Source organism: Bradyrhizobium hereditatis, assembly GCF_020329435.1.
Lineage (GTDB): Bacteria > Pseudomonadota > Alphaproteobacteria > Rhizobiales > Xanthobacteraceae > Bradyrhizobium > Bradyrhizobium hereditatis.
Map to the genome: position 1 here is coordinate 1 of NZ_JAGKJK010000020.1, position 57,671 is coordinate 57,671.

Below are 57,671 nucleotides of genomic sequence, written 5' to 3' on the forward strand. Positions count from 1 at the left end.
TCTCCTTCAGCGCCGGCGAGAACTGATCGAGCAGCGCCTGCTGCGTCAGCACCAGCGCCGCGCCGCTGTCGCGCAGCATGTGCGCCAGCCGTTCCCGCGGATACTCCGGATCGAGCGGCAGATAGGCGCCGCCGGCCTTCAGCACCGCCAATAGCGCGACCATCATCTCGACGCCGCGGTCGAGCGCCAGCCCGACGACGACATCGGCTCCGACTCCGCGCTCCCGCAGCCGCCGCGCCAGCCGGTTGGCCCGCGCATTCAACGCGGCGTAGCTCAGCTCCGCATCGCCAAACACCAGTGCGATCGCGTCGGGTGATTCGCACACCTGCGCCTCGAATTGCGTGATGAATGAGCGGTCTCTTGGATATCGCGCCTGCGTCCGGTTCCACGTCTCCAGCAAAAGCTGACGCTCCTCGCAGGGTAGAACATCCAATTGCCGCACCGGCGAGCGAGGCGCGCGCTCCGATGCCTCAGCCAGTTGTTCGAGCGTCTGCTGCATCAAGGCGCAGATGCGATCGGCCGAGAGCGGATGGACTACCTGAGCGGTCAAGCCGAGTGCATGACCGTAATCCTCGATCGCCATCATCAAGGGATAATTCGTACGCTCTTCACCACCGAGCCACTCGATGCCGCGCACGCCCGCGCCGTCCTGATCCGCAGACGAGTCGGCCGGCTTCGCGTTGTGCCGATAATTCAGGATCGAACTGAACAGGGGCGCCGGCGCTACGACACCGCTGCATCTCTGCGCAAGCGCCAGCGAGGCATGTTCATGCGCCATCAGTTCGGCAAGCCGGGCGTGCGCATGCCGGACGCTGTCCTCGACCGCCGTGCCGTCGAGATCGAGCCGCAGCGGCAATGTGTTGATGAACAGGCCCATGGTACGGTCGCCGCCAGCGCCGGCGTGCATGCGGCCGAACAGAACCGTGCCGAACACGACGCGCTCGCGCCCGCTGCTTCGCGCCACTACCTGGCCCCAGGCAAGATGGCACAGGCTGGCAAGACTGACGCCCAGCCGCCGCGCCAGCGCGCGCAGCCGTGCGTTGAGCTGTTCCGGCAGCATTCGCCGGGCTTCTGTCACGCCGCCACCATCGCCGTGCACCCGATCGAGGCCAAACGGCGTCGTCGGCTCATCGATGTCGGCCAGCATGTTCCGGAAGAATCGCTCGTGCTCTTCGGTGGCCGGCGATCTGCGCGACTGCGCTACCAGGTTTCGGAAAGGGTACGGCGCCGAAAGCTCACGACCGCGTCCGGACAATATTTTCCGGACTTCGTCGTGCATCACCTCCAGCGTGGAGTGATCGCCGATCAAATGATGCAGCAACACCAAAAGCAGCCAACGCTCCTTGCCGGGATCTGGGGCGACTGCAAATCGCAGCAGCGGTGCCTGGCCGAGATCGATCCGATAACGGCGCGGGTCGAAGCGCTCGGCAAGCTGCTTATGCGCGGCACCTTCGCCATCCAACGCGACCTCGCTGACGTCAAAAGAAGCCTGTCGCCAGACCACCTGCGCCGGAGCGGACAGGCCATTCCATTCAATGGACGTGCGCAGAATGTCGTGACGATCGATCACCTCTTGAACAGCAGCGAGATAGCGGTCGAGCAGGTCGCGGCTTGCAAACGCCATCTGGCCGACCAGCAAATATGGATCGCCTTCCTTCGACAGCAGATGGTGAAACAGGATGCCGTCCTGAAGCGGCGACAGGCCGTAGATATCCTGGATGTTGGCGACGCCGCCCGGAACTCTGGCCACGATGTTGTCGACATCGGATTGCGTCAACGCGATCAGCGGCAATAATTCGGGTGTAATCGCCGTCGTCTGCGGCGTGATCAGGTTAGCGGGAACATCGGCTTCTCCGCCGCCGTTGAGACCGGCGGCGAAATCAGCCAATACCGGCTTTGCAAACAGCGCGCGCACGTCCGCCCGGAGCGAATGCCGCTGCAGTCGTTCCAACATGCGCACTGCAAGCAGCGAATGGCCGCCCAGTTCAAAGAAATGATCGTTGCGTCCGATCCGAGCGACGCCGAGTAGCTCGGTCCATATCCTGGCAACGATCTCCTCGATCTCGCCTTGCGGCAGCTCGAAGTGGCGTCTCGCGAAGGCATCATCCTCCGGCGCCGGCAGCGCCTTGCGATCGACCTTGCCGTTCGGCGTGAGCGGCAAGGCATCCAGCCGCACGAAAGCTGATGGCACCATGTATTCCGGCAGACACGCACGAAGGTGACTGCGCATCGCTGCCGCGAATTCAGCGGCATCAACGTTCGCGCTGTTGTCCCGACGCGCGGCCACATAAGCGACCAGCCGCGGGTCGCCGCTGTGATCCTGTCGCACCAGCACCACCGAGTCGGCCACACCGGCGTGCTCGTTGAGACGAAATTCGATTTCGCCAAGTTCGATGCGGAAACCGCGGATCTTGACCTGGTGATCATTGCGGCCGAGAAACTCGATATTGCCATCCGGCAGGTAACGTCCGAAATCGCCGGTGCGATACATGCGCGCCATCGCGTCGTCAGCGAAGGGATCGCGTACGAAGCGCTCCGCGGTCAGATCGGTGTGATTAAGATAGCCGCGCGCGACCCCTGCCCCGCCGATATAGATTTCACCGACCGCACCGAGCGGAACCGGCGAACCGAGCTTGTCGAGCAGATAGATTCGTGTATTCGGCAGCGGGCGGCCGATCGGGACGACATCGCCAGCAAAGCCCGCCGGCCGCAGCCAGGTGGTGGCGCAGACCGTTGCTTCCGTTGGTCCGTAGCCGTTGAAGACGGCAACGTTCGGCGGCAGCCCCTTGATCAGCTCGCCCTTGGGCAATTCTCCGGCGAGGACGAGTACCTGCAGTGACGCCAGCCTGTCGAGGTCGGTACGTCCCTGCAGCATCGCGGGCGGCAAGGTCGCATGCGTGATGGTGTTATTCACGAGATAGTCGAGCAGTTCGGAGGTGTTTTGATGCTCTCGCGGAGTGATGAGAAACAGCTCTGCCCCCGAGCACAGGGCCATGACAATTTCCCAGGCGCTGGCATCGAAGCTGAAGGAGGCAAACTGCACGACGCGGCTGCGTGCGGAGACCTCGAACAGCGCGCGCTGGGCCAGTGCCAGATTCACCAGGCCGCGATGCTCGATCATCACGCCCTTAGGTCTTCCGGTAGAGCCGGAAGTGTAGATGATGTAGGCGAGATGCTGTGATGTGAGCCCTGTAACGGCTGGAGCAGATATCACCAAGTCGGCAATGGCTAAAGCGCTCGCCTCCAGATCGACAATCTCGCACGTCGCATTCGGGAATATTGCGTGTCCGGCATTGTCAGTGATCAGCAATTTCGGCTTTGCGTCATCCACAATGTGCCGCAGCCGCTCCACCGGATAGGCCGGATCCAGCGGCAGATATGCGCCGCCTGCCTTCAGCACGGCCAACACGCTGACGATCATGGCAATGCCGCGCGGCAGGCAGATTGCAACCACCCGATCAGGGCCGACGCCCAACGCGATCAAGTGCCGCGCGAGCTGATTGGCTTTCGTATCCAGCTCGCCATAGCTCAGGCGAACGTTCTCATGCGCCAGCGCAATGGCTTCAGGTGCTTTCCGAACCTGTTCTGCGAACAATTCGTGGATGCAGCGCTCGGACGGGAACGGCGCGGCTGTCTCGTTCCATGTATTAAGGACGAGCTTGCGCTCCTCGGCGCCGATAATGTCGATACGGTCGACGATCTGATCCGCATCAGCGACCATCGCGCGCAGCACGGCCAGCAGATAATCCCGATGACGCCGGATCGTCGCTTCGTCAAAGAGCACCGTTGCATAATTCAGAGTGCCGACAATGCGGCCGCCCATTTCGCCCAAATTAAGTTCGAGATCGAATTTGACCTGCTGCAGCGGAATATCCGCTATCTCGGCCTTGAGGCCCGGCAGCTCAAGCATTGCCGCTTCGTTGTTCTGCCAGGCGAATACGATCTGGAAGACCGGCGGATGCTCCAGCCGCCGCGGCGGCTGAATGATCTCGACGAGCTGCTCGAATGGCAGATCCTGATGATCCTGAGCCGCGAGCGCCGCATCGCGGACGCGGCTGAGCAACTCCGCCACATCAGGCTCTCCAGAGAGATCCACGCGGAGCGCCAGCATATTGACGAAGAAGCCGACCAGGCGCTCGATTTCGCGCCTGTTGCGGCCAGCCGTCGGCGTGCCGATCACCAGATCGCTCTGCCCGGAAAGTTTTGACAAAACCGCCGCCCATGCCGCCAGCACCGTCATGAATGCCGTCGTGCGGTGCGTTTGGCTGAGCCGCTTGATACCGAGCGCAAGGTCGGCGTCGATCTCGATCGGCAACGACGCGCCGGCCAGCGACCTCACCCGCGATCGCGGCCGGTCGGTCGGAAGTTCGAGCACCGCGGGCGCGTCCGCGAGTGCTTGCCGCCAATAGTCGACCTGCTGCTGCAATCGCTCGCCTGCCAGCCACTGCCGTTGCCATGCAGCGTAGTCCGGATACTGAATGGCCAGCGGCGGCAGCGGATCGTCCTGGCCGGCTGTAAAAGCCCGGTAAAGCGTACCCAGCTCGCGCACGAGCACGCCCATCGACCAGCCATCGGATACGATGTGATGCTGGGTGAGCAGGAACAGGTGCTCGCGCTCGGCGGTCCTGATGAGACGGCCGCGGATCAATGGCCCCGTCGTGAGATCGAACGGCGTACCAGCCTCTTCGCGGCACAAGCGGGCGAGTTCCTGTTCGATATCCTCGCGAGCGCGCACATCATGTTCGAGCACCGGCAGGCCTTCATGGGCCGGCAAGAGTTCAACGCGCGGCTGTCCGTCGACCACGCGAAAGACGCTGCGCAACGCTTCGTGGCGCGCAAACAACCGGTCGAGGCTCCGGCGCCATGCAACGACATCGAGATCACCCGAAAGGCGCAATGCGCCGCGAATGTGATAGTTGGAACTGGCGCCATCGAGCTGCGCCAATAGCCAAAGCCGCTGCTGCGCAAAGGACAGTTGGAGTGGTCCATCGCGCGGCGCCCTCGGGATCGAAGAGTCACCTTTCCTGACGGTATTCTGGCCGCGCTCTCTCGCCAGCGCCAGGAGCTTTCTCACCTGCGCGGAATCGAGATCACGCAAACTCGGCTTTGCTGCATCGGCCATGTTCACTGCCCCTCCGCGATCAGATCCTGGAGCTCTTCAGCATCGAACTCCTGCTCGATCAGCCTGATCGACACGACGCGCGCGAACGAGGCGAGGTCGGGGTGAACGAACAGATCAGAGACCGGGATGGACACGCCGATCTCGTGCGACACCCGGCTGAGCACCCGCACGGCAAGCAAGGAGTGACCGCCGAGCTCGAAGAAGTGATCATGGCGTCCAATCCTGTTGACGCCGAGCAGTTCGGCCCAGATCTTCGCCAGCGCGATTTCGATTTCATCCTCGGGCGCCTCATAGCCACGGCGGGCCTGCGCATCCTCGTGCGGCGCCGGTAACGCGCGCCGGTCGATCTTGCCATTGGGGGTCAGCGGCAATTGCTCGAGCACGACAATCGTTGATGGGACCATGTACTCAGGCAGAATGGCCACTAGAGATTCCCGCAAGGCGCGGCCATCGAGCATCGGCTCGCCGCTCACGTATGCGAACAACTGACGCCCCGTCCTGCTCTCGCGCGCCACCACGGCCGCTGCGCGCACGCCGCGCTGCTCGGTGAGGCGCGCCTCGATCTCTCCGAGTTCGATACGGAAGCCGCGGATCTTCACCTGCTGGTCGGCGCGGCCGACATATTCGATCACGCCGTCGGCGCGCCAGCGCGCAAGGTCGCCGGTGCGATAGAGGCGCGCGCCAGTATCGCCGAACGGATCCGGGATGAACCGTTCCGCCGTCAGTGCGCCCCGTTTCAGATAGCCACGGGCCAATCCAACACCGCCGATGAACAGCTCGCCGGTGACGCCGATGGGAACGATGTTGAGGTCGGCATCGAGAATGTAGGCCCACCTGGCACCAACGGGCCGTCCGATCGGCGCGGCCCGCCCCGGCGTCAGCGCGGCATCGTCGACGAGCCACGCCGTCGGCGCGATCACAGTCTCCGTCGGACCGTAGGCGTTGACCAGAAGATCGACGTCAGCTGCCTGACGAAGCGCGTTGATCCCGCTATCCGACCAGGCTTCACCGCCCACGATGCAAGCCCTGATGGCGAGCCTGCGCCTGCTCTGCCGCAGAGCTGCGCTCAACTGATCCGCATAGGCCGGCGGCAGAAAGATCGACGTAACCGAATTGCGCTCGATCTCGCTGACGAGGTCGTCAATCAGCAGGCCTGGTCTGGATGGCAGGACCAGCGAGCCGCCCGTCATCAGCGGCACGAGCCATCGCTCATGGGCGATGTCGAAATTGATCGACGCCGTCTGGAATTCGCGGTCGCGCGACGTCATGCGGTAGAGCCGGCCGATGGCTTCGCAATGCATGGCAAGCGGCCCATGCGATACAGCCACGCCCTTCGGCATTCCGGTCGACCCTGACGTGTAGATCGCATAGGCGAGGCTATCCGGATGTATCTCGATATTCAGGTTGCCGGTGTCTTCGCCGGCGGGTGGCGATGGCTCGTCGATGCAGCACGCCTCGACGCCGGTCTCGTGCAGCACCGGCGCGAGCGGTTCGAGCAGCGCGCTTTGCGTCAATATCAGCCGTGCCCTGCTGTCGCGCAGCATGTGGGCGAGCCGCTCGGCCGGATAGTCCGGATCGAGCGGCAGATAGGCGCCGCCTGCCTTCAGGACTGCTAGCAGCGCGACCATCATCTCCGGGCTGCGCGCCAGGGCGATGCCGACCAGGCGATCCGCGCCGATGTTCCAGCGGCGAAGCCGCCGCGCAAGCTGGTTCGCGCGGGCATTCAGCTCGCCATAGCTGATGCGCTGGTCAGCCCATATGATCGCGACAGCAGAAGGCGCCTGCGCGGCCTGCGCCTCGATATGCGTAACGACGCCGACGTAAGAAGCAGGCGATGCCGGATGCGCCGCGCTGCTCCAGCTCAGGACCCGCCGTGCCTCATCATCGGCGACCGATCCGAGTTCGCCGAGCGCGCGATCCGCGTTGGCCGCGATCCGCTCAAGCAATCCATGCAGCATGTCGCGAAGGCGCCGGATAGCTGCCTCATCGAACCGGGCGCGGTCGTAGTTGAACTCGAGACTGAGCCGGTCGCTTCCAGCGAACACGGCAACCGCCAGCGCATAGTTGGTAGGCGTGACATGATCGACGCGCCCCAGGCGCGGCCCGCTCTCCCCGGTCCGGCGCAGCCCTTCATCGATCGGATAGTTTTCGAACACCAGGATGCTGTCGAACAGCGTCTGCCCGGCATGGCCGGCGAGACGCTGGATCTCGTAGAGCGGCGTCCAGCCGTGCTCGCGCAAGGCCAGGTTCTGCTCCTGCAACTGGCGTAGCCAGTCGCCGACACTTGCTTGCGGGCTTGGCGCGTCGACGATCGGCAACGTGTTGATGAAGAGGCCCACGATCTCCTCGGCGCCTGCCAGTTCCGCCGGACGACCGGACACGGTCACGCCGAAACAGGCGGCGCTTTGCCCCGAATGCCGTCGCAACAACAGCGCCCACGCTGCTTGAATGAGCGTGTTGAGCGTCACCCGCTCGCGCTTCGCAAACGCCTTCAGCCGATCAGTCAGCTCCGCATTCACCGCGAGCGCAATGCTGGCGTGTCCCTCGGACTCCGATGCCTTGTTCGCCACAAGCGTATTCGCCAGCAGGGTCGGCGTTTCGAGCCCAGCCAGCGCATCGCGCCAGAACTTCTCGGCGCCTGCCTGATCGCGGCCCTGCAGCCATGCGATGTAGTCGCGATAGCTGCCCTGCACGGCCGGTAGCATGTCGCCGCGGACATGCTGCAGCACCTCCGCAACCAGCCGGGCCGAGCTCCAGCCGTCGACAAAGATGTGGTGATGGGTCCAGATCAGCCAGTGACGTTTGTCGTCGAGCCGGATCAAGCGCACCCGCTGCAGCGGTGGCTGCGCGACGTCGAAGCCTTTTTCGCGTTCGCGCCGGGATACTTCCGCCAGTGCGGCATCCAGTTCCGTGCGCTCGCCGCTGCGTTCGAGCGCGGCCGCTCGCGGGCGCCAATCCTCTTCGACGAACGGCACCGTCACATGGCGGTGCACCACCTGCTGGGCTGCACCGGACAAGTTCTGCCAGACAAAGCCCGTCCGCAACGCGGCGTGCCGGTTGCTCACCGCCTGCCACGCCGTTCGAAGCTTGTCGGCATCGAAGCCGAACAGCTCGAGCCCGACCTGGTTCACATAGGCGTCGTTGTCACCATCCCGGAGCGCATGGAACAGCATGCCCTGCTGCATTGGCGAAAGCGGATAGATATCCTCGACGCTGCGGAGATCCAATGTCGCGCCTAGCCGGTCGAGATCGGCCTGACCGAGCCCGGACAGCGCAACATCAGACGGCGTGAGGCCAAAGGCGCCGCTGCAGCAATGCGTCACCAATTCGCGCAGTGCCGTCTGGTAAAGCGCCGCTAGCCGTTCAATCGTCTCGCGCCGATAGCGCTTGCGTCCGTATCCGAATGACAGTTGCAGCCGGCCCTCACGCACGAAGCCGGTGATGTTCAGCCAGCCGCGTAACGGAGCGGTGGCGCTACGAGACGGACCCGCGCTCTCCGGCGCGAACGCGAAGTGCTGGGATAAGCTGCCATCGAACCGGCCGAGATAATTGAAGACGATCTGCGGCTCGGCCAGTTGCGCCAGCGCATGGCGTTGGGCCTCCGAGCCGAGATAGCGCAGCACGCCATAGCCGAGCCCGCGGTTCGGGATCGCTCGGAGTTTCTCCTTGACCGCTTTGATCAGGGAAGCGTCGTCGTTCGATCCGCCTTGCAGCCGCACCGGGAAGGCTGTCGTGAACCAGCCGACCGTACGGGAAACATCCGCGCCAGCGAATACGTCCTCACGGCCATGGCCTTCGAGTTCGACCGTTACATCGTAATGCCCGCTCCAGCGCGAGACAGCGCGCGCCAGGCCCGCCAGCATCAGATCGTTGACCTGCGTCCGATAGGCGGAGGGTGCCTCCTCAAGCAGCCTCGACGTCAATTCGGCATTGATGACCAGCGACACCTCATCGCCATCCACAACGAGATCGACGCCATCATGATCGTCGTCGCATGGCAAGCTCGGGCCCGCGCTGCAATCGAGCCAGAAAGGTAGCTCATCAGCCAGTTCCGCGGTCGCCGAGTAGGAGTGCAAGCGCTCGCCCCAAGACGCATAGGAGTCGCTCTTCGGCGGCAGCGTGACCGCGTCGCTCTGCTTTAGCTGATCATACGCTGAAGCCAGGTCTTCCAGAAGGATGCGCCAGGATACGCCATCGACAACCAGATGATGGATCGCGATCAAGAGCCGCTGGCTGCCATCGGCAAGATCCATCCCGACCGCGCGCAGTAACGGCCCCGAAGACAGCGACAGACTCTCCTGCGCAGCAGAAGCAAGCGCAGCAATCTCCGTCGAATCCACGACGCCAGCACGGACCCATAATAGTTCCGGCGGCGACGGCGGAGGGCCCTGCTCCGCCCGCCACGCTCCGTCCACCTGCTTGAACCGCAGTCGCAATGCATCGTGCTGCTCCGCAATCGCGGCGAGCGCACCTCGCAGTGTCCCCCAGTCGAGCTGCGTCTGCGGGACCAGCAGCACGGCCTGGTTCCAGTGGTTCCGGTTGCCTATTTCCTCCGCGAAGAAGCGGATCTGAATCGGCAGCAGATGACGCATGCCGGCTGCCGGATCGCCACCGGCCAGCATCTTTGTATCCGGCTTCTCCTTCGTTGCGGCAGGCCTCGCCGTAACGGCTGCAACAGTTGCCAGCCCGGCCACGGTTTGCTGCCCGAACACCTGCTTCGGCGTCAGGCGGATGCCGCGCTTGCGCAAGCGGGCGATGATCTGCAGGCTGAGGATGGAATCGCCGCCGAGCTCGAAGAAATTATCATGACGGCCGATGCGCTCGCGACCGAGCACCTCACACCAGACTGCCGCGATCGCCTCCTCGGTGTCTCCGACGGGCGCGGCATAGCTCGGGGCGGCCTTATCTTCGACCGGCTCCGGCAATGCCTTGCGGTCGACCTTGCCATTGGCTGTGAGTGGCAGCCGCTGCAATGCAATAATGTGTGACGGCAGCATATAATCCGGCACGACCGCGGAGAGCTGCTGCTTGATCGCCTCCGGCTGTAGGGTCACACCGTTGCCGGGCACACAGTAAGCCACAAGTTCCTGCCGCTCTCCGCTCGCGCCGATCGCGCGCGCGATAACCACCGCGTCATCAATCCCCTGCAGCGCCTTGATGGCGCGGCCGACTTCGCCAAGCTCGATGCGATAGCCGCGCAGCTTGATCTGATCATCGCTGCGGCCGAGGAAGATCAGCCGGCCCGCCCGGTCGCAGCGGACGCGATCACCGGTTCGATAGAGCCGCTCTCCAGCCGCGCCGAACGGATCAGGCACAAAGCGTTCCGCGGTCAGGCCCGCCGCGCCACGATAGCCCCGCGCGAGGCCGGCGCCGCCGATATAGAGTTCGCCCGTGACACCGACCGGCACCTCGTTCAGTGCATCGTCCAGCACGTGGGCGCGCAGATTGGCGAGCGGCAAGCCGATCGGAACCGCCCCGCTCTCATATGCAGTCTCGCATTCATGCGTCACCGCACCAACGGTGGTCTCCGTCGGCCCGTAGTGATTCAGAATCCGGCATTGCGGTCGCAAGAGCCTGATATCCTCGAGCAGTGCGGCATCGCAGGTCTCTCCACCGAGGATGACCGCATCGCGCGGCAGGAGATCGGCCGAGCGCGATGCCTGCAGCAGACCGCGCAGATGGCTGGGCACGATCTTGAGGATGCCGATATTGCCGTCGCGCATCACTTTCGCGAACGCATCCGCATCGAACACGGCTTCCGCAGAGAGCAGATGCAGCGTCACGCCGGAGGCGAGCGCGCCGAACAACACGGTGTGGCCGAGATCGGCCGCTACGGTCGAGACCATCGCCATGGTCGACGGCGGCTGCGGCTGCAGGCGTTGCAGCAGGGCCTGCACATAATTGGCTAGGGCGCCGTGCGAGACCGCGACGCCCTTCGGCGTTCCGGTCGATCCCGAGGTATAGATGATGTATGCAGTCTGCGCCTGATGGATCACCGTGCTCGGCGGTGCGCCTGATGTTTCCTTGCGCGTCGCCTCGGTATTCGCATCGAGCACGAGACAATCAAGCGCGCGCGCTTCCGCCAGCTTCTCGCCGCCCGCCAGCAGGATCTCGATGCCGCCGTCCTTCAGGATGCGCCTGACGCGCTCCAGCGGCCATTTCGGATCGAGCGGTACATAGGCGCCGCCGGCCTTCAATACGCCAAGCAGCGCCACGACGAACGTCGGCGAGCGCTCGATCCACAGCGCGACCGGCACTTCGCGGGTCACGCCTCTACCAGAAAGCATATGTGCGATACGGTTCGACCTTTGCTCGAGGTCTGCAAAAGTCAGCGTCTCGCTGCCACACCGGACTGCAACCGCACTTTCCCTACCGGCCCTCGACGCGCGGTGAAGACTGATAATATCAGAGAATTCGAACGCGGCGGTCTGGCTCGATACGATCTGCCGGTTCGCATCATCGATGACGAAGTCTGCTATCCGTCGTTCCGCATTATCAGCGATCTGGCGCAGCATCGAACCGAACTGCGCCACCAGCCGCGCGATTGTCGGACGGTCGAACAGATCGGTGGCGTAGTTGAATGTCGCCTTCATGCCTGAGGCGCCGTCTACGACGTCAAGCGCGAGATCGAAATGCGAGCCCGCGAGATCCATGATGTCGATCTCGGCGGTGAGCCCGTCGACACCGTCGAAACCGCGCGGCGCCGTCATGTAGTTGAACTTGGCCTGGAACAGCGGATTGTGGCCGCCGCTGCGTTCGGGCCTGAGGCCATCGACCAGCATTTCAAACGGAAGATCCTGATGCGACAGCGCTTCGATCACCGTTTCCTTGACCTGCTGCAGCAGGCTCGGGAACATTGCGTCATCGGCAATCTCGGCGCGCAGCACCAGCGTGTTGACGAAGCATCCGATCAGCCCTTCGAGTTGCGCGTGCCGCCGCCCCGCGACCGGCACGCCAACATGCAGATCGCTCTGCCCGGTGTAGCGGTAGAGCAGCGCCTGATACGCGCCGAGCAGCAGCATGAAGACGCTTACGCGATGTTTTGCGGCAATCGCCCGAAGCCGCGCAGCCAGCACGCCGTCGATTGCAAGGCCGATCGTATCCCCGGCATGACTTTGCGTTGCCGGACGCGGCCGATCGTGCGGCATAACCAGCACCGGATGCACGTCACCCAGTTTCGCGCGCCAATATGCGAACTGCCGATCGCCCTCGCCGTCCGCGAGCCAGCTTCGCTGCCAGGCGGCGAAATCCGCATATTGAATCATCTGTAACGGCGGCGCGCCTGTGTCTTGCCCGACGGCGGTGCGGTAGAGCCCAGCCAGCTCTTCGAGCATCACGTCGAGCGACCAGCCGTCGACGACGATGTGATGCGCAAGCAGCAGCAGCTCGTGCACTTCATCTGCGAGCTGAAGCAAGACCGCCCGCAACAGCGGTCCGTTCACGAGGTCGAACGGCTTGGCGAGTTCGGAGCGTCTGAGCTCCGCTGCCAATGCGGCACGATCGTTCGTGGCGTATTCGCGAAGATCCTTGTGCCCGACATCAACGGGCATTGCATCGTGAACGATCTGCGTTGCGCGACCATCTCTGGCGGCGAACGTGGTGCGCAGCACCTCGTGACGCTGAACGATTTCGTCGATCGCGCGCGACAAGGCGGCATGGTCGAGCTTTCCCTTCAGCCGGATCGTGCTGGCAACCGTGTAGGCCGTCCCAGTGGGATCCATATTCCACAGGAACCACAGCCGCTCCTGCGCATGCGAGAGCGTCGTGCGATCGGCCGCCGCCGCCCGCGGGATCGGCGGCAGCGCCCGCGTGGCGGACCGCGCCAGACCATCGAGATGGCCTGCAAAGGCTGCGAGCGTCGGCGCGTCGAAGAAGCTGCGCAGCTCCAGTTCCACGCTGAAGCGTTCGCGGAGCGCAGCCGTGACCTGGCCGGCCGCGATCGAGTTTCCGCCCAGCACGAAGAAATCATCCTCGCGATGCACGGCCCTGACGCCGAGCGCATCGCACCAGATCGAAGCAACGGCACGCTCGGTATCGGTCGCAGGCAGCGTCAACGGCGTCCCGTCGCGACGGCGTCCTCTCTCGAACACCATGAAACTGTCGAGCGTATTGTTGGCGAGGCGCGCCGCGCAGGCCGAGCGCTGCAGCTTGCCGCTCGTCGTCAGCGGCATTGCTTGCGAGTTCAATAGCACGACCACGGCCGGATATTCCTGCGCCTGGCGTAGCACCGCCTCGCCGATCGCATGCGCGAGCGCCTCGGGATCGCTGCGCTTGAGCACGGTACGGCTGAACTCTGCCGCCACCCCAATGCCTTCCCGCCCGTCGATCTCGACCGCAAAAGCGGCAACCCGCCCCTTGCGGACCTGTTCGACGTCCGCTTCGACGGCCTGCTCGACATCCGTCGGATAGACATTCTGCCCGCGAACGATCAGGAGATCCTTTAGCCGGCCGGTCACGACCAACGCGCCATCCCTGATGAAGCCGACATCTCCCGTGCGCAGCCAGCGCACGCCGTCGCGCTCGACGAAAGCTTTGTGCGTCGCTTCGGGATTATTCCAGTATCCGAGCGCAACACTGGGGCCGGCAACCCAGATCTCGCCCACTTCGTCCGCCTCGGCCGCGGCCGATCCATCGGTTCGCATGATGCGCGTGGCATGGTCGGCGGCCGTTTGGCCGCACGCCACGAGTTCGGTGCCCGTATCACCGTTCGCAACGCGGCCCGCGGCGAGAGCCGTGGTATCGAGCGTGTAGCTGACGGTCTCGGCGCGAAGTTCGCCTGCGCTTACCAGCAGCGTCGCCTCGGCCAGGCCGTAGCAGGCGGTCAACGCACGCCGGTCGAACCCGGCCCGTGCGAACCGCGCGCCGAATCGCAGAAGCGTATTCTTGCGGACGAACTCCGAACCCGAGAATGCGAACTTCCAGCAGCTCAGATCGAGCCGGCCAATCGTTTCATCGGAAATACGATCGGTGCAGAGCGCATAAGCAAAATCGGGCCCGCCGCTCATGGTGCCACCATGACGATCGATCGCCTCGAGCCAGCGCCGTGGCCGCTCGAGAAAATTGCGCGGCGACATCAACACCGCGGTAAAGCCCGTGAACAGCGGATTGAGCAATCCGCCGATCAATCCCATGTCGTGATAGAGCGGCAGCCAACTTACGAAGACATCGTCGGGCGTGCCGCCGGCCGCGGCCTGGATTGCCTTCTCATTGGCCGCCAGATTGCCATGCGAGACGCAGACGCCTTTCGGCTTCGATGTCGATCCCGAGGTGTACTGCAGGAAGGCGATGGTATTTGCAGCGGGCCGCGTCTCGCGCCATTCCGCGGCGAATTCAGGCGGGATCATATCGACCGCAATGATCTGGATATCGGTCAGTTCGGGAAGAGCGGCTTCCACGGCGGAGCGCAGCGCGGTCTCCACCAGAATGAAGCGAGGCGCGGCATCGCGCAGAATGCCATTGAGACGACCTGCATAGCGCTCAGGCCCGCCCTCCGGCGGATACGCCGGCACCGCGATCACGCCCGAATACAGGCACGCGTAGAAGGCTACAGCATAGTTGATCCCGCTGGGCAGCAGGATCACCGCCCGTTCGCCAGCGCCGTTCAACGCCTGCAGCCGGGCCGCGACAGACCTTATCCGGGCATCGAGCGCGGCAAATGTCAGCTCGTCGGCGACATCGTCCCCTTCCAGGAAGCGCAACGCCACTTTATCCGGATGCAACGTGGCGTGTCCGCGCAATCGTTCGACAAGGTTGTCTCTATCCATCTTCTCGAATTCCTGTCCGGACACGACCCGAAAACTCTCACCTTGCGCGTGAGCGACGCTGACGATCAGCCCTGCCGATGAGCTTCCGCCATCGCGACGATCACCTTGCGCGGCCCCTTGAATGGAGCGCGCGCGTGCGCGGTGAGCATGTTGTCGAGCATCACCACGTCGCCGGCCTGCCAGGGAAAGCTGATCTTGTGTTTCTCCAGGACAGCACGAACGGTGGACAGCGTTTCATCATCGATCGGGGAGCCGTCGCCGTAGAAAACGTTGCGCGGCAGATCGACTTCGTCGCCGACCACGTCGAGCAGGCTCTCGCGCACTTCGGGCTCAAGATTGGACACGTGGAACAGATGCGCCTGATTGAACCAGACCCACTCGCCTGTCACCGGATGTCGCGCGGTGCCCTGGCAGACCTGGCGCGTACGAAGCTCGCCGTCTTCCTTCCACTCGCATTCGATGTCATGCCCGGCGCAGTAAGCTTCGACCTCCGATCTGGAGTCGGTGCCGAACACCTGCTGCCAATCGACATCGAGGCCGTTGCCGTAATTCCGCACATACATCACGCCCTTCTCAGTGAACCGCTCTCGGATCGCCGCCGGCATATCGCGATAGATCGCGCGACTGTCGGCGATCGGTGTCTCGCCGCCCTCGAGCGCCGGCTGCATGCAATAGAACCAGATCTTCATCGGCCAATCGCGCGTATAGGCCTGCTCGTTATGGAGCGGGATATGCTGGTGCGGTGGATATTCGGTGGAGGTGTAAACGCCGGAGGTGACCTGCGAACGCGGCGTCGATCCAAACTCATAGGTGAGCAGCGGATGACCGAAACCGGCCGCAAACGCCCGGAACGCATCAGCTCCATCGAGCGAGAAATCGCGAAACATGATGCCGCCGCAATCGGTGAGATGCCGATCGATCGTGTCGCGCAGCAAGGGAAGCGCTTCGCCAAGCGGCTGCCCGACCGTATCGGCCTTGAGCAGCAACGGAAGGCGCTGGCCCTCAATGAGTGGCTGGACGGAGAATACGCTCATGATCCTCGCTCCGATGCAAACCAATCGATCGCCCCGATTGCCGGGACAGCGCGGCGCCGATCAGGTCGATCAGCTCAGCCTGCTGCGTGTGAATGAAGAAGTGATGTCCCGGCAGCATGTCGAGCCTGAACGACGCCGAGGTCTCCTGCCGCCAGGCCTCCAGCGCTTCATGACTGGTCTCGTCCTCAGTGCCGCCGAAGACGTGTACGGGGCATGGCAACTGATGCCGCGGCCGATAGACATAAGCGCCACACATCAGGAAATCGGCACGGAGCACCGGCAGCGCCGACCGCATCAGCTCCGCATTCGACAGCGCCTCATCCGGCGTTCCCCGCAGGTTGCGCAATTCGTGCAGCAGCGCCTCGTCGCTGAGCGGCAGGCGCCATTTGCTACCGTCTCGAACGGCCGGCGCCTCCGCGCCTGACGCAAAGAGAATGCTTGGCGCGGGCGCACCGTGATCGATCAGGCTATGCGCGAGCTCGAACGCAATCACCGCACCAAGGCTGTGCCCGAACAGGGCGTAAGGCCCGTCAAGCTGCGCGCCAAGCTCACGAGCGAGCTGAGATGCGAGCAAGCGCGGATCGGTCGCGAGCGGTTCGTCCATGCGCGCGCCGCGCCCGGGCCACTCCACCGGGTGGACATCGACCCACGACGGCAGAAGCCTGCGCCACCGCGCATAGATCATGGCGCTGCCGCCGGAGTAAGGCAGACAAAGAAGCCGCATCGGAAGACTGGGCTCCGCTGACTAGGACGACTGCTGTTGCGCCGTTTCGTCCATGAATTTGCGCAAGCTGAGCGGGCGCATGTCGGTCCACACCTGTTCGATGTGATCGAGACATTCCTTCTTGCTGCCCGTCTTGCCGACAGCTTTCCAGCCGTTCGGAATTTCCTTGAATGTCGGCCAGATGGAGTATTGCTCTTCGTGATTGATAACAACGGTGAAGGTCACGTCGTCTCTGTCGAACACCATCATTGGTTCGGCCCCTTCTTCAGAAAACGAAAGCAATGACGTTTGACTAAGTCAGAAGCAAATGATGGTCAAAGCAATAACGGCGCCGAAGTTTTTAATAGCTCCAAGGTGGCGATCACATGACACGATGCAACCTCCGCGCTTGCGCGCTGATGCGCGTGACAAGTCACTGATTTGCAAAACGATACGCGGTTTCTTGCGATTCTAGTTTGCGACAGCGGAACTATTTTCGAGATTCGAGAATCGGACACTAGCGTGAGGAGAATCTTTCATCGCATTGTCATCAATTTCGATAAGTGAACTTTTGCTGACAATGCAGATCAAAGAAAAACCGCCGCGGATGAGTCCGCGGCGGCTTGAAGTGCAAGTGATGGGATCGGCGCTGTGTTCAGAAGTTGAACGTCGTCGACAAGAGATACGTGCGTGGAGCGGCAAGCGATACAGCGCTACTGACCGTGCGATAGGAATTCCAGTACGCCTCGTTGAAAACATTCTCGACATTGGCGCGGATGACGATCGGCTTGCCGTTCCAGGGTGAAAGGAAAGTGTAGCGCGCGCCGAGGTCAACTCGTGTCCATGCCGGCAGCTCCTGCGTATTCGCATCGTTGGCGTAACTCTCGCTCGTGTGAATGACCCGGCCCGTTAGCGTAAGCCCGGGCAGGAAAGGGGTATCCCATTCGGCACCCAAATTGAGGTTCACCGCCGACACTCCCACTGGCGTCTTGCCGTTGAAGTTGAAGATCAATGATCCAACCGAGGTCGATTGCCTGATCACTTCGCCGTCAATCAGAGTGACGCCGCCCAGAATGCGAACCGTCGGCGAAATCTCGCCAAAGGCATAGAGCTCTACACCGCGATTTTGCTGCTCGCCGGCAAGCCGCCTTGCGGGCAAAGTCTGTCCGGGCACGGCGACCGCTATTATGTTCGGACTGGTGATATCGAACCAGCTCGCAGTGACGGTGACGCGGCCCATGTCGACCTTGACACCGGCTTCCTTCTGCTTGGTCTGAGCGGGCGGAATAATTTCTCCGACATTCGAGTAGGTCGTAACTCCGGTGACAACTTCCGGCGCTTTGAGGCCTTCAATGTAGTTCGCGTAGAGCGAGACGTTTTCCAGCGGCTTTACGATTACTGCATAACCAGGACTCCAGGTCGGAACATCGACGCTCGATTTGGCGGCGGTCAGAAGGTTCGCACTGTCCACAGCCGCTGTCTGCCGCCTGGCCCCGACGATGAGTTGAAGTCTATTGTTAAACATCGACATCGTATCGGCGATGCCGACACTGGTAAGCCTTGTCTGAGTTTCAAGATTTTGGGCGACAGTCGTGAAGTTCGGGTAAGGGATTGGGACCGGATTGTACAGGTTTGAATTGACAGCAGCGGCTGCCCTGCCGAACGAACTGTAATCCCGCTCGAAGGCGGAATAGTTAACGGTCAGGAGGTGGTTGATGGGGCCGGTGTCGACCGAGGCACGCACGCCGACCTCACCCGCATAATTGTCATAGACATCGCGTCCATTGAAGGGAACGGCCGTCCAGTTGCCATTGGCGCTTGTGATGCGCGGCGACGGATAGATATAATCGATCTCGCTCCTGTGGTATCCAACCGCGCCATATGCAGTGACCGACTCGGTCAGATCGACCTCGCCGCGCGTCATCGCGAACGCATCCCTCGGTTTCCATGTCGCCCAGTCCGGCATGTAATTGGTGCCGGGCTTCGGTGCGGCTGGAACAGGAATAGTGGTGGCAAAAGGAGGGCTGGTGGTGAACGTCAGGAACCGCAGCGGCGGCTTCAGGTTTTCAGCTTGGTAACCGATATCCGTGGAGAAACGCACACGCTCGCCGCGGTAGTCGAGATTGAGCACGGCGTTGCCAAACTCATCAGTCTGCCGGTCGAATGCGGTCGATCCACCGCGTCCCAGACCATTAAACCGGATTCCCCATTCCTTGTTTTCACCGTAGCGCCGGGCGACATCGGCCTGCATTCCGAACTGCGACTTTGATGCATAAAGTGCGGTCAGTTGCGTGATGTCGAAGTAGGGAGCGCTCTTCGTCACGAGGTTGATGCTGCCTCCGATGGCACCTGCTGGCGGCATGCCGTTGAGCAGTACGCCCGGCCCCTTCAGAACCTCGACACGCTCGAGGAAGTTAGCCGATGTTGAATAGAACGGCGCCATTCCATAGAGGCCGTTCATGGAATAGTCGCCGCTGTCGTGGTAGAAGCCCCTGATGTAGAGGCCATCGATGCCGTTGCCGGCGGGCGTCTTCATCCGGACCGAAGGATCATTGTATAGGACATCGCCAACGGTACGTGCCTGTTGGTTCTGAATCAGCTCAGCTGTGTAGCTGGTCTGGTTGAACGGCGTGTTCATGACGCCGCGATTGCCGAGAAATCCAAGCCGAGCTCCCGTTGCAACCTGTCCGCCGGCATAGGGCGCCGGGGGCGCACCGAGCGTTCCAGTGGAGGGCGTCACGTACGGCACCGGCTCGACCCTGCGAGGCGCTGGCGCAGCGACACGGCGTTGCACGCGTGACGTGGACGTTTGCGATCTCTGACTCGCCTGCCGTGGTTTTGGCTGTGAGGGAGCATCCACCGTCACCGGCGGCAAATTTTGTGCGAACGCTTGCTGGCCAGTCGAAACATCCAGTGAAAGCGCGAGGTAACTCACCGCTCCCAGCGAAACAGCGCGCACAACATTTCTCGCCGCGACTTCATACGTCATACTTCCACCCCAAAGGCCCACAAGCAGGTTCCTGCTCGTTCTAACTTCCGAAGTGGAAACAGCGAGTAGAAGCTATCTAAGGTGATGATGCGTGCACACAGCAGATTGCGTCAGTGGCGATAGAGCAACACCACACACTTTCTAATTGTTCAAAATTGTAGCACCAAGATTCTTAAGCGTTCAAACACGCGCTCACGCAGATGAATTTCGTTTCGCGAGATTCGACACGCCATCACATTTTGAATCTTTCTAGTTTTTATCCGTTCTAATTTTTAGCGTGACCATCAAGCGTGGCAACAGATGGAATCATCACTGCGCCCTTGCACGCGTTGAAACCTTTTCAGTCCAACAGGTTGCGCAGAACTCGCATGAAGACTCTCGCACCGATTTCAATGAGTTCATCGGGAAAATCATAGTTCGGCTCGTGCAAGCTTGGATGCTGCTCCCCTGCGCCAAGGAAGAACATCGCGGATTTGGAGCGAGCGTTGAATCGCCCGAAATCCTCCGAACCACGCATCGGAAGACCTTGCGCAGAGTGACGCACGCCTTCCGCATCGAGCGCGGCTTTCAGGTGCACAACGGCCTCCGCATTATTCAAGCAGTGACTGAACACGTCGCGGTAGGTGATTCTGACCTGCAGCCCCTCGCTCGCCGCCACACGTTGCACCAGATCTTCTGCCTGCAGACGTATCAACTCCATTGTCGAATCAGTCAGCGTCCTCAGCGTTACCCAGAGTTCGGCCTGACCGGGCGAGATGCCGAATGCCGGCTCTCCGAGCCTCGCATGGGTGACCGTCACCATGGAGAACGCTTCATCCAGGGCGCCGCCTCGTCCCAATGCAGTGATTTCGTTCAATAGCGTTGCGATGGCCCGCTGCGGCGAAATGCCGAATTCGGGGCTGGAGGCGTGCGCGGTTCGCCCGGTTAGAACGATCTGCATCCCGCGCGACGCGCAATTGACCAGGCCTTCGGCAATTGAAACCTGCCCGAGCGGAAGTCCCGGCAAATTGTGCAGCGAGAAGACAAAGTCGGGCCGCACCTGATCGAACTTCGCATCGACGAGGACGGCCGCGGCGCCAGAGCCGTCCTCTTCAGCCGGCTGAAACAGAAGCACCGCTCGCCCCCGCTTTGGGCGTTGCCGACCGAGGCCGCGCGCAACCGCCGCCAGAATGGTCATGTGACCGTCATGACCACAGAGATGCGCCTTTCCTGGCATCGATGATCGGTACGCCAGTTCCGAGGTCTCCTGTATCGGCAACCCATCGAGCTCGGCTCGCAGCAGGATGGTCGGGCCGGGTTCATCTCCCTGGTAGATTCCAAGCACGCCATGCCCGCCAAGTCCCGCGACGACCTTGTCGGCGCCGGCAGCGTGGAGGAGCGCCTGCACGGTCAGCGCCGTCTCCTCTTCCTCTCCCGATAGTTCAGGCTTGCGATGGAGTTCCCGGCGCCATGCAGTCAATTCAATCAGATCGTGCTCAGTCAGGAACATGGGGTCGTTCTCGACACCGGGGCAACGGACCGGACTTGGGGCATCCCGCCGTTTGTGCGCGATCGATCGGATCGACAGAAACTGCCTGCCCTTCGCCTGCAGCTCGAATTCCGGACACCCACAAGAAATGACCGTTCGCTAGCCGCGCATCATAGCCTACGCACGTCCGGCAACCTGCATGATACGCAGATCAGCAGGTGGAGCGGATTCCATTGAGGCCGCCAGCGCCGCCTGCAGAGCCGCAATATCCGCACGCGGATTTGGCTTCCAGCCGCAGGGACAACCGCCTTCAGAGCGATGCTGATTGGCGACTTCCTTGTAGACTGCTCCGAGCGCGGATGCGGCGAGATTCATCACGGTCATCGGCGGAAGCCGACTGGCACGAAGAACATCGCAGAAAGCGGTCATGATGGATCGGTGCATCTCTGCACCAGCAGATTCGCTGTCTGGATCTGGCTGCATCACGGCTCGCCTCCCCTTCTTTGGTCACGCGATGACAGGCGGCCGCGGCAATTCTGATGCGCTCAGAAAAAGAGCTCCGCGCAAGCGGCCCTATCAATACCGAGTACCGTTACCCTCTGATGTAGCCGGCATCAAGCTAGCGCGCGTCTACAGCAATTTGAAACATTCGAAATCGGGAAGCACGTAATCAGCCGGGAGTGCGGAGGCATGGTCAATAATTGGTGCAGCAAGCCTCTGAGATTAATTTCCCGGCACATGAACCCGGCTGACGACATGCGGTCACGCAGAGCTGGTCATCGACCCGTCGTTCAGAAACACCCTGCTCGCGAGCACATCCGATGCTTCGAGCGACATGATGTCGTCAGCCGCCAGCACACGATCGAGATCGGCGACGAGCCGATTAGCCTGGCGCAGCCGCATGCGGTCGAGCGCGTTTCGGATGGAGCGCGCGTTGGAGAACAGCGGCTGGGTCTTGCGCAGCGCGATGTAGCGGATGAACGCTTCACGCGCGTCAGCGCTGAACTTGTAATTCATGTCGCGCAACATCAGCTCGGCGATGGCAAGCAACTCCGGCTCGGAGTAATCAGGAAAATCAATGTGGTGGGCGATGCGAGAACGGAAGCCGGGATTGCTGGCGAAGAATTTGTCCATTCGATCGCCGTAACCGGCGAGGATCACCACCAGATCTTCGCGCTGCGATTCCATCACCTGCAGCAGGATCTCGATCGCTTCCTGACCGTAATCGCGCTCGTTGTCCGGCCGGTAAAGATAGTAGGCCTCGTCAATGAACAGCACCCCGCCCATCGCCTTCTTCAGCACCTCCTTGGTCTTGGGCGCGGTGTGGCCGATATATTGCCCGACCAGCTCATCACGGGTCACCGACACCACCTGGCCACGGCGTACGAAACCGAGCCTGTGGAGAATGCTCGCGATCCGCAGCGCCACCGTGGTCTTGCCGGTGCCAGGATTGCCGGTGAACGACATGTGCAGCGTCGGCACTTCCGACGTCAGGTTCAGGCGCTTGCGGATACGTTCGATCAGCAGGAGCGCTGCGATTTCGCGAATACGGGTTTTGACGGGCGTCAGCCCGATGAGTTCGCGGTCGAGCTGCGCGAGGATTTCCACGATGCCGACGGATTCAAGCTCCTCGCGAAGATTGACCGTGTTTGTCATGTCGGCGATATCCAAGTCCATCTACCAAACCCTCGACTCGATGCAGTGTCAAAAAGACTCCGTCGCTGCTTCCACAGCGACGGAGCAGTGCATCCGGCAGACGAAAGGCACGATCAGGGAGAACTCGTCTGCCGGGCCGGGTAAGCTTGCTAACCGTAACGCCGGCCCTCAGGGCGGTCGGCAGCGTATGATCTCGTCGTGTAGCGGATGTTGCGGCCAGCAACTTCATGCCGCTCGAGATGGAAGCCGGGTTCCTCCTTCGGCCGGTTGACGATGAACGATAGCCGCACCGATTCCCAGCCGTGACTGGAATCAAACGCCGACAGGCGGATGTAGCGATCGCCGTACACCTTGCGGCATTGGTTCAGCTCCATCATCACGCCGGCAGCGTCGCGAAGATCGAACATCGGCAATCCCCACATTTCCCAGAGATTGTTGCGGGGATGCGGATCGTCGGTGAATTCGATGTTCACCGCCCATCCATTCTCCAGGCTATACTGCACCTGACGGGAGATCTGCTCGTCGGTGAGATCCGGCAGAAACGAGAAGCAGCCTTGGGTAATGCGCATGATTATTCGCTCCTTACATCGCGACGCTGGGCGTGGGGACGTAGTCGGGCATGTCGGTCGATTCGTAATTGAAGGTGACGTTCTTCCAGACCTCGAGCGCCGATTTCAGTGGCGTGCAGGTCTCAGCGGCCTTGGCGAGAATCTCGGGGCCCTCGTGCAGGTAGTCGCGGCCCTCATTGCGCGCGAGAATCATCGCTTCCAGCGCCACGCGGTTGGCGGTGGCGCCGGCCTGAATGCCCATGGGATGACCGATGGTGCCGCCACCGAACTGCAGGATCACGTCTTCGCCGAGATGATCGAGCAGTTGATGCATCTGCCCGGCGTGAATGCCGCCTGAGGCCACCGGCATCAGCTTGTTGAGGCTCGCCCAGTGCTGGTCGAAGAACACGCCGTGCTCCAGCCGCATCGGATTGTAGTCCTCGCGGCAGATGTCGTAATAGCCGCGCGTGGTCGCCGGATCGCCTTCGAGTTTGCCCACCACCGTGCCGGCATGGATGTGATCGACGCCGGCGAGCCGCATCCATTTCGCGATCACCCGGAACGAGACGCCGTGACTGCGCTGCCGCGTGTAGGTCGAGTGCCCAGCGCGGTGCAGATGCAGGATCATGTCATTGCGGCGCGCCCATTTGGCCATCGACTGGATCGCGGTGTAACCGATCACCAGATCGATCATGATGATGATCGAGCCGAGCTCCTTGGCAAATTCGGCGCGCTCATACATGTCCTCCATGGTGGCGGCCGTGACGTTCAGATAAGTGCCCTTGATCTCGCCGGTTGCCGCCTGTGCCTTGTTGACTGCCTCCATGCAATAGAGAAACCGCTCGCGCCAGTGCATGAACGGCTGCGAGTTGATGTTCTCGTCGTCCTTGGTGAAGTCGAGCCCGCCCTTCAGGGCCTCATACACCACACGCCCGTAGTTGCGACCCGACAGACCGAGCTTCGGCTTCACGGTGGCGCCAAGCAGCGGCCGGCCGAATTTGTCCATGCGCTCGCGTTCAACGACGACGCCTGTCGCCGGCCCCTGGAAGGTCTTCACGTAAGCTACAGGCAGGCGCATGTCCTCGAGCCGCAGCGCCTTGAGCGGCTTGAAACCGAACACATTGCCGATGATCGAGGCCGACAAATTGGCGATCGATCCGGGCTCGAACAGGTCAAGGTCGTAGGCGATATAGGCAAAATACTGTCCCGGCGAGTTCGGCACGGGATCGACGCGAAAACACTTGGCGCGATACTTCTCCGCTGCCGTCAGCCGATCAGTCCACACGACGGTCCAAGTGGCAGTTGAGGACTCGCCGGCGACCGCCGCCGACGCCTCGATCGGATCGACGCCGTCCTGTGGCGTGACGCGGAACAGCGCGATGACGTCGGTGTCCTTCGGCTGGTAATCGGGCTCCCAATAGCCCATCTTCTTGTATTCGAGGACGCCAGATTTGTAGCGATCCTTGCCGCGGACGGTCATCGAGTGCATGTTCATATCGGCCTCCTCAGGGGGTGTGCGGCGACTGGTCGGGTTTGAGCGCGTCATCAGCTCATTCTGCGGCATCGGCTATTCCTCCAATTCGTGGATCGAGTGCACCGGAGCGGTAGCGCCGCGCCATCTCGGCCAATGGGATGACCTTGATGTGGGACGCATGCCCTGCGGTGCCGAATTGCTCGAAACGCTCGCGGCAAAGATCGCGCAACCCATCCATCGCCGGTTTCAGGAATTTGCGCGGATCGAACTCGCTCCTGCTCTGAGTTGCAACTTTGCGGAACGCTGCCGTCATCGCCAGCCGGCAGTCGGTATCGATATTGACCTTGCGGACGCCGTGCTTGATGCCGCGGACGATTTCTTCGACCGGCACGCCCCAGGTCTGCGGCATCTCGCCGCCGAACTGGTTGAAGGCGTCCTGCAGCGGCTGCGGCACCGAGGATGACCCATGCATCACCAGATGTGTATTGGGCAGCCGGTGATGGATTTCCTCGACCACCCTCATCGCGAGAATGTCACCGTCCGGCTTGCGCGAGAATTTGTAGGCGCCGTGCGAAGTGCCCATCGCAATCGCCAGCGCATCGACCTTGGTGGCGCGAACGAAATCGACCGCCTGATCCGGATCGGTCAGCAGCTGATCGTGGCTGACCTCGCCTTCGACGCCATGGCCGTCCTCCTGCTCGCCGCCGCCATGCTCCAGCGAGCCGAGCACGCCGAGCTCACCTTCGACGGAGGCGCCGATCCAGTGCGCCATGTCAACCACGCGGCGGGTGATGTCGATATTGTATTCATAGCTCGCGGGCGTCTTGGCATCGGCCTTCAGCGAGCCGTCCATCATCACGGAAGTGAAACCGTGTTGCAGCGCGGTGGCGCAGGTCGATTCCTCGTTGCCGTGATCCTGGTGCAGGCAGAGCGGGATCTGCGGATACATCTCTTCCAGCGCATCGATCATCTTCGCCAGCATGATGTCGTTGGCGTAGGAGCGCGCGCCGCGCGAGGCCTGGGTGATGACGGGCGCATCGACGGCCGCTGCCGCTTCCATGATGGCAAGGCCCTGCTCCATGTTATTGATGTTGAATGCCGGCACGCCGTAGCCATGCTCGGCGGCATGATCCAGTAACTGCCTTAAGGTAATTCGCGCCATCGGAGCCTCCGTGTCACTGTTCGCGCGTGCTCATGCCGAGCGTGCCGTGATCCGCGATCGCGCGATGCAGCGCAGGGCCGCCATTGCAACGGCGTTCGCAGTGATGCCAAATTCGCGATAGAGGATTTCCGCCGGAGCAGATGCGCCGAAGCCGGTCATGCCGACAAATTCGCCGCTGTCCCCGAGCCAACGCGCCCAGTCGCCCTCGATCGCGCCCTCGATGCCGATCCGCGGGACGCGTCCGAGAACCGCGGTCCGGTATTCGCGCGATTGCCGGCGGAACAGTTCGAAGCATGGCGCCGAGACGACTGCAGCACGGACGCCTTCGTTAGCCAGCAATTTTGCCGCCGCGAGCGCGATCGAAACTTCGGAGCCGGTTGCGATCAGCGTGATGTCGCGGTCCTCCTCCGGATCGACCACAACGTAAGCCCCGAACGCGACCTGATTGACGTCACTTGTGGTATCGCGGAACGCCGGAAGCGCTTGTCGCGACAGGCACAGCACGGAGGGATTGGCGTGTGCTCGAAGGGCGCAATCCCAGGCTTCCGCGGTCTCGACGGCATCGCCGGGCCGGAACACCAGCAGATTGGGGATCGCTCGAAGCGATGCCAGGTGTTCGACCGGCTGATGGGTGGGACCATCCTCGCCCAGCCCGATGGAGTCGTGCGTCATCACGTGAACGACGCGAATATTCATCAGCGCCGCCAGCCGGATCGCTGGACGGCTGTAATCAGCGAAGCTGAGGAACGTGCCGCCGTAGGGGATGAAACCGCCGTGCAGCGCGATGCCGTTCATTGCCGCCGCCATGGCGTGCTCGCGGACGCCGTAGTGAACATAGCTGCCTTCGAAGGAGCCGGGCTGTACCGGTCGCTGGCTCCTCGCCCGCGTCAGGTTGGAGTGAGTTAGATCCGCCGAGCCACCAAGCAGATTGGGCAGCACTTCGGCGATCGCATCGATCACGCGCTGCGATGCCTGCCGGGTGGCAATATTCGGCTGCTCGGTCGCCAAGTCATCGCGCAGCCGTGTCATTGCCTGCGCATAGCTGCACGGCAGGTTGCGATTCAGCGCATCGTGAAATGGCGAACGGGAATCAGAACACGGACGCCTCGTCCGCTCGATCCAGCAGCGGCGGGCGGCACGCCCGCGGCAGCCCGCCTCACGCCACTTCGCGAGGACTGCTTCGGGGATCTCGAATGGCGCATACGGCCACTTCAGCACCTCGCGCGTCTTGCCGGTTTCCTCGCCGCCCAGCGGCGCGCCATGGACTTTTTCGGTGCCTTGCCGGTTCGGCGCGCCGTAGCCGATGACAGTGCGGCAGGCGATCAGCGACGGACGGTCGCTGTTGCGCGCCCGCTCGATCGCGGCAGCGATTGCTTCGGGATCGTGGCCGTCGATCCGGCAGGCGGACCATCCCGCAGCGTTGAACCGTGCGAGCTGATCATCCGAACAGGATAGCGACGTGGCGCCGTCGATCGAGATTTCATTGTCGTCGAACAGCACGATCAGGCGATTGAGCCTGAGATGCCCGGCCAGCGAGATCGCCTCGTGGCTGATCCCCTCCATCAGGCAGCCATCGCCCGCGATAACGTAGGTGAAATGGTCGACGCAATCGTCGCCAAAACGGGCATTCATCAGCCGCTCGGCCAGCGCCATGCCGACGGCGGTGGCAATGCCCTGCCCGAGCGATCCGGTGGTCGTCTCCACTCCCGCCGTATGACCATACTCGGGATGTCCCGGCGTCTTTGAGCCCCACTGCCGGAAGGCCCTGAGCTCACTCAGCGTCATGCCTTCGTATCCCGTGAGATACAGCAGCGCATACAGCAGCATCGAGCCATGGCCGGCCGACAAAACGAAACGGTCCCGATCCGGCCACGCCGGGTCCGAGGGATCGAATTTGAGGAAGCGCGAAAACAGCACGGTTGCGACGTCAGCCATGCCCATCGGCATGCCCGGATGACCGGATTTGGCCTTCTCGACCGCGTCGATCGCCAGGAAACGGATAGCGTTTGCCATCTCCGCATGTGACACATCGGGACGGCTTGCTGTGCGGGACAGGACGGGAGCGTTCATATCGTTCGCCTCTTGCGTTCCATCAGTTGCAGGATCAGCGGAGTGAGGATGAGCTGCATCGCCAGATCGAGCTTCGCCCCGTGGATCACGATCGAGTTGGCGCGCGACATGAAGCTGTGCGGAATCATCGAGAGCAGATAGGGAAAATCGATGCCGCGCGGATTCTTGAGGCGGATCACCACCATCGATTCATCCGGCGTCGGGATCCACCGCGCGATAAACGGATTCGACGTATCGACGGTCGGCACGCGCTGGAAATTGATGTCGGTCTCGGCGAACTGCGGACAGATGTAGTTCACGTAATCAGGCATCCGCCGCAGGATGGTGTCGGTCACCGCCTCGGCGCTATAGCCGCGGTCGCGACGATCGCGATGCAGCTTCTGGATCCATTCCAGGTTGATCACCGGCACGACGCCGATCTTGAGATCGGCATGCTGCGCCACGTTGACCTTGTCGGTCACGACGGCGCCGTGCAGGCCTTCGTAGAACAGCAGGTCGGAACCTTCCGGCAATTGCTCCCATTCGGTGAACGTGCCTGGCTTGGCGCCGTACAGCTTCGCCTCTTCGTCGTCGTGGACGTAATGGCGCGTCATGCCGGTGCCGGATTCACCGTAATCGCGAAACACTCTTTCGAGTTCTTCGAACAGATTTGTCTCAGGGCTGAAATGGCTGAAAAGCTTATTGCCGCGCTCGGCCTCCTCCCGCATCTTGGTGCGCATCTCGAAACGATTATAACGATGGAAGGCGTCGCCCTCGATGTAAGCCGCAACCACCTTTTCGCGGCGGAATATCTGCTCGAACGTCTTCTTCACCGACGTCGTGCCGGCGCCCGACGAACCCGTAATCGATATGATGGGATGAGCCCGCGACATCGTAAGCGCCCCGTCAGAGAAACAGTCCGCGCCGCGCGAATAGGGGCGCATCGCTATTGTCAAACATCGGTTCGATCCGCTCGTGGATGGCGGCGACGTCGCGCACGGCGCGCGCGGAACCCATGATCAGCGGCACCCGCTGGTGCGGAGTCTTCGCGCCCAGCTCAAGAATTCGCCGCCGCCCGGTCGAGGCCGCACCGCCCGCCCATTCCATGATCAGCGCCATCGGATGCGCTTCGTACAGCAGACGAATCCTGCCTTCGCGATAGCTGGGGCGGGCATCGGCCGGATAAAGAAACACGCCGCCACGCGCCAGGATGCGCAGCGATTCCGCAACCAGCGAACCGATCCAGCGCATGTTGAAATCTGCTTCGCTACCGCCGCTGGTGCCGGCCAGACATTCATCGATGTAGGCGCGAACGGGACCATGCCAGTGCCGGCGATTGGATGCATTGATGGCGAACTCCGGCGTATCGCGCGCGACCTGCACCGCTTGCCGGATCAGCAAAAATGCCCGTGAGCGCCTGTCGAGAATGAAGATATCGACACGCGCGTTGAGCGCGAGAACGAGCGTGGTCTGCGGACCGTAGACGATGAAACCTGCGGCGCACTGCGCCGTGCCGGGCTCGAAGAAGGTCGAAAGGATGTCATTGCCCCGCGGGCGGATCGAAAAGATGGTGCCCATCGAGATGTTGTTTTCAAGGTTAGCCGATCCATCGAGCGGGTCGATCGCAACACAGAGGCACGCCTCGGGCCGAAAGGTTTCCGGCAGCTCCGCTTCCTCGGAAAGAACCGCCGCGACCGGCGCAGCGCGCAGCGCGCGCCGCATCATGCCGTCAGCGATGATGTCGATGTCCTTTTGCCGGTCACCATCGGAATTGACGCCGCCATCCTGTCCATTGATGCCCGCAAGCGGTCCATCGGCTATCAGTGCAGCGAGCTCGATTGCAGCAAGGGCAATGGCTTCAATCACCGCACCGACCGCAGCGCCGTGTGGGATGCGCGGAACGGATTGATCGAGATGTGAACGCAGCGTCACGCGTTCGTCCATGGCCGTCTCCCCGGGCGCGCTCTCTGGCGCGGTCGAAGCGTCCGCCGGTCTGGCGAGCCGCTCTGTTTAAGGAAACGCAATTTGCCGAATTAGGGAAATTTTGTTATCTTTGGTCAGAGCAAAGTTTTTATTATAATGGGCGTGCTCATGGCTGGCCGGCTGCTACGGGAATTGACCATCCGCCAATTGCGCGCGCTGGCCGCCGTGCAGAAGCATCGCTCGGTGACCGCGGCGTCGAAGCAGCTCTACCTGACGCAGCCCGCGGTGACACTGCAGCTGCGCAACCTGCAGGCGGTCGCAGGATTGCCGCTGATCCAGCGCACCGGCGACGGCATGCTGCTAACGGATGCCGGGCGCGAAGTATTGGCGCTCGCCGAGCGAATCGAGGCGGCGATCACCGACTGCGAGACCACGCTGGAGATGATGGCGGGAAAGACCGCGGGCCGCATCTCGATTGGTGCGGTCTCGACGGCGAAGTATTTCGTGCCGTTCATGATCTCCGGATTTTCAAAGCTCTATCCGAACGTTGAAATCACCCTCTCGATCGGCAACCGACAGGAGGTCGGCGAGGCACTGCGGGGTTACGATCTCGATTTCGCGATCATGGGCCGTCCGCCCGCCGACATCGACATGAACGTCCACCTGATCGGCGATCATCCCCACGTCATCATCGCGCCGACCGCACATCGGCTCGCGCGAAAATCCGGCATCGCGCCGCGCGAACTCGCCGGCGAAACTTTCCTGACGCGCGAGCCGGGATCTGGAACGCGCGGGCTGATGGAACAATTGTTCGAAAAGTCTGGCATCCGTCCCAGGATCGGTCTCGCGATGAGCAGCAACGAGACCATCAAGCAGGCGGTGATCGCAGGGTTAGGCATCGCCTTCATCTCTGCGCACACGGTCGCGACCGAACTCGACGAACGGCGCTTGGTGACCCTCGATGTCGATGGCCTGCCGATTGTGCGGCAGTGGTTCGCATTGGCGCGCAAGGACAAGGTCTTGCTGCCACCGGCGCAGGCGATGCTCGATTTCCTCAGCGCCAAGGGCAAGCAGTTCCTGCCCCGCACCCATCGCCGGCTGCGCCTCACCCGGCCATCAGTCCGCGCCAGGCGCGGCTGACGCGGTCTTCTATGGGCCTGGTGCGAGACGAGGACGCGGTCCCAACGCGGCGTCCGATGCCGCGGATCGAAGAGGTTCGTCCTTACGAACCTGCCTTTGCCTTTCGCGCAGCGATCTGCTGCAGCGCCCAGCGCGCATTCTTCCGCACATCCGGATCGGGATCGTTGGCAATCATCGCAAGGAACGGCTCGCCATCGACGCTCGCGATCTCCCCAAGCGCGGCCGCCGCTTCCTTACGCAGATTGGCTTGCTCGTGGGAGACGCAACTGCCGATCGGCCGCACCGCGCGATCGATCTTCATCCGGCCAAGGCTGCGAATCGCCTTGAGGCGAACCTGCCAAAAGGCGTCAACCACGCACGATATCAGCTGATCGGCCGCCAGCGCACCATTGGCATTGAGGCCCAATGTCTCGGCAGCCATCTCTCGAACCATCCAGTCCTCGTCCTTGAGCGCGCGGGTGATGGTCTCGGCCGCGGACTTCATCTGCGAGAACGCAAGCGCGCTCACCGCGGCTCGCCGCACATGGGCGTCGGGATCGCCGATCAGCGCGGTCAGCGCCGGAATGGACTCTTCAAGCTTGAGAAAGCCGATGACGCCGATCGCCTGCACGCGCACGGCAGCATCATGGTCATGCAACGCTTCCAGCGCCGGCTTTAAGGTATCCTTGCGGCGCAGTTCCTTGAGTGCGCGGAGCGCGCCGATCCGGACAAAAGCGTGCGCGTGCCTGACAAGCGGCAGGATCACATCGGCGCAGGCCGGATCCTTGAGCTCGGCCATGCTATCGGCTGCGGCCTGGGCGACGATCCGTTCCGGATCAACCAGGAGTCCTGCCAGCGCCTCGGCGGCCTCCGGTCCATCGAATTCGCCGAGCGCCATCGCCACCTGCTGGCGCACGCCTGCATCCGGATCGGCAACTATGCGGGCGAGATGGCCGACTGCCGCAGGATCGCCGGAATGGCCGAGCGCAATGATCGCGACGCGGCGTTCCGCCGGGTCGGCAGCCTGCAGGCGTCGCTGATCCGCAGGACATCGAGCGGGCAGACATCGACGCAGACGGTGCAGCCCTTGTCCGCGATACATTTGGCGTCATCGACGACAACCGGTACCGACGTCTGATAGGAAGCGAGGGGCATCTGAAATCTCCGTTGGGTGTTCGCCGGCTCAGGCGCTGACGCGGATACGCTGCTTGTCGTAAAGATCCTTCTCATTATCGGCGATCGGCACCACATAGGGCTGCACCGCGCGCTTCTCGCTCGTCATCTTACCGTCCCGCTTGCTGAGCAGGGTGTGGCAGAACCAGTTCTCATTGTCCTTCTCGGGAAAATCCGTCCGCAGGTGATAAAGACCCCAGCGGCTTTCCTCGCGATACAGCGAGGCGTGAACTGCCATATCGGCGCAATCCAGAATCGACTGGGTCTCAAGCGAACGCAGCAGTTCATGCGCGTTACGCGCGATCATGCGCTCTTGGGCATCCTGACGCACTTCGGCGAGCCGCCGTGCTCCGAGCAAATACTTGGCGGACACCTTCGGCGGCTGCAGATAATCGTTAACCAGGCGCCGCGTCTTGTATTCGATCTGGTTCGGCGGAATGCCGTCCTCGCGCCTGGTCGGCGCCAGCACGCGCTCGCGTTCCCGCGCGACGTCTTCGGCATCGACATCAGCGAAATCATGACTATCGGCGAATTCCATGGCGTCGATGCCGGCGACCGAGCCGTTGGTGAACGCGCCGAGCATGTAGTTGTGGGGCACGCTCGCCATATCACCTGCGGCATAAAGGCCAGGCACGGTGGTGCGCGCGCAGTCGTCGACGAACACGCCGGAGGCACTATGGCCCGAGCAGAAGCCGATCTCCGAGATATGCATCTCAATCGATTCGTGCCGGTAATCGACGCCCCGCCCCTGCTGAAACAGGCCGCGCGTTGGCCTCTCCACCTTGTGCAGCGTTGATTCGATCTCCTCGATCGTCTTCTCGTGCAGGTGCTTGAGCTGCAAGAACACCGGGCCCTTACCCGACAGTAGCTCGTTGTAGAACTCCAGCATCATCTGGCCCGACCAGTAGTCGCATTCGATGAAGCGCGAACCTTGGTTGTTGGCGGTATAGGCGCCGAATGGACCGGCGACATAGGCGCAGGCCGGGCCGTTATAGTCCTTGATCAGCGGGTTGATCTGAAAGCATTCGAGGTTCGCGAGCGCGGCACCCGCGTGATAGGCCATGGCGTAGCCGTCGCCGGAATTGGCCGCATTCTCGTAGGTGCCGAACATGTAGCCCGAGGTCGGCAGCCCAAGCCGGCCCGCGGCGCCCATGCACAGAATCACCGCCTTGGCCTTGATGACGAGGAATTCGGCCGTGCGGGTGTTCACGCTGATGACGCCGGCCGCACGGCCGTCGGCCGCCTTTAGCAGGCGGGTCGCCATGTAGCGGTTGGAGATCAGGATGCGCGCGCGGCGAAGCTGGCGGTACAGCGCCTTCTTCACGGTTTCGCCATTCGGCATCGGCAGCACATAGGTGCCGATGTGGTGCACCTTCTTGACAGCGTAGTCGCCGTTCTCGTTCTTCAGGAAGCGGATGCCGAAACTGTCGAGTTCCTCAATGATCTTGTAGCAGTTCTGCGCGTATTTATAGACCGCCTTCTGATCGACGATGCCGTCATTGGCGATGGTGATTTCCTTTGTGTACTGTTCCGGCGTCGCATAGCCGGGAATGACCGCGTTGTTGAGCCCGTCCATGCCCATCGAAATGGCGCCGGAGCGTTTGACGTTCGCCTTCTCGAGCAAGACCACGTTCGCTTTGGGATTTTTGAGCTTCGCCTTAAGCGCCGCCATCGGGCCGGCCGTCCCGCCGCCGATGACGAGCACGTCGCAGGACACCTCCGAGAGACCGTCGACAATCGCATCCATCGTCATCATTCGCTCCTGGTTCGACGGCATGAATGGGCCACCGTTGCATCAGATTTCGTCAGAGGGGCCTATGGGCGATAGCAATTAGTTGTCGCCCGACGGAGAAAGTCAGTTTTTGGTCCGTTTGCCCAAAGCACAGCCGTGGCTCTGACCAACAAAGAGGCAGACGCACCGTCATCGCTCGACAAAGGCCTTTTCGATGACGAAGTGCCCGGGCACGCTGTGATTGCCCTCCACGAAGCCGCGCACCGTTAGCATGGCATGGAGTTCTTCGAGCATTGCGGGGCTGCCGCACAGCATCACGCGATCGGTCTCGCGATCGAGGCCGGGGAGTTCGAGATCGGAGAAAATCTCTCCAGAGGCAATCAGATCGGTGATGCGGCCGCGATTGCGGAACGGCTCGCGCGTCACCGTCGGATAATAGATCAGCTTGTCCCTGATCAGCGGACCGAAGAACTCATGCTCGCGCAGACCTTCGACGAGGTGCTCGCCATAGGCGAGTTCGGAGACCTGGCGGCAGCCATGGGCCAGCACGATGGTCTCATAGGATTCATAGACCTCCGGATCCTTGATCAGGCTCGCGAACGGCGCGAGCCCGGTGCCGGTCGATAGCAGCAGCAGCCGCTTGCCGGGAATCAGATTGCCGGTGATGAGCGTGCCGGTCGCCTTGCGTCCGACCAGAATAATGTCGCCTTCCCTGATCTTCTGCAGGCGCGAGGTGAGCGGGCCGTCCGGCACCTTGATCGAAAAGAACTCCAGCGCTGCCTCGTGGTTGGCGCTCGCCATGCTGTAGGCCCGCACCAGCGGGCGCCCGTCGATCTCAAGCCCGATCATCGCGAATTGGCCATTCTGAAAGCGAAAGCCGGGATCGCGGGTCGCGGTGAAGCTGAACAGGGAATCAGTCCAGTGCCTGACCGACAGAACTGTTTCCTTCTGAAAAGCACTCATCGTCCGTTTCTCCTTGGCTTCGCTGGTTCCAATTCGCGCGAACGTCTCGCGCGATGATTGTCGTTTCAGTGCGAAGCCGATTTGCGCGCAACCGCGCCGAAGGATTCCCGGTCGATTAGTTTCTAATTTTCCCGCAGGCTGCGAACCACAGCACCCAAGATGGCAATTAGTTGCTGTGCAGGGCGCAGCGGGGCGATTAGGATTCCGTGTGAGAGGGTTGGACATGACAGCCATTGCAACCGTCGCCTCAGCGGCGATCATCAGCGAAGTAAGTGCGGATCTTTCCGAACTTTCGATCGCGGATAGCGATGGACGAAGCCTGACATTGTCGGCGGAAGCACTGCGCGCGGCCTGCAAATGTGCGCATTGCACGCGCGCCCGCTTCGACGAGCGCTTCCCGCCAGGTTTCCCGGGCATCGCCATTACAGGCGTGAACGATCTCGGCTATGGGCTGAACATCTCCTTCTCCGACGGACACGACCGCGGCATCTATCCCAAAACTTACCTATTAGAACTCGCGCCCCGTTGAATCCGCTAAGATTTCCGGCAGCGCTCCAGACGACCGGCCTACCGCCATCTGGCATGAAGATTGCTGCTTCTCCGGTCAGGTTTAGAGCATCCGGAGACCGGCAATGTTGCTGCAGGCAGGGAATGCGACGCGCGGGACGCCGGCGAAGGTCGCAGGGCGCGCCAGTTCCTCCCTCCTGCTCACAGAGCACGACGAGGCAATCGGCGGTCCGCCTTCGCTGATCGACAAGCTTAACCCGCGCGAACGGGAGCTCGTGCTCAAGCAGGGCCGGCGCAAGGTGCTCAACCGCGGACAGACACTGTTCAGCCAGGGCGCACGGCACGATGGCATCTTCCTGATCGAGAGCGGCCGCATTCGCGTATTCTACACATCGCCGCAGGGGCGCGAGATCACCCTCGCCTATTGGCATCCCGGCAATTTCGTCGGCGGACCGGAAGTATTCGGCGGCGGCATCCATCAATGGTCCGGCGTCGCCTCGACCAATTGCAGCGTGGTGCAGCTGCCTGGAAAGCAGCTGCGAACGCTCGCCGCCGAGATCCCCAGTCTGGCAATCGGGTTGATTGACGGCCTGGCGTTCAAGGGCAAGTGCTATTCCGCGCTGGCGCAGATGCTGGGAACACGGTCGATCACGCAGCGGCTCGCGCATTTGCTCCTTCATCTCGTGGAGCTCTACGGCGTCGAGGACGCCGACGGCACCGTTATTGCCGCCGCCTTCACCCACGCAGACATCGCCCACATGGTCGGTGCGACCCGGCAATGGGTCACCATCAGCCTAAAGCGCATGCAGGAAAAGGGAATCGTGCAGACCAAACGCTCCCAGATCGTGGTCTGCCGGCCCGACCTATTGGAGGAGATGCGGGGTCATGCCGGCGATTAAGAGTCGATGCACATGCAAGCGCCTTTCCAGCGCGAAACTGCCCAAGGACTATGCAACGGGCTTTTCCCGGCAACTAATCGACTGCAGCAGCCAATCCGGGTTTGCCCTTCTTTAGACCTCCTCCAATCATGGCAACCGCAGCACATCCAACCGAACGAGGATGAGAATGGTCCGCCATCTTTCAATGCTTCAGGTCGCGATGTCGGTGACCTCGCTGACGCTGATGCTCGCGCATCCCGCGGCCGCTGAGACGGTCACGATCGGCATCGGCACGCAAGACACCACCACCAACACCGTCACCGCCGGCGTCGTGATACGGCAACTGAAACTGCTCGAGAATTACCTGCCGAAGGACGGCAAGTACGCCAACATCAAGTTCGAGTTCGAATGGCAGAACTTCACCTCCGGTCCGCCCGTCACCAACGCCATGATGGCGAACAAGCTGCAGATCGGCATGATGGGCGACTATCCGCTGATCGTGAACGGCTTCACCTTCCAGAATAATCCGGACAGCAAGAGCCGGCTGATCGCGGTCGCTGCCTACAGCATGGCCGGGTCCGGCAACGGCATCGTCGTTCACAAGGACTCGCCCTATTATGAGTTCGCGGATCTGAAGGGCAAGCTGGTCAGCGTGCCCTTCGGCTCGGCTGCGCACGGCATGGTGCTGAAGGCGCTGCAGGACCGTGGCTATCCGGCCGACTTCTTCCAGCTCGTCAGCCAGAGTCCCGAAGTCGGGTCGACCAACCTGCAGGAAAAGAAGATCGACGCGCATGCGGACTTTGTGCCGTTCGCCGAACTGTTGCCGTTCCGCGGCTTCGCACGGAAAATCTTCGACGGCGTCGAGACGGATTTTCCGACCTGGCACGGCGTCGTGGTGCGCACCGACTTCGCCGAGAAATATCCTGAAGTGGTCGTCGCCTATCTGAAGGCCCTCATGGCCGCAAATCGGTGGCTGCGCGAGAATCCGAAACTCGCAGCCGAGAAGATCCAGGAATGGACCGGTATCAACAAGGAAGTCGTCTACATTTTCCTTGGGCCGAGCGGCAACATGACGACCGATCCAACGATCAAGCCGGCGTTGATCGAGGCCGCCGAAACTGACGTCAAGGTGCTGCAGAAGCTGGGGCGCATGAAGGAATTCGAACCCAAGAAGTGGGTCGACGAGTCCTACATCCGGAAGGCCTTCGCCGAGATGAAGCTCGACTATGACGCGCAGCTTGCGAGCACCAAGAACTACGAGGTTACCGGCGACGACAAGTTCTGCAAGAAGCCGGTCACCGATCCGCGCAAGGCGGGCGAGGTCTGGGTCGAGGAAGACGGCATCCTTGCCTTCTCCAGCGCAAGCTGCACGCTTGGCGCCTACGCCGATTTCAAGAGCAGGGGCAAGAAGATCAATATGGCATATGTCTTCGACACCTCACGCGGCATCAAGCTGTTCGCCGACCAAGCCTTCTTCGCGGTTGGCGGCGGCGAAATCGCGCCGTTCCTCTTGAAGAAGGACGCCGAGGCCTATGCAGCGAAGATCAGCGGCAAGGTGCTCGGCTTCGAGGACGCGGTGAAATCGGCTGTCGGCGGGGGAAGGACGTGAGCGGTCCCGCCGTCCTGCGTCATCAAGAAGAACCCGTGTCGACGATCCCTGCGGCCAGCAATACAGAGGCAGCGCCGGTCGCGCCGGCGCATGGGCCGCCGTCGTTCGGCGCGCTCGCGCTGCGCTGGTACCGGGTCAACAAGCGGCGTCTGATGGCCACCCTGATCGGGGCGCTCTCGCTCCTCGCCTTCCTGATCGTCTGGCATCTGCTTACGAAGTATCGTGTCGTATTCTTCGTGCGCTTCACCAACGTTCCGTCGCCGCTAGCGGTGTATGAGAGCTTCACCAAGGCAAGCCACGACCCCAAGTTCATGATGCATATCCTGCTCAGCTGCAGGCGTATCTTCATTGGCTTCTCGCTGGCCGCTCTCATCGGCGTGCCGCTTGGCCTGGTGATGGGCCGCTTCAAGCTGATCCATCAGGTGGTCTTCCCGATCGCGGAAGTCTTGCGTCCCATTCCGGCAATTGCCTGGGTGCCGATGGCGATCATGCTGTGGCCGACCAACGAACAGAGCATCGTTTTCATCACCTTTCTCGGCTCGTTCTTCCCGATCCTGGTGAACACGCTGCACGGCATGTCACTGGTCGATCCCGTGCTGGTGCGTGCGGCGCAATGCCTCGGGGCGCGGGAACGCTCCATCTTCCGCGAAGTGTATTTCCCGGCTTCGCTGCCGCACATCTTCACGGGCCTGACGGTTGGCATGGGCGTCGCCTGGGTCTCGCTGATCGCCGCCGAGATGATCTCGGGTCAATACGGCATCGGGTACTTCACCTGGGAAGCCTATTCGCTGGTCCAATACGCCGACATCGCGCTCGGCATGATCGCGATCGGCATTCTGGGATTAGGATCGAGCGTCCTGATCCGCGGTGCGGGACAGCTCGTCATGCCGTGGAGGTCGAAATGAGCCAGATCGAGCTGCGCCCGCCAAAGGGCCACATCGAAGTCAGCGATTTCGCGCTCAGCTACGAGACGCTGGAGGGACCAGTCGAGGCCGTCAGCAACACCCGCATCAGCGTGCGTCCCGGTGAGTTCGTCTCGATCGTCGGCCCCTCCGGATGCGGAAAGTCCACGCTGCTTAATGCAGTCGCCGGCTTTTTAAAGCCGACCACAGGCACCGTGAAGGTCGATGATGAAGAGGTCAACGGGCCGAGCGCTGAACGCGGCATGGTGTTTCAGCAATATTCGCTGTTTCCCTGGAAAACGGTGCGCGAGAACGTCGAGTTCGGCCTGAAGATGCGTGGCATGCCGAGCTCGCAGCGCGAGCGCGCCGCACGCACGCTGCTCGGGCTTGCCGGTCTCGAGGCGTTCGAAAAGCATTATCCAGAGCGTCTCTCCGGCGGCATGAAGCAGCGCGTCGGCATCGTCCGCGCGCTGGCGACCGGGCCGAAGGTGCTGCTGCTGGATGAGCCGTTCGGAGCGCTCGATGCGCAAACCCGTGTCATCATGCAGCAGATCCTCACGAATCTCTGGCAGCGGCTGAAGATATCGGTGCTGTTCGTCACCCACGACATCGATGAGGCGATTTTCCTGTCCGACCGCGTCTACTGCATGACCGCGCGTCCCGGCTCGATCAAGGCCGAGATTCCCATTCCACTGGAACGGCCTCGACAACAATCAATGATGATGTCATCGGAATTTTTGGCGCTGCGCCGCGGGTTGATGTCCCTGATCAGGGAGGAAAGCCTGAAGGCCATGGGCGGCGAGATCAACGACTCCGCCATGCAGGGCCTGAGTATCGACCTGCACGGCCACTCGCTTGCGGAAATTCTCTGAATTGAACTCCGACATCGATCGCTCGGAGTTCAACGTTCCGCTTCGAAGCGCGCCCTCGGCGGCGGATTCTCCATCCTAGGCGCTTACCAGCTTGTTCGCCACTTTAGCGTGTGATCTAGCGCCTTCCGGCTTGATGCCGAGCGCCCGTCCGTGCCGGGTTGGGGCGGATGCTCTCAATCGAGAGGCGACCTTCCTCCGCCTTGACTGTCCCCGGCAACTCCGAAAACCTGTCCCCTGGAGGGGCTGATTTCGGTGCTCCGCTTCGGCGGGCATGAATCGATACGTCCTTCCAGAGGAGAATGGTTTCCGGAAGCGGTACGTCTATTGCTTCCGGGCAATGCGCGTGCGAGGGAGAAGGTACATCATGATCCGCATACTTCTTGACCGGCTCTACCTTTTCTCAGGCTATCTCGCCGGACTTTTCCTCATCACGATTTTCGTGCTGATGCTGCTGCTGTCGGGCGGCCGGCCGCTCGGCATCAATATTCCGGCAGGCGATGATTTCATCTCCTGGTGCATGGCGGCGACCGCTTTCCTCGGGCTCGCCCATACGTTCAAGCACGGCGAGATGATCCGCGTCGGCCTTTTGATCGACCGCCTCAACGACAACGTCCGCCATTATGTCGAGATCGTAGCGCTCCTCGTCGGCGTCGGCTTCATCGGCTTTTTCGCATGGCATGCCGCGATCATGACCTGGCAGTCGTGGAAATTTTCCGACATCTCGCAAGGCGTCATCGCGGTACCGCTGTGGATTCCGCAACTCGGCTACAGTAGCGGCCTCGCCATTCTCTTCATCGCCTTTGTCGATGAGCTGATCCATGTGCTGCGCGGCTTCGCGCCGCGCTACGAATTGCCGAAGCCGCAGACCGCCGAGGAAATCGTCGAACGCGCCATGCAGAGCGGGGTCTGACATGGAGCTTCTTTCCACCGCCGCCATCCTGCTTGGATTTCTCGCGCTGCTGCTCGGCGCCGGCGTCTGGATCGCCGTCGCCTTGATGGCGACCGGTTGGGCCGGCATGCAATTCGCCGGCGGCGGTATTCCCGCGGGCAGCGTGCTGGCGACAACAGTTTGGGGCAACAGCGCATCCTGGTCGCTTGCAGCATTGCCGCTCTTCATCTGGATGGGCGAGATTCTGTTCCGCACGCGCCTGTCGGAGGAAATGTTTCGCGGCTTTGCGCCCTGGCTGAACTGGCTGCCGGGCCGGCTCATGCATGTCAACGTGCTGGCCTGCGGCGTGTTTGGTTCGGTGTCGGGCTCCTCCGCCGCAACTTGCGCCACCGTCGCCAAGATCGCGCTGCCGGAATTGAAGAAGCGCGGCTATGACGAAGATCTGAGCCTTGGGTCCTTGGCCGGTGCGGGCACGCTCGGGATTCTCATCCCGCCGTCGATCACCATGGTGGTCTACGCCGTGCAGGCGAACGTCTCGATCATTCAGGTCTTCCTCGCCGGATTTCTGCCGGGCGTGTTGGTGATGGTGCTCTATTCCGGCTACATCGCGATCTGGTCGCTCGCCAATCCGAAGCGCACGCCGCCGGCCGAGCCGCCAATGAGCTTGCGCCAGCGCATCTCTGAATCGCTCAATCTCATTCCCTGCCTGCTGCTGATCATCTTCGTGTTCCTGTCGCTCCTGATGGGCTGGGCGACGGCGACCGAATGCGCGGCGTGGGGTGTATTGGGATCGCTTGCGATCGCGTGGTGGCAAGGCGCGCTGACCTGGGAGTCCTTCTGGGCGAGCGTGATGGGTGCGACAAGGGTCAATTGCATGATCCTCCTGATCCTGGCAGGCGCTTCCTACATGGGGACGTCGATGGCCTATACCGGCATCCCGATGGCGCTCGCGAGCTGGGTGAACAGCCTCCAGCTCAGTCCCTACGCGCTGATTGCCGCCCTGACCGTCATGTACGTCGTGCTTGGCACGGCGCTCGATGGCATTTCCATGATTGTGCTGACCACCGCCATCGTCATTCCGATGGTGAAGCAGGCCGGCTTCGATCTCGTCTGGTTCGGCATTTTCCTCGTGCTGGTGGTGGAGATGGCCGAGGTCTCGCCGCCCGTCGGCTTCAACCTGTTCGTTCTGCAGACCATGAGCGGCAAGGATTCCAACACGGTCGCCAAGGCGGCCCTGCCGTTCTTCTTTTTGCTCGTTCTCGCGGTTGCCATCATCACGGTTTTTCCTGATATCGTGATGATGCTGCCGCGGATTGCGTTCCCTGGCTAGAAAGAGGTGTCATCATGTTCAGGCTCATAAAGACATTCGCGATGGCCGCCTGCGTCGCGGCTTTCGCCCTACCCGCAATGGCGCAGACGAAATGGAATCTTCCGGCGGCCTATCCCGCGGACAATCCGCATTCGGTCAATCTGATCGCGTTTGCCAAGGACGTTGCGGACGCCACCGGCGGCAAGCTGCAGATCACCGTGCATCCCGCGGCATCCCTGTTCAAGGCGCCGGAAATCAAGCGCGCGGTCGCAACCGGTCAGGCGCAGGCAGGCGAAGTCCTGATCTCGCTGCACGAGAACGAAGATCCGATGTTCGGCATCGACGTCATCCCGTTCCTGTCGACAAGCTATCCGGCGGCTAAAAAACTGTGGCTCGCTTCGAAGCCCGCCATCGAGAAAAAACTCGCTTCGCAAGGTCTCCTGCTCCTGTTCGCAGTGCCGTGGGGTCCGCAGGGCATCTATGCCAAGAAAGATCTCAACACCATCGAAGACATGAAGGGCCTGAAATGGCGCGCCTATAATGTCGGTACCTCGCGCATCGCCGAGCTCGTCGGCGCGCAGCCGGTCACCATCCAGGCGGCGGAGCTGCCGCAGGCGCTGGCGACTGGCGTCGTGAACGCGTTCATGACCTCGGGCTCCACCGGCTATGACAGCAAGGCCTGGGAGACCATGACGCATTTCTATGACGCGCAGGCCTGGATTCCGAAGAACGTGACCTTCGTGAATAAGGCGGCTTTTGATGCCCTTGATAAGCCGACCCAGGAGGCGATCCTCAAGGCGGCAGCGGTCGCCGAAGAGCGCGGCTGGAAGCTCGCCGAAGAAAAGGCGAAGTGGTATCTCGAACAGCTTCAGGCCAACAAGATGAAGGTGCTGCCGCCACCTCCCGCGCTGAAGTCCGGCCTCGAGAAGATCGGTGAGCAGCTCACGGCCGATTGGCTCAAGAAAGCCGGCTCCGATGGTGAAGCCGTGATTGCCGCTTACAAGAAGTAGAACGATCGCTACCGTTCTGCAGGCCCGGCATTCGTTTGCCGGGCCTATTCTTTTGGTGAGAACGTTGGCTAGCGAACTTCCGGCAGCGCTATTTGCCGTTGCCTGACAAGTCGCCGTTGCCTGACAGGACCTGGGCCGCGCCGCCGATGCCGCGCCTGAAGGCCTCATCAAATGTCACGCCGCGAAGCTGCCAGCGATGGGTCCGGCCGGCCCAATCCATCTGCCACTGCGTGGCCCAGCCAAGCTGCCGGTCGTCCCAGACCAGTCGACCGGTCAGAACCGCCTCCGCATTCTGCTCGGCTGCGACAGGTGCAAGCGTGGACGACGGCGTCGCCCCGAGCGTCTCACCAGTGATGTTCGATTTCGCTAGCGCCGCCTCGCCGGGCAGCACGATGTGCATGCCGCGCTTGTCAGCCGCAGCGAGCAACGCGTCACGTTGCAGGTCAGACTGGGTTCCATCTGTCGTCACCATGTACTTCCTTGGGCCCTGCTCCATCGCGACAAACACCGCAAGCACCGGACGGTGCGAGAGCCAGGGCTTGAGGTCGAGTTTCTTGAGAATATCGTCGATCTTGCTTTGCTCGAAATCGACAGTTAGGTCATAGGGCCGGTCGCGGGTGCCCTGCTCGTCACGGATCGGCTTGCCCGCAAATTGATCGCGATAGCTGAATGCCGTGACAAAGCTCTTTGCATTCGACTTATAGGCGCCCAACCGACGGTCACCGGCGAGCTTCTGTGCACCGGATGCTTTGATGAGGACGTCTTCGAGGCAGGCGGCAAAGCCAGCCATGCGGTTCGCCTCGCCCTGACCGGTCACGGTGACCTTGGTACGATAGAGATCACCGCCCGCGGCGGCCATGGTACCACCGCACAGGGTCAGCACGGCTGCCACAAATATCCTAACGATCGCGCGGCCTGCGTCAGGGCATATCGAGACAGGCCGGCATCCCGTCACATGCAGATCAACCACAATCGACCTCCGCGACACTGCTTCAAGGTGCTCTTCTTCGAACATTCATTCGTTTTTTCCAAGACCGCCCCTTCGCGGCGCAACATGCAAAATGAGACTACCGGTCAAGTTGCGGCCGGCCAAGCTGCACGCGCCGCCCCAGTGATCGGCTAGCTTTCGTTCCGGCGGTCCCGAATGCATTTCCGGATGCACTTGCGCAACCGGAATCGACCGCATGCGATTTTGAAGCGACCTCGCAATCAAGGCCTGACGATACAAATCCAGCGACAGAAGAGCTGGCGATACAAGGGAGGGGTTCGATGTTGAGAAGCTGTGCGGGATTGGTCGCGCTGAGCACCCTGTTGCTTTCCGGCGCTGCCATAGCTCAAGAGAAAATCAGGGTCGGCGTCACCGCGACGCTCGAAGGCACCTATACGGTGCTCGGCGAAGATGGAATCCGCGGCCACCAGACCGCGATCAATACGCTCGGCAAGAAGGTCGGCGACAAGGAAATCGAATTCATCGTCGCCTCCACGGATGCCACGCCCGACTCCGCTGTTCGCGCCGTCCGCAAGCTGATCGAACAGGACAAGGTCCAGATCCTGCTTTCACCTTTGTCCGGTGACGAAGGCATCGCGGTCAAGAATTTTGCCAAGACGCGTCCGGAACTGACCTTTGTGAACGCCGCTTCCGGCGCGCAGGAAACGACATATGTCGACCCGGCGCCGAATTTCTTCCGCTACAACATGGACGGCGCCCAGTGGCAGGTCGGCCTCGGCAAATACGCTTACGAAACCAAAGGTTATCGGAAGATCGCGACGGTAGGCGAAGACTATTCGTTCATCTACACCCAGGTGTTCGGACTAGTGCTGGAGTTCTGCGGCGCCGGTGGACAGGTCACCAATCGGCAATGGGTGCCGCTCGGCACGAAGGACTTTGCGTCCGTCATTGCCGCCCTGCCTGACGATGTCGACGCGATCTATCTCGGCCTTGGCGGCGCCGATGCCGTCAACTTCCTGAACCAGTATCAACAGGCCGGCGGCAAGGCCCACCTCATGGGCGGCTCGATCATGGTCGACCAGACCATCCTCTCCGCCAAGGGTAGCGCCAAGAATGCGCTGCTCGGCACCATCGCGGCGAGCGGCCAGGCCGATACCTGGGAGGATCCAGGCTGGCAGAAGTTCGTGAAGGCCTATCAGGACGCCTTCCCGCCAAACAAGCGGTTCCCGAGCCCATCGCTGCTCGCCACCAACTACTACAACTCGACGAGTGCGCTGATCCTCGCGCTGCGTCAGGTCAACGGCGATCTCAGCAACAATCAGGCAAAACTCAAGGAAGCCCTCGCCAAGCTCGAGCTCGACGCGCCCAACGGCAAGATCAAGCTCGACTCCAACCGTCAGGCGATCGGAACCAATTTCGTCACCGAAGTGGTCGATGACGGCAAGGGCGCGCTGTTCAGCAAGGTCGTGAAGGTCATCCCGAACGTGAACCAGACCCTAGGCTATGACCCGGCGGTGTTCTCCAAGATCGGCCTGCCGAGCCGGACGGTTCCGGAGTGCAAGAAGTACTGAGTTCTTCGCATCTGCGAACGGGCCCCGGTCATGCCGGGGCCCGGGCACGACCGGGCAGGATGTGATCCACCCTTGCATTCTCGCGACGGATGTTGAACGCTCATTGAAAAGACAAGAACATCCCGCGGGAGGGAAGGCATGAGCAAGGCTCTCGCCGTCTTCCACGGCCGGTTCGGTCGCGCGACGGTCTATCAGTTGAACCGCCCCTTCAACATGCATGCGCATCGCGAAGGGCATCTGATTTTCCATGTCGGTGGAACCCCAGCCCGCATTGATGTATGCGACGAGCGGTGGCTGCTTGCAGAAGATTCCATTGTTGCCATCAACCCCTGGGAACCACACAACTTTGTGCCGACTGACGTCGAGAACGGAGCGATCTTCTTCGTCCTTTACGTCAACGCCGAATGGTTCGCTCCCGATGCAGCGCGGGCCCACAGCCTGCGGTTCGGCCGCACCTGCTTCAAGCGCACGGTTCCGCTCGACAGGCATATCCGGCGGACCGCGGCGCTTGTGTGCGGCGCACCTTCGCTGAGCAGCCTCGATTGTGAACTCAGGCAGTTGATCGACGGTTGCTATGAGGAAAGCTGGCAGAGATCCGAGCCGGTGCAGGAAATGCGCAACCCCACCGCGATCACCGACTTTCGTGTCCGCAAATCGATCAAGCTGATGTCCGAAAGTCCTGGCGCGGAGATCGAACTGGATTCGATCGCACGGGAGGCCGGCCTGTCGCGTCCGCATTTCTACCGCCTGTTCCGCACCCAGACCGGTGTCACGCCGAACCTCTATCTCAACACACTCATCATGGAACAGGCATTGGACGCGCTGGTTGCGACCGACGTGCCGATCGCCGATATCGGCTTCGATCTCGGCTTCTCCTCCCAGAGCGGTTTCACCCGTTTCTTCGCCGCCAATGTCGGGATGGCGCCGACGGAATACCGCCGCGCCGCCAAAGTCTTGCGGCCGTAAGCGCGCCTGGCGCGAAAAGATACTGACAATCAAGTGCAAGGCCCGCGGCGCCGTTAGGATGCCCTAAAACGCGAGCCGAAACGGCCGCGGCGTCTGGGAGGACGGTATGGCGACGGCCGGGCTATTGCCGTGACAAGGTTTATCGAACGCCATCCGGCTTGGGCGCTGATCGCGCTCGTCGCGGTCGCGCTATTGTTGTGGCTGATCCTCGCTGTCTGGCCGCCCGGCCTCGAAGAGGCGATCGGCAGGAAGCGGGTGTTTCTCAACGCCGTCCTCAACGGCATCACGCTCGGCAGCCTCTACTTCCTGGTGGCCAGCGGCTTCACCCTGATCTTCGGCCTAATGCGCAACGTCAACCTCGCGCATGGCTCCCTCTATCTGTTCGGCGGCTATATCGGCTACGCCATCAGCGCCTGGACCGGCTCCTGGATCCTCGGCTTCATCATCGCGTTCATCGCGGTAGCGCTGGTCGGTATCGCCCTGCAAATCATCGTCTTTCGCCGCATGGAGGGCGAGGATTTGCGCCAGACCATGGTCACGATCGGGCTGTCGATCGTATTTGCGGACCTGATGCTGTGGGCCTTCGGCGGCGATTTCTATCAGATCCAGACCCCGAGTTGGCTGGTCGGTCCGATCGAATTGCCGCTGGTCACCGCGGTCAAATCGTCGGGTGAAGCGGTCTATCTGCGCTATCCGCTGGTGCGGCTCGTGATCTTCGTCGCCGCCGTCGTCATCGGCATCGTGATGTGGCTGGCGCTCAACCGCACCCGCGTCGGGATGATGGTACGGGCCGGCGTCGATGATCGCGACATGCTCGCCGCGACCGGCGTGCCGATCCAACTCGTCTTCGTAGCCGTATTCGCGCTCGGCGCCGGACTTGCCGGCATCGCGGGCGTCGTCGGCGGAACCTTTCAGTCGCTTTCCCCTGGCGAAGACACCCGCTTTCTGCTCGCTTCTCTCGTCGTCGTCATCGTCGGCGGCATGGGATCGATTCCAGGTGCGGCGCTGGGAGCCGTTATCATCGGCCTCGCCGAGCAGCTCGGCTCCGTCTACATCCCGACCTATGCGATCGTGGTGACCTTCCTCATCATGGTGCTGGTGCTGGCGCTGCGGCCGCAAGGCCTTCTAGCGAGGCGCTGACATGTCCCTTGTCCAGAGCGCCCCTGAGACCACCCAGCCCGCCGCAGCGCCGCGCGCGACGCTATTGGCATGGCCTGAATTCAACAAGCCGGCGGTCTGGCTGGTGGCAGTGATTCTCCTGATCATGCCGTTCATCGCTAGCGGCTTCTTCCTGATCGAGATCTTTGCCACGACATTGATCCTTGGGACCATCGCGCTCAGCCTGATGTTCCTTGCGGGCTACGGCGGCATGGTGAGCCTGATGCAGCTCACCATCGCCGGCTTTGCCGCTTACATGGTTGCGGTGTTCGGGATGAGCGCCAACACCAATATCAGCCTCGGTTGGCCGTGGTGGCTCGCAACGCCGATGGCGCTGGTGCTCGCGACCATCTTCGGCACGCTCGGCGGCACACTCGCGGTGCGCACCGAAGGCATCTACACCATCATGATCACGCTCGCGATCGGCGCGGCCTTCTACTATTTCACCAATCAGAACTGGGCGATCTTCGGCGGCCACACCGGCATCAACACCATCGCCACGCCGAAATTCTGGGGCGTCGATTGGCGCGCCGACGTCCCCTATTATTACGTCACGCTGGGCGTCGCCGCGTTTTGCTATTTCGCCGTTCAATATGTCTCGCGCGCCCCGTTCGGCCTCGCGCTGCAGGGCGTGCGCGACAATCCGCGCCGCATGGCGGCGCTCGGCTTCAACGTCAATGCGCACCGCGTTGCAGCCTACGCCTTCGCATCCTTTATCGCCGCGCTCGGCGGCGTCCTGCAGGTCTGGAACTATCGGCAGATCTCGCCGGGTTCGGTCAGCGTCGGCGCCTGCATCGATATCCTGATCATTGCTGTCGTCGGCGGTATCACCCGTCCCATTGGGCCTTACATCGGCGCCTTCATCTTCGTCATCCTGCGCACCTTCGCGCTCGATCTCCTGGTCAAGTTGGGGCTCGACGGCAATCGCTTCCGCCTTCTGATCGGGCTCGGATTCCTCGCGATCGTGTTCTGGTCGTCGGATGGCGTGATCGGGCTGTGGGAGCGCTGGCGACGCCGCGCCACCACTCCAGACAAGCGCGCGGTCGGAGGCCATGGCCATGGATAGCGCCGCGCCACGCTTTTCAGCCGTCGGGGCAGGCGCCGCGCTGGAGCTGCGCGGCGTGACGCGGCTGTTTGGCGCGCTCGCGGCGCTCACCGACGTCACCATCACCGTTCGTCCGGGGGAACGCCGCGCCGTGCTCGGCTCCAACGGCGCCGGCAAGACCACGCTGTTCAATTGCGTGACCGGTGACTTTCCGCCATCCTCAGGCACTATCCGCTTCTTCGGCGAGGACATTACCCACTTTCCGCCCTATGAACGGATCAGGCGCGGCCTGCGCCGCACCTACCAGATTTCGGCGCTGTTTCCCGGCCTCACGGTGCGGGACAATGTCTATCTCGCCTGCCGCGGCGTCTCCCGTGGAAGGTATTCTTTCTTGCGCCCGGGTACGAACGACGCCCTCATGAGCGCGGCCGAAACGCTGATCCAGGCCGTGCATCTGACGGCTGTCAAGGAGCAGCGGGTCGCCGAGCTCGCACATGGCCAGCAACGGCAGCTCGAGATCGCACTCGCGCTTGCCGGCGCGCCGCGTTTCATTCTGTTCGACGAACCGGCCGCGGGCCTCTCCCCCACCGAGCGGCGCGAGCTGATCGAAATCCTGACCTCGCTGCCCGCCCACATCGGCTACATCATCATCGAGCACGATATGGATGTCGCGCTGCGCGTCGTCGAAAGCGTCACCATGATGCACAACGGCCGCGTCTTCAAGGAAGGCCTGCCGCACGAGATCGAAGCCGACCCCGAGGTGCAGGAACTCTATCTGGGGGCCGGCCATGAGTGATATCCGCCGCTCCGCTCCGGCCCTCGAAGTGAGGGGTCTCGACGTCTATTACGGCCATTCCCATGCGCTGCAGGGCGTCGATCTGACCCTCGATTCAGGCGTGTTCTCGGTGGTCGGCCGCAACGGCATGGGCAAGACCACGCTGTGCAAGACCATCATGGGCCTGTTGCGGGCAAGTGGCGGTTCGGTTCGGGTACGAGGCGAGGACATCACCCGCCTTAGCCCGGCACGGATCGCGCAAGCCGGCGTCGGCTATGTTCCGCAGGGGCGCCGTCTCTGGCGCTCGCTCAGTGTCGACGAGCATTTGCGCTTGGCCGCCGGAATGCGCCGCGGCCCCTGGACCATCGATCGCATCTACGAGACGTTTCCCCGCCTTGCCGAACGCAAGGACCATGGCGGAGGCCAGCTCTCGGGCGGCGAACAGCAAATGCTGGCGATCTCGCGCGCGCTTCTGACCAATCCGCATCTGCTCATCATGGACGAGCCGACCGAAGGGCTTGCGCCTGTCATCGTCGCCCAGGTCGAGGAAATGCTCGTAAGCCTCGGCGAAGACGGCGACATGTCCGTGCTCGTGATCGAGCAGAATATCGGCGTTGCCACCGCGATCTCGAAGAACGTCGCGATCATGGTCAATGGCCGCGTCAACCGCATCATCGATTCCGCACGCCTCGCCGCCGACCGGGAATTGCAACAACGTCTGCTGGGTGTTGGAGTCGTTGGCGTCCACGCCGAGCCGGAAACGGATATCGAACCTGCCGATGCGAGCGCCGAGGCCAAGGCACGTCCCGCGCCGCCCCGCGCCCCGGGCACGGCGCCTGTCCGGATCTATGTCTCTAATCCGACGCTGCCGACGCGCTGGTCGCAGCCGGCGCCGATTGCCCGCATCGAGGCCGCCGCGCGCACGCTTTCGGCAGGCGTGACGCGCATCGAAGACGCTGCCCGGCAAAGGCGCCAGCCCGGCACTCTCCTGCACAGCACATCCGGACCGCCAGTCGTTCTCGTCGTCGGCACGCTCGACACCAAGGCGGAGGAGCTGCGCTTCATTCGCGACGTAATCGCCGGACACGGCTTGCGGACGCGCCTCGTCGACGTCTCCACCAGCGGCAAGCTTTCCACCTGCGACGTCTCCGCCCAGGAAATCGCGCTCAACCACGGGCGCGGCGGATCGAGCGTGTTCAGCTCCGACCGCGGCGCATCGGTGACGGCGATGGCGGATGCCTTCGCGAACTGGCTGCGACGTCAGGGCAATGTCGCAGGGATCATTTCGGCGGGTGGTTCCGGCGGCGCCTCGCTGGTCGCACCCGCCATGCGTGCCCTGCCCGTCGGCGTGCCGAAGCTCATCATCTCCTCGGTCGCGTCAGGCGATGTCGGCCCCTATGTCGGGCCTGCCGATATCACGATGATGTATTCGGTGACGGACGTGCAGGGCCTCAACTCGATCTCGCGCGCCGTGCTCGCCAATGGCGCCAACGCCATCGCCGGCATGGTGAAGGCGCGTCTCGAAAATCAAAGCGCGGCCGAGCGTAGCGCCCCGGCCGGATTGCCCGCGGTCGGCATCACCATGTTCGGCGTGACGACGCCCGCCGTGCAGAAGATCGCGGCCGACCTGCGCAACGATTTCGAATGTCTCGTCTTCCATGCCACCGGCGTCGGCGGCCGCTCGATGGAAAAGCTGGTCGACTCCGGAATGCTCGCTGCCGTGATCGACCTCACGACGACAGAAGTCTGCGACTTTCTGATGGGCGGCGTATTCCCCGCCACTGATGATCGCTTTGGCGCCGTCATCCGCAGCCGCGTGCCCTTCATCGGCTCGGTCGGCGCGCTCGACATGGTCAATTTCGGCGCGCCGGACACCATCCCCGAGCGCTACCGCCAGCGCAAATTCCACGTTCACAATCCGCAGGTGACCTTGATGCGCACCACGCCGGAGGAGAACGACCGCATCGGGCGCTGGATCGGCGACAAGCTCAACCGGATGGACGGACCGGTGCGCTTCTTCCTGCCGGAAGGCGGCGTTTCCGCGCTCGATGCGCCGGGGCAGCCGTTCTGGGATCCGGAAGCCGACGCGGCGCTGTTCACCGCGCTGGAACGCAGCGTGCGCCAGACCGGCAACCGCCAGCTCATCCGCATCAAGCGCCACATCAACGATCCCGAATTTGCATCCGCCATCGTCGCCGCGCTCCGTCCCCTGGTCGGACGCCCGGGGACCCGTCGGAGAGTTGCGAGGTGACCATGGCGAAATTCGAACGCTCGGCGATTCTGAAAAAGTTCCGCAATATGGTCGCCAGGGGCGAGCCGATCGTCGGCGGCGGCGCCGGCACGGGCCTATCCGCCAAATGCGAGGAGGCCGGCGGTGTCGACCTGATCGTGATCTACAATTCCGGCCGCTACCGCATGGCCGGCCGCGGCTCCCTCGCCGGCCTGATGCCCTATGGCGATGCCAATGCGATCGTGGTGGAGATGGCCGGCGAAGTGCTGCCAGTCGTCACGAAGACGCCGGTGCTCGCCGGCGTCAACGGCACCGATCCATTCCGCGACATGGACCGCTTCCTGGACGAACTGAAAGCGCTGGGCTTTGCGGGCGTGCAGAACTTCCCGACTGTCGGGCTGATCGACGGCATCTTCCGCGCCAATCTCGAAGAAACCGGCATGTCCTATGCGCTGGAGATCGACATGATCGCCAAGGCGCATGAGAAGGACATGCTGACGACGCCCTATGTGTTCAGCGAAAGCCAGGCAACCGCTATGGCAATCGCCGGCGCAGATATCATCGTCTGCCATCTCGGCCTGACCACCGGCGGCGCGATCGGCGCGCATACTGCGCCCAAGCTCGAAGACTGTCCGGAACAGATCGATACCTGGGCATCGGCGGCGCTCAGCGTCAATCCGGACATCCTCGTGCTGGCCCATGGCGGTCCGATCGCCGAGCCAGACGATGCCGATTTCATCATGAAGCACACGCGCAAGTGCCACGGCTTCTATGGCGCCTCCTCGATGGAGCGCCTGCCGGTGGAGCGGGCGCTGACCGAACAGGTTCGCAAATTCAAGGCGATCGGCGCGCGATAACGCCGAGACCAAAGGGAGGAGAAGATGTCGGGGACTCTGGTTGGCGAATTGATTCTCTGGCTGATTGTCGCGGTCGTCGTGATCGCCATCGTCGTCTACATCGTGAACTGGCTCTACCACCGTTCGTCGAAGGAAGTGTCCTTCGTCCGCACCGGTCTCTTGGGCGAGCGTGTCGTGATCAACGGCGGCGCCTTCGTGCTGCCGTTCATCCACGACTACACGCCCGTCAACATGAACGTGCTGCCGATGGGGATCGTGCGGTCGCAGCATGACGCCGTCATCACCCGAGACCGCATGCGCGTCGACATCGAGGCCGATTTTTACGTGCGCGTGCAGCCGACCCGCGAGGCTGTTGCGATCGCCGCCGCCACCCTCGGACGGCGCACGCTCGAACCGGGGCAGCTACACGCCCTGCTCTCCGGCAAGTTCGTCTCCGCGATACGGTCAGTGGCCGCCGAAATGACCATGGAGCAGATGCACGAGCAACGCGGCGAATATGTCGCCCGCGTCAAGGCCGCCGCCGCCGAGGCGCTGGCCCAGAACGGGCTTGAGCTCGAATCCGTCGCCATCACCGATCTCGACCAGACTGACCTCGAATATTTCAATCCATCGAACCGGTTCGACGCCGAGGGCCTGACCCGGCTGATGGAGGACATCGAGGCCAAGCGCAAGCTGCGCAACGACATCGAACAGGATTCGATGATCAAGATCCGCACCCGCAATCTCGATGCCGAGCGCCAGGCGCTCGAGATCGAGCGCGAGAGCGAGACTGCTCGCCTCGAACAGGAACGCGACATTGAGATGCGCCGGGCGCTGCAGCGCACCGAGGTGGCGCGCGAACGCGCATTGCGCGAGACCGAGGCCGAACAGGCGCAGATCGCCGCCCGCGAAGCCATCGAGAAGGCGAGGATCGCCAACGAGCTTGCCATCGCCGAAGCCCGCATCGCTTCCGAGCGCGAGACGCGGCACCGCGAGATCGAGCGGACGCGTGCGGTGGAGGAAAAGGAATTGCTGGCGCGCGAGGAGATCGAGAAGGCCAAGATCGCCAATCAGCGCGCGGTCGATACCGCCCGCATCGCCTCCGAGCGCGAAGTGCGGCAGCGCGATATCGAGCGCACACGATCGGTCGAGGAAGCCGAGATCTTGGCGCGTGAAGCGGTCGAGAAGGCACGCATCCAGCAGGATCGCGTCATCACGGACGCGCGGATTGCCAACGAGGAGGAAACCCGCCGTCGCGAGATCGAACGGACGCGTGCAGTCGAGGAGGCAGAAATCGCGGCACGCGAGGCGACCGAAAAGGCCCGCATCGCCCAGACCACGATCGTCAATGTCGAACGCATCGCCTCCGACGAGCGCACCCGCGCGCTGGAGATCGCGCAGGTTCGCACCATCCAGGAAGCGGAGATCGAGGCCCAGAAGGCCGTGGAAGCGGCGCGGATCGCCCGCGAACGGACGCTGGCCGCCGAGCGCATCAGCGCCGAGCACGCCACGCGCAAGCTCGAAATCGATCGTAACCAGGCGCTGGAAGTCGCGGGCATCGCCGCGCGCGAGGCAACGGAAGCCTCCCGCATCGCGCAGGAAGAGCGCGTCCGCTCGCTCGAAATCGCGCGCAACCGCGCCATCGAAGAGGCCGATATCGCCTCGCGCGAAGCGATCGAAGCGGCCCGCATCGCCCAGGAGAAAGTCGTCGCCGCACAGCGCATCCGGGCCGAGAAGGAAACCAGAGGGCTCGAGATCGAGCGCACCGAAGCCATCGAGGCCGCCGAGCTCAAGCGGCGCGACGCGATCGAGCGTCGGCGTGTCGAGGTCGAGCTGGCCCTTGAAGCCGAGCGCATCGCCTCCTCCAGGACTCGCGAAGTGCTCAATATCGACCAGAAGAAGGCCGTCGAGATCGCCGACGAGGAGCGCGTGATCGCGCTCGCCGCCAAGCGCTCCGAACGGATCGATGCCGATCGTCAGGTCAAGCAGGCCGAGATCAACGCGCGCAAGGAAGTCGAGACCACCGACGTCTCGCGCGAACAAGCGCTGGAGGCCGCGCGGCTTGCTCGCCGGCGTGCGATCGAGCAACTCGAAGTCGCCCGCGTCCAGGCGTTGCAGGAGGCCGAGATCGCCTCCCGCGAGGAAGTCGAGCGGGCGCGCATTGCCTCCGACCGCGGCCTCGACGAGGCGCGCATCGGCCGCGAGCGCGATCTGCGCAAGCTCGAGGTCAACCGCGAAAGGGACGTCGAGACGGCGCTGATGGAGAAGGCAATCGCGCTCTATCAGAAATCGCTGGAAGAATCCGCGGCCAAGGTGGCGGCCGAGGATGCGCGGGTGCGCGCGACCGAGGCGGCCGAGCGCGTCGTCACGGCCCGCGACAGTGAGATCGCGAGGCGCCAGAAGACCATCGAGGTGCTGCTGGCGGAGAAGCGAGCCGAGGAGACAAGGATCACCGCCGAGGCCGAGCGCGTGCGCGCCGCCGTCGAGGCCGAGGCGCAGCGGCTGCTCAACGAAGCAGAGAACGTGCTCACCGATCAGGCGCGCTACTCGCTGTTCCGCCGCAAGCTGCTCGACCGTATCGAGGGCATCGTGCGCGAGAGCGTCAAGCCGATGGAGAAGATCGAGGGCATCCGCATCCTTCAGGTGGACGGCCTCAATGGCAATGGCGGTGGCAACGGAGCCGGCGGCCGCAGCGCCACGGACGAGGTGATCGACTCGGCACTGCGTTATCGGGTGCAGGCGCCGCTGATCGACTCGATACTTTCCGACATCGGCGTCGAGGGCGGCAGCCTCGCCAAGATGCCCGGCCTCATTCGCGAGGCGCGCGACATGCAGGGCATCAGGGATTCCACGCGCAAGGGCGGCGGCCCGGCCAAGCCCGACACGCCGCCATCTCCGGCCCCCGGCGAGCCCAGCGGCGAACGCGGACCACGCAAGAAAGGGTGAGAGCACGCCATGGCCCGCGTCTACGTCTCCACCGTCGTCAACGCCCGCAACGACCGCGTTTGGGCGCGCGTGCGCGACTTCAACGGCCTGCCGAACTGGCACCCGGCGATCGCGGAGAGCCGCATCGAGGGCGGCGAGCCCGCCGACAAGATCGGCTGCGTGCGCGACTTTCGCCTGCGCAACGGCGACCGCATCCGCGAAAAACTGCTCGGGCTCTCCGACTACGACATGTTCTGCACCTACTCGATTCTTGAGTCGCCGATGGGGGTGGAGAACTACGTCGCGACGTTGCGGCTGACGCCGGTGACCGACGGTGACCAGACTTTCCTGGAATGGACCGCCGAGTTCGACTGCGCGCCCGAGCGCGAGAACGAGCTCGTCAACAATATCGGCTCTGGCGTGTTTCAGGGCGGATTCGACGCGCTCAAGCGCGCCTTCGGAGGCTAGCGTGCCGCATATCGTCAAAAGCACGATCCTCGACGCGCCGACCGGCGTGGTCTGGAACGTGCTGCGCGATTTCAATGGCCATGACCGCTGGCATCCGGCGGTGGCGACCAGCACGATCGAGCGCGCGCAGGCCTCCGACAAGATCGGCTGCGTACGCAGGTTCAAGCTGCAGGACGGCTCCGAGTTGCGCGAGCAATTGCTGGCGCTGTCCGACCTCGAACAGACCTTCAGCTATTGCCTGCTCGATACGCCGATCCCGATGTTCAACTATGTCGCCCATGTCCGCCTGCTGCCGGTCACCGACGGCGACCGCACCTTCTGGCATTGGGAGTCCAGGTTCACGACGCGGCCCGCGGATGCCGAACGGCTGACGCAGATGGTCGCCGAACAAATCTATCAAGCCGGTTTCGACGCCATTCGCCGGCACCTGAAGGAGGCCGCATGAAAGCGGAGGCGACCCCATGCCCGTCACGGTGAAGACATTCGCAAGCTCCGGCGAGGCGGCGTCGGCATTGTCGTCCGACCGCAGCGCGCGCTATCTTGGCGGCGGAACGCTGGTGATGCGCGCCCTCAACGAAGGCGACGTTTCGATCTCGACCGTCGTACGCGCGACCGACCGGGCCTTGATGCGGATCGATATATCGAGTTCCCGCATCACGATCGGGGCCGGCGTCACCTTCGCCAAAATCCTGGCAGAACGCGAGCTTGCGTTTCTGCACGCACCGGCACGTTCGATCGGCGGCCCCGCGGTGCGCAACATGGGCACCGTTGGCGGCAATCTGTTCGCGCCCAATCCTTATGGCGACTTCACCGTGGTGCTGCTGGCGCTCGATGCGACCGTATCCGTGCAGGGCGGCCTCGGCGCCCGCGACATGGGAATCGAAGAGTTCCTGCAATCCCGAGAGCGGCAGAGCGGCGCGCTGGTGCTGGCCGTCTCCTGCCAGCGCCCCGCAAGCGCCGATGCCTTCCGCTATCGCAAGATCGCCCGCATCAAGCCGAAGGGCGGCTCGGTGATCACGCTCGCCGCGCATCTGCCGGTTAGCGGCGGCCGTGTCTCGGGCGCGCGCATCGCACTCGGCTCGATGGCCGCGACGCAGATTCGCGCAAGAGCCGCCGAACGCGCGCTGGAAGGACGTGTGCTCGACGACGCCGCGATCAGCGCCGCCGCCGCGGTGGCTGCCGAAGGCGTATCGCCCACAGACAACGCGCTCGGCAGCGCCTGGTATCGCCGCGAGATCGTCGGCGTTCATCTTCGCCGCCTGCTGTCCGGCCTGGAGTAAGCATCAATGACCAAGACCCCGCTCCAGTTTCGTCACAACGGCCGTGATGTTGCCCTGTTCGTTGATGGCGGCGTCAATCTGCTAGTCGCACTCCGCGAACTGATCGGCGACATGACGCCGAAGTTCGGCTGCGGCCAGGGCGGCTGCGGCGCCTGCAGCGTGCTGATCGACGGCGAACTGCATCTCTCCTGCCTGACGCTGGCGGAAACCGTGAACGGCCGCAGCGTCGAGACGCTCGACGGGCTGAAGGAAGGCCCCAACCTGCATCCGCTGCAGCGCGCCTTTATGGAGCAATTCGCGGCGCAGTGCGGCTACTGCACGCCGGGCATGCTGATGGCGGCCAAGGCCCTGCTCGACCGCAACCCCTCGCCGACCCGCGCCGAGGTCGTCGAAGCCATCTCGGGCAACATCTGCCGCTGCACCGGTTACGAGCCGATCATCAACGCCATCCTCGCCGCCGCCTCCGGCGGACGGGCCCGCGCCTGAGGACACTGCCATGCTGGAACTGCGCAAGGACATCTTCGCCGACGAGCGCGACGATAACCTCAAGGAGATCGGAAAGGGCACCCAGCGCCAGGACATGCTCGGCCATGTCACGGGCACCTCGACCTAT

Annotated in this window: 42 protein-coding genes (1 of these 42 running past the window's edge); 22 read left to right on the top strand and 20 right to left on the bottom strand. The window is 62.7% G+C overall.

Translation table 11 applies throughout. The features are described from left to right. The 15 genes from J6524_RS31905 to J6524_RS31975 all read right to left on the bottom strand — a co-directional run. Positions 1-5,122 (bottom strand): non-ribosomal peptide synthetase (locus tag J6524_RS31905; protein ID WP_225677865.1); only part of this gene is annotated, 5,122 nt, incomplete at its 3' end. 2 nt (positions 5,123-5,124) lie between these two features. Next, positions 5,125-14,886 carry a non-ribosomal peptide synthetase gene (locus tag J6524_RS31910; RefSeq protein WP_225677866.1) on the bottom strand — a complete coding sequence of 3,254 codons (9,762 nt, stop codon included), beginning with the start codon at positions 14,884-14,886 and terminating at the stop codon, positions 5,125-5,127. 65 nt (positions 14,887-14,951) lie between these two features. Beyond that, on the bottom strand, positions 14,952-15,920 hold the full coding sequence (locus tag J6524_RS31915) for a TauD/TfdA family dioxygenase (protein WP_225677867.1): 969 nt from the start codon (positions 15,918-15,920) through the stop codon (positions 14,952-14,954). Further along, on the bottom strand, positions 15,889-16,644 hold the full coding sequence (locus tag J6524_RS31920) for a thioesterase II family protein (RefSeq protein WP_225677868.1): 756 nt from the start codon (positions 16,642-16,644) through the stop codon (positions 15,889-15,891). Before J6524_RS31920 ends, J6524_RS31915 begins: the two co-directional genes overlap by 32 nt. 21 nt (positions 16,645-16,665) lie before the next feature. Next, positions 16,666-16,893 carry an MbtH family protein gene (locus J6524_RS31925; RefSeq protein WP_225677869.1) on the bottom strand — a complete coding sequence of 76 codons (228 nt, stop codon included), beginning with the start codon at positions 16,891-16,893 and terminating at the stop codon, positions 16,666-16,668. 385 nt (positions 16,894-17,278) lie between these two features. Further along, positions 17,279-19,612 carry a TonB-dependent receptor gene (locus J6524_RS31930; protein WP_225677870.1) on the bottom strand — a complete coding sequence of 778 codons (2,334 nt, stop codon included), beginning with the start codon at positions 19,610-19,612 and terminating at the stop codon, positions 17,279-17,281. A 340-nt stretch (positions 19,613-19,952) separates the two neighbouring features. Then, positions 19,953-21,101 (bottom strand): amidohydrolase, encoded by a 1,149-nt coding sequence (locus J6524_RS31935; RefSeq protein WP_225677871.1) that lies wholly within the window; start codon positions 21,099-21,101, stop codon positions 19,953-19,955. 156 nt (positions 21,102-21,257) lie between these two features. Further along, positions 21,258-21,566, bottom strand: coding sequence for a hypothetical protein (locus J6524_RS31940; RefSeq protein WP_225677872.1), 309 nt, complete (start codon positions 21,564-21,566; stop codon positions 21,258-21,260). A gap of 276 nt (positions 21,567-21,842) precedes the next feature. Beyond that, a complete protein-coding gene (cbbX, locus tag J6524_RS31945; RefSeq protein WP_225677873.1) occupies positions 21,843-22,736 on the bottom strand; it encodes a CbbX protein in 894 nt (297 codons plus the stop codon). A gap of 149 nt (positions 22,737-22,885) precedes the next feature. Continuing rightward, entirely contained in the window at positions 22,886-23,305 is a 420-nt protein-coding gene (locus J6524_RS31950; RefSeq protein ID WP_225677874.1) for a ribulose bisphosphate carboxylase small subunit, read from the bottom strand. Positions 23,306-23,318: 13 nt separating this feature from the next. Continuing rightward, on the bottom strand, positions 23,319-24,779 hold the full coding sequence (locus J6524_RS31955) for a form I ribulose bisphosphate carboxylase large subunit (protein WP_225677974.1): 1,461 nt from the start codon (positions 24,777-24,779) through the stop codon (positions 23,319-23,321). A gap of 55 nt (positions 24,780-24,834) precedes the next feature. Continuing rightward, complete coding sequence (fba, locus tag J6524_RS31960; RefSeq protein ID WP_225677875.1) at positions 24,835-25,920, bottom strand: class II fructose-bisphosphate aldolase; 1,086 nt, start codon at positions 25,918-25,920, stop codon at positions 24,835-24,837. 30 nt (positions 25,921-25,950) lie between these two features. Next, the gene (gene tkt, locus J6524_RS31965) at positions 25,951-27,990 is read right to left on the bottom strand and encodes a transketolase (protein ID WP_225677876.1); all 2,040 of its coding nucleotides are present in this window, start codon (positions 27,988-27,990) and stop codon (positions 25,951-25,953) included. Then, positions 27,987-28,862: a phosphoribulokinase gene (locus J6524_RS31970; RefSeq protein WP_225677877.1), complete on the bottom strand. Its 876-nt coding sequence runs from the start codon at positions 28,860-28,862 to the stop codon at positions 27,987-27,989. The genes tkt and J6524_RS31970 overlap by 4 nt, the downstream gene beginning before the upstream one ends. Positions 28,863-28,875: 13 nt before the next feature. Next, positions 28,876-29,913 carry a class 1 fructose-bisphosphatase gene (locus J6524_RS31975; protein WP_225677878.1) on the bottom strand — a complete coding sequence of 346 codons (1,038 nt, stop codon included), beginning with the start codon at positions 29,911-29,913 and terminating at the stop codon, positions 28,876-28,878. Between the two features lie 147 nt (positions 29,914-30,060). Between J6524_RS31975 and J6524_RS31980 the strand changes: the two genes are divergently transcribed. Further along, the gene (locus J6524_RS31980) at positions 30,061-31,032 is read left to right on the top strand and encodes a LysR family transcriptional regulator (protein WP_225677879.1); all 972 of its coding nucleotides are present in this window, start codon (positions 30,061-30,063) and stop codon (positions 31,030-31,032) included. Positions 31,033-31,114: 82 nt separating this feature from the next. On the opposite strand, the gene J6524_RS31985 is transcribed toward J6524_RS31980, so the two are convergent. From J6524_RS31985 to J6524_RS32000, 4 genes are all read right to left on the bottom strand, one after another. Beyond that, positions 31,115-32,041 (bottom strand): HEAT repeat domain-containing protein, encoded by a 927-nt coding sequence (locus tag J6524_RS31985; protein ID WP_312002519.1) that lies wholly within the window; start codon positions 32,039-32,041, stop codon positions 31,115-31,117. Beyond that, complete coding sequence (locus J6524_RS37755; protein WP_312002516.1) at positions 31,948-32,166, bottom strand: 4Fe-4S dicluster domain-containing protein; 219 nt, start codon at positions 32,164-32,166, stop codon at positions 31,948-31,950. The genes J6524_RS31985 and J6524_RS37755 overlap by 94 nt, the downstream gene beginning before the upstream one ends. 28 nt (positions 32,167-32,194) lie before the next feature. Further along, positions 32,195-33,937: a fumarate reductase/succinate dehydrogenase flavoprotein subunit gene (locus J6524_RS31995; RefSeq protein ID WP_225677880.1), complete on the bottom strand. Its 1,743-nt coding sequence runs from the start codon at positions 33,935-33,937 to the stop codon at positions 32,195-32,197. Between the two features lie 168 nt (positions 33,938-34,105). After that, on the bottom strand, positions 34,106-34,879 hold the full coding sequence (locus tag J6524_RS32000; protein ID WP_225677881.1) for a ferredoxin--NADP reductase: 774 nt from the start codon (positions 34,877-34,879) through the stop codon (positions 34,106-34,108). 223 nt (positions 34,880-35,102) lie between these two features. Here J6524_RS32000 and J6524_RS32005 point away from each other — a divergent pair, with 223 nt between their 5' ends. From J6524_RS32005 to J6524_RS32040, 8 genes are all read left to right on the top strand, one after another. After that, complete coding sequence (locus J6524_RS32005; RefSeq protein ID WP_225677882.1) at positions 35,103-35,408, top strand: DUF971 domain-containing protein; 306 nt, start codon at positions 35,103-35,105, stop codon at positions 35,406-35,408. 103 nt (positions 35,409-35,511) lie between these two features. Continuing rightward, a complete protein-coding gene (locus tag J6524_RS32010) occupies positions 35,512-36,285 on the top strand; it encodes a Crp/Fnr family transcriptional regulator (RefSeq protein ID WP_225677883.1) in 774 nt (257 codons plus the stop codon). A gap of 166 nt (positions 36,286-36,451) precedes the next feature. Continuing rightward, positions 36,452-37,873, top strand: coding sequence for an ABC transporter substrate-binding protein (locus tag J6524_RS32015; RefSeq protein WP_225677884.1), 1,422 nt, complete (start codon positions 36,452-36,454; stop codon positions 37,871-37,873). After that, positions 37,870-38,778 (top strand): ABC transporter permease, encoded by a 909-nt coding sequence (locus J6524_RS32020; RefSeq protein ID WP_376712105.1) that lies wholly within the window; start codon positions 37,870-37,872, stop codon positions 38,776-38,778. The genes J6524_RS32015 and J6524_RS32020 overlap by 4 nt, the downstream gene beginning before the upstream one ends. Continuing rightward, on the top strand, positions 38,775-39,647 hold the full coding sequence (locus J6524_RS32025; RefSeq protein WP_225677885.1) for an ABC transporter ATP-binding protein: 873 nt from the start codon (positions 38,775-38,777) through the stop codon (positions 39,645-39,647). Before J6524_RS32020 ends, J6524_RS32025 begins: the two co-directional genes overlap by 4 nt. Positions 39,648-40,011: 364 nt before the next feature. After that, entirely contained in the window at positions 40,012-40,557 is a 546-nt protein-coding gene (locus tag J6524_RS32030; RefSeq protein WP_225677886.1) for a TRAP transporter small permease, read from the top strand. A 1-nt stretch (position 40,558) separates the two neighbouring features. After that, positions 40,559-41,866: a TRAP transporter large permease gene (locus J6524_RS32035; RefSeq protein ID WP_225677887.1), complete on the top strand. Its 1,308-nt coding sequence runs from the start codon at positions 40,559-40,561 to the stop codon at positions 41,864-41,866. A 14-nt stretch (positions 41,867-41,880) separates the two neighbouring features. Continuing rightward, complete coding sequence (locus tag J6524_RS32040; protein WP_249789720.1) at positions 41,881-42,855, top strand: TRAP transporter substrate-binding protein; 975 nt, start codon at positions 41,881-41,883, stop codon at positions 42,853-42,855. A gap of 88 nt (positions 42,856-42,943) precedes the next feature. Here J6524_RS32040 and J6524_RS32045 read toward each other — a convergent pair whose 3' ends face one another. Further along, positions 42,944-43,747, bottom strand: a complete 804-nt coding sequence (locus tag J6524_RS32045) for a DUF2066 domain-containing protein (RefSeq protein ID WP_225677888.1) — start codon at positions 43,745-43,747, stop codon at positions 42,944-42,946. 377 nt (positions 43,748-44,124) lie between these two features. Between J6524_RS32045 and J6524_RS32050 the strand changes: the two genes are divergently transcribed. From J6524_RS32050 to J6524_RS32110, 13 genes are all read left to right on the top strand, one after another. Further along, a complete protein-coding gene (locus J6524_RS32050; RefSeq protein ID WP_225677889.1) occupies positions 44,125-45,375 on the top strand; it encodes an ABC transporter substrate-binding protein in 1,251 nt (416 codons plus the stop codon). Positions 45,376-45,513: 138 nt separating this feature from the next. After that, a complete protein-coding gene (locus J6524_RS32055) occupies positions 45,514-46,341 on the top strand; it encodes an AraC family transcriptional regulator (protein ID WP_225677890.1) in 828 nt (275 codons plus the stop codon). A gap of 129 nt (positions 46,342-46,470) precedes the next feature. Next, entirely contained in the window at positions 46,471-47,481 is a 1,011-nt protein-coding gene (locus J6524_RS32060) for a branched-chain amino acid ABC transporter permease (protein WP_225677891.1), read from the top strand. A gap of 1 nt (position 47,482) precedes the next feature. Beyond that, on the top strand, positions 47,483-48,565 hold the full coding sequence (locus tag J6524_RS32065) for a branched-chain amino acid ABC transporter permease (protein ID WP_225677892.1): 1,083 nt from the start codon (positions 47,483-47,485) through the stop codon (positions 48,563-48,565). Continuing rightward, positions 48,558-49,340: an ABC transporter ATP-binding protein gene (locus J6524_RS32070; RefSeq protein WP_225677893.1), complete on the top strand. Its 783-nt coding sequence runs from the start codon at positions 48,558-48,560 to the stop codon at positions 49,338-49,340. Before J6524_RS32065 ends, J6524_RS32070 begins: the two co-directional genes overlap by 8 nt. Next, complete coding sequence (locus J6524_RS32075) at positions 49,333-51,570, top strand: ABC transporter permease (protein WP_225677894.1); 2,238 nt, start codon at positions 49,333-49,335, stop codon at positions 51,568-51,570. Before J6524_RS32070 ends, J6524_RS32075 begins: the two co-directional genes overlap by 8 nt. A 2-nt stretch (positions 51,571-51,572) precedes the next feature. Beyond that, positions 51,573-52,406, top strand: a complete 834-nt coding sequence (locus tag J6524_RS32080) for a phosphoenolpyruvate hydrolase family protein (RefSeq protein ID WP_225677895.1) — start codon at positions 51,573-51,575, stop codon at positions 52,404-52,406. 24 nt (positions 52,407-52,430) lie between these two features. Continuing rightward, a complete protein-coding gene (locus J6524_RS32085) occupies positions 52,431-55,331 on the top strand; it encodes a flotillin family protein (protein WP_225677896.1) in 2,901 nt (966 codons plus the stop codon). Positions 55,332-55,340: 9 nt separating this feature from the next. Further along, positions 55,341-55,778 (top strand): SRPBCC family protein, encoded by a 438-nt coding sequence (locus tag J6524_RS32090; protein ID WP_225677897.1) that lies wholly within the window; start codon positions 55,341-55,343, stop codon positions 55,776-55,778. A gap of 1 nt (position 55,779) precedes the next feature. After that, complete coding sequence (locus J6524_RS32095) at positions 55,780-56,223, top strand: SRPBCC family protein (protein ID WP_225677898.1); 444 nt, start codon at positions 55,780-55,782, stop codon at positions 56,221-56,223. A 16-nt stretch (positions 56,224-56,239) separates the two neighbouring features. Further along, complete coding sequence (locus tag J6524_RS32100; RefSeq protein ID WP_225677899.1) at positions 56,240-57,058, top strand: FAD binding domain-containing protein; 819 nt, start codon at positions 56,240-56,242, stop codon at positions 57,056-57,058. Positions 57,059-57,064: 6 nt separating this feature from the next. Next, positions 57,065-57,544: a (2Fe-2S)-binding protein gene (locus tag J6524_RS32105; protein WP_225677900.1), complete on the top strand. Its 480-nt coding sequence runs from the start codon at positions 57,065-57,067 to the stop codon at positions 57,542-57,544. 10 nt (positions 57,545-57,554) lie between these two features. After that, on the top strand, positions 57,555-57,671 hold the start of the coding sequence (locus J6524_RS32110; protein WP_225677901.1) for a xanthine dehydrogenase family protein molybdopterin-binding subunit. Its footprint extends 1,470 nt past the window's final position; the window shows 117 of its 1,587 coding nt (coding positions 1-117); the start codon lies at positions 57,555-57,557; the stop codon falls past the right edge of the window.

Bases quoted from the DNA above. Each gene is read 5' to 3' on its own strand.
- J6524_RS32055 (WP_225677890.1), top strand. From the start codon at position 45,514: ATGAGCAAGGCTCTCGCCGTCTTCCACGGCCGGTTCGGTCGCGCGACG.
- J6524_RS32065 (WP_225677892.1), top strand. From the start codon at position 47,483: ATGTCCCTTGTCCAGAGCGCCCCTGAGACCACCCAGCCCGCCGCAGCG.
- J6524_RS31975 (WP_225677878.1), bottom strand. From the start codon at position 29,913: ATGGACGAACGCGTGACGCTGCGTTCACATCTCGATCAATCCGTTCCG.
- J6524_RS32085 (WP_225677896.1), top strand. From the start codon at position 52,431: ATGTCGGGGACTCTGGTTGGCGAATTGATTCTCTGGCTGATTGTCGCG.
- J6524_RS31995 (WP_225677880.1), bottom strand. From the start codon at position 33,937: ATGACGATGGATGCGATTGTCGACGGTCTCTCGGAGGTGTCCTGCGAC.
- J6524_RS32030 (WP_225677886.1), top strand. From the start codon at position 40,012: ATGATCCGCATACTTCTTGACCGGCTCTACCTTTTCTCAGGCTATCTC.
- J6524_RS31910 (WP_225677866.1), bottom strand. From the start codon at position 14,886: ATGGATAGAGACAACCTTGTCGAACGATTGCGCGGACACGCCACGTTG.
- J6524_RS37755 (WP_312002516.1), bottom strand. From the start codon at position 32,166: ATGCCCCTCGCTTCCTATCAGACGTCGGTACCGGTTGTCGTCGATGAC.
- J6524_RS32000 (WP_225677881.1), bottom strand. From the start codon at position 34,879: ATGAGTGCTTTTCAGAAGGAAACAGTTCTGTCGGTCAGGCACTGGACT.
- J6524_RS32090 (WP_225677897.1), top strand. From the start codon at position 55,341: ATGGCCCGCGTCTACGTCTCCACCGTCGTCAACGCCCGCAACGACCGC.
- J6524_RS32070 (WP_225677893.1), top strand. From the start codon at position 48,558: ATGGATAGCGCCGCGCCACGCTTTTCAGCCGTCGGGGCAGGCGCCGCG.
- J6524_RS32005 (WP_225677882.1), top strand. From the start codon at position 35,103: ATGACAGCCATTGCAACCGTCGCCTCAGCGGCGATCATCAGCGAAGTA.
- J6524_RS31970 (WP_225677877.1), bottom strand. From the start codon at position 28,862: ATGTCGCGGGCTCATCCCATCATATCGATTACGGGTTCGTCGGGCGCC.
- J6524_RS31920 (WP_225677868.1), bottom strand. From the start codon at position 16,644: ATGCGGCTTCTTTGTCTGCCTTACTCCGGCGGCAGCGCCATGATCTAT.
- J6524_RS31950 (WP_225677874.1), bottom strand. From the start codon at position 23,305: ATGCGCATTACCCAAGGCTGCTTCTCGTTTCTGCCGGATCTCACCGAC.
- J6524_RS31955 (WP_225677974.1), bottom strand. From the start codon at position 24,779: ATGAACATGCACTCGATGACCGTCCGCGGCAAGGATCGCTACAAATCT.
- tkt (WP_225677876.1), bottom strand. From the start codon at position 27,990: ATGAACGCTCCCGTCCTGTCCCGCACAGCAAGCCGTCCCGATGTGTCA.
- J6524_RS32105 (WP_225677900.1), top strand. From the start codon at position 57,065: ATGACCAAGACCCCGCTCCAGTTTCGTCACAACGGCCGTGATGTTGCC.
- J6524_RS31935 (WP_225677871.1), bottom strand. From the start codon at position 21,101: ATGTTCCTGACTGAGCACGATCTGATTGAATTGACTGCATGGCGCCGG.
- J6524_RS32100 (WP_225677899.1), top strand. From the start codon at position 56,240: ATGCCCGTCACGGTGAAGACATTCGCAAGCTCCGGCGAGGCGGCGTCG.
- fba (WP_225677875.1), bottom strand. From the start codon at position 25,920: ATGGCGCGAATTACCTTAAGGCAGTTACTGGATCATGCCGCCGAGCAT.
- J6524_RS31930 (WP_225677870.1), bottom strand. From the start codon at position 19,612: ATGACGTATGAAGTCGCGGCGAGAAATGTTGTGCGCGCTGTTTCGCTG.
- cbbX (WP_225677873.1), bottom strand. From the start codon at position 22,736: ATGACAAACACGGTCAATCTTCGCGAGGAGCTTGAATCCGTCGGCATC.
- J6524_RS32035 (WP_225677887.1), top strand. From the start codon at position 40,559: ATGGAGCTTCTTTCCACCGCCGCCATCCTGCTTGGATTTCTCGCGCTG.
- J6524_RS32025 (WP_225677885.1), top strand. From the start codon at position 38,775: ATGAGCCAGATCGAGCTGCGCCCGCCAAAGGGCCACATCGAAGTCAGC.
- J6524_RS31915 (WP_225677867.1), bottom strand. From the start codon at position 15,920: ATGAGCGTATTCTCCGTCCAGCCACTCATTGAGGGCCAGCGCCTTCCG.
- J6524_RS32040 (WP_249789720.1), top strand. From the start codon at position 41,881: ATGTTCAGGCTCATAAAGACATTCGCGATGGCCGCCTGCGTCGCGGCT.
- J6524_RS32015 (WP_225677884.1), top strand. From the start codon at position 36,452: ATGGTCCGCCATCTTTCAATGCTTCAGGTCGCGATGTCGGTGACCTCG.
- J6524_RS32010 (WP_225677883.1), top strand. From the start codon at position 35,512: ATGTTGCTGCAGGCAGGGAATGCGACGCGCGGGACGCCGGCGAAGGTC.
- J6524_RS32080 (WP_225677895.1), top strand. From the start codon at position 51,573: ATGGCGAAATTCGAACGCTCGGCGATTCTGAAAAAGTTCCGCAATATG.
- J6524_RS31925 (WP_225677869.1), bottom strand. From the start codon at position 16,893: ATGATGGTGTTCGACAGAGACGACGTGACCTTCACCGTTGTTATCAAT.
- J6524_RS32075 (WP_225677894.1), top strand. From the start codon at position 49,333: ATGAGTGATATCCGCCGCTCCGCTCCGGCCCTCGAAGTGAGGGGTCTC.
- J6524_RS31980 (WP_225677879.1), top strand. From the start codon at position 30,061: ATGGCTGGCCGGCTGCTACGGGAATTGACCATCCGCCAATTGCGCGCG.
- J6524_RS32050 (WP_225677889.1), top strand. From the start codon at position 44,125: ATGTTGAGAAGCTGTGCGGGATTGGTCGCGCTGAGCACCCTGTTGCTT.